38 protein-coding genes and 1 pseudogene (2 of these 39 running past the window's edge) are annotated in these 57671 nt (G+C 70.1%); 8 read left to right on the forward strand and 31 right to left on the reverse strand.

Features of this window, described 5'->3' with window-relative positions; all coding sequences use genetic code 11:
* Positions 1-5, reverse strand: the beginning of a protein-coding gene (locus Pla133_RS18640) for a bifunctional serine/threonine-protein kinase/formylglycine-generating enzyme family protein (RefSeq protein WP_145068031.1). Its footprint begins 2302 nt before the window's first position; the window shows 5 of its 2307 coding nt (coding positions 1-5); the start codon lies at positions 3-5; the stop codon falls past the left edge of the window.
* A 67-nt stretch (positions 6-72) separates the two neighbouring features.
* Positions 73-672, reverse strand: a complete 600-nt coding sequence (locus Pla133_RS26535) for an ECF-type sigma factor (RefSeq protein WP_419191715.1) — start codon at positions 670-672, stop codon at positions 73-75.
* An 807-nt stretch (positions 673-1479) separates the two neighbouring features.
* Here Pla133_RS26535 and Pla133_RS26540 point away from each other — a divergent pair.
* A pseudogene (locus Pla133_RS26540) lies at positions 1480-2292 on the forward strand (TAXI family TRAP transporter solute-binding subunit); the annotation flags it as partial.
* A 152-nt stretch (positions 2293-2444) separates the two neighbouring features.
* Here Pla133_RS26540 and Pla133_RS18655 read toward each other — a convergent pair.
* Positions 2445-2897 carry a DUF3641 domain-containing protein gene (locus tag Pla133_RS18655; protein WP_145068037.1) on the reverse strand — a complete coding sequence of 151 codons (453 nt, stop codon included), beginning with the start codon at positions 2895-2897 and terminating at the stop codon, positions 2445-2447.
* Positions 2898-3252: 355 nt separating this feature from the next.
* Here Pla133_RS18655 and Pla133_RS18660 point away from each other — a divergent pair, with 355 nt between their 5' ends.
* Positions 3253-4035 carry an alpha/beta fold hydrolase gene (locus Pla133_RS18660; RefSeq protein ID WP_145068039.1) on the forward strand — a complete coding sequence of 261 codons (783 nt, stop codon included), beginning with the start codon at positions 3253-3255 and terminating at the stop codon, positions 4033-4035.
* Positions 4036-4071: 36 nt separating this feature from the next.
* On the opposite strand, the gene arsS is transcribed toward Pla133_RS18660, so the two are convergent.
* Both arsS and Pla133_RS18670 read right to left on the reverse strand, forming a co-directional pair.
* Entirely contained in the window at positions 4072-5151 is a 1080-nt protein-coding gene (gene arsS, locus Pla133_RS18665) for an arsenosugar biosynthesis radical SAM (seleno)protein ArsS (RefSeq protein WP_419191717.1), read from the reverse strand.
* A 9-nt stretch (positions 5152-5160) separates the two neighbouring features.
* Complete coding sequence (locus Pla133_RS18670; protein WP_145068041.1) at positions 5161-5493, reverse strand: arsenosugar biosynthesis-associated peroxidase-like protein; 333 nt, start codon at positions 5491-5493, stop codon at positions 5161-5163.
* Positions 5494-5666: 173 nt separating this feature from the next.
* Here Pla133_RS18670 and Pla133_RS26545 point away from each other — a divergent pair, with 173 nt between their 5' ends.
* Positions 5667-5822, forward strand: a complete 156-nt coding sequence (locus Pla133_RS26545; RefSeq protein WP_419191718.1) for a hypothetical protein — start codon at positions 5667-5669, stop codon at positions 5820-5822.
* 58 nt (positions 5823-5880) lie between these two features.
* Complete coding sequence (locus Pla133_RS18675) at positions 5881-7509, forward strand: YifB family Mg chelatase-like AAA ATPase (RefSeq protein ID WP_145068044.1); 1629 nt, start codon at positions 5881-5883, stop codon at positions 7507-7509.
* A 149-nt stretch (positions 7510-7658) separates the two neighbouring features.
* Here Pla133_RS18675 and Pla133_RS18680 read toward each other — a convergent pair whose 3' ends face one another.
* The 8 genes from Pla133_RS18680 to Pla133_RS18715 all read right to left on the reverse strand — a co-directional run bounded on the left by Pla133_RS18680 (position 7659) and on the right by Pla133_RS18715 (position 19713).
* Positions 7659-8933 carry an ABC transporter permease gene (locus Pla133_RS18680; protein WP_145068047.1) on the reverse strand — a complete coding sequence of 425 codons (1275 nt, stop codon included), beginning with the start codon at positions 8931-8933 and terminating at the stop codon, positions 7659-7661.
* Between the two features lie 19 nt (positions 8934-8952).
* On the reverse strand, positions 8953-9675 hold the full coding sequence (locus Pla133_RS18685; RefSeq protein ID WP_419191719.1) for an ABC transporter ATP-binding protein: 723 nt from the start codon (positions 9673-9675) through the stop codon (positions 8953-8955).
* Positions 9672-11444: an efflux RND transporter periplasmic adaptor subunit gene (locus tag Pla133_RS18690; protein ID WP_145068052.1), complete on the reverse strand. Its 1773-nt coding sequence runs from the start codon at positions 11442-11444 to the stop codon at positions 9672-9674. Before Pla133_RS18690 ends, Pla133_RS18685 begins: the two co-directional genes overlap by 4 nt.
* Positions 11441-13099, reverse strand: coding sequence for a TolC family protein (locus Pla133_RS18695; RefSeq protein WP_145068054.1), 1659 nt, complete (start codon positions 13097-13099; stop codon positions 11441-11443). The genes Pla133_RS18690 and Pla133_RS18695 overlap by 4 nt, the downstream gene beginning before the upstream one ends.
* Before the next feature lie 248 nt (positions 13100-13347).
* The gene (locus Pla133_RS18700) at positions 13348-14166 is read right to left on the reverse strand and encodes a hypothetical protein (protein WP_145068056.1); all 819 of its coding nucleotides are present in this window, start codon (positions 14164-14166) and stop codon (positions 13348-13350) included.
* 98 nt (positions 14167-14264) lie between these two features.
* Positions 14265-15968: a hypothetical protein gene (locus tag Pla133_RS18705; RefSeq protein ID WP_145068058.1), complete on the reverse strand. Its 1704-nt coding sequence runs from the start codon at positions 15966-15968 to the stop codon at positions 14265-14267.
* Complete coding sequence (locus Pla133_RS18710) at positions 15965-18118, reverse strand: DUF2298 domain-containing protein (protein ID WP_145068060.1); 2154 nt, start codon at positions 18116-18118, stop codon at positions 15965-15967. Before Pla133_RS18710 ends, Pla133_RS18705 begins: the two co-directional genes overlap by 4 nt.
* Positions 18115-19713, reverse strand: coding sequence for a sulfatase family protein (locus Pla133_RS18715; protein ID WP_419191720.1), 1599 nt, complete (start codon positions 19711-19713; stop codon positions 18115-18117). The genes Pla133_RS18710 and Pla133_RS18715 overlap by 4 nt, the downstream gene beginning before the upstream one ends.
* A 58-nt stretch (positions 19714-19771) precedes the next feature.
* Between Pla133_RS18715 and Pla133_RS18720 the strand changes: the two genes are divergently transcribed.
* Positions 19772-21592, forward strand: a complete 1821-nt coding sequence (locus tag Pla133_RS18720; RefSeq protein ID WP_419191721.1) for a glycosyltransferase family protein — start codon at positions 19772-19774, stop codon at positions 21590-21592.
* Between the two features lie 23 nt (positions 21593-21615).
* Here the strand turns inward: Pla133_RS18720 and Pla133_RS18725 are convergent, their stop codons facing one another.
* Positions 21616-23154 (reverse strand): SLC13 family permease, encoded by a 1539-nt coding sequence (locus Pla133_RS18725; protein WP_145068067.1) that lies wholly within the window; start codon positions 23152-23154, stop codon positions 21616-21618.
* A complete protein-coding gene (cutA, locus tag Pla133_RS18730) occupies positions 23154-23513 on the reverse strand; it encodes a divalent-cation tolerance protein CutA (RefSeq protein ID WP_145068068.1) in 360 nt (119 codons plus the stop codon). The genes Pla133_RS18725 and cutA overlap by 1 nt, the downstream gene beginning before the upstream one ends.
* A gap of 104 nt (positions 23514-23617) precedes the next feature.
* Here cutA and Pla133_RS18735 point away from each other — a divergent pair, with 104 nt between their 5' ends.
* Positions 23618-24520, forward strand: coding sequence for a proline dehydrogenase family protein (locus Pla133_RS18735; protein WP_145068070.1), 903 nt, complete (start codon positions 23618-23620; stop codon positions 24518-24520).
* Between the two features lie 24 nt (positions 24521-24544).
* Here Pla133_RS18735 and Pla133_RS18740 read toward each other — a convergent pair whose 3' ends face one another.
* The 5 genes from Pla133_RS18740 to Pla133_RS18760 all read right to left on the reverse strand — a co-directional run bounded on the left by Pla133_RS18740 (position 24545) and on the right by Pla133_RS18760 (position 35026).
* On the reverse strand, positions 24545-25306 hold the full coding sequence (locus tag Pla133_RS18740) for a metallophosphoesterase family protein (RefSeq protein WP_145068073.1): 762 nt from the start codon (positions 25304-25306) through the stop codon (positions 24545-24547).
* On the reverse strand, positions 25303-26436 hold the full coding sequence (locus tag Pla133_RS18745; protein WP_419191722.1) for a DHH family phosphoesterase: 1134 nt from the start codon (positions 26434-26436) through the stop codon (positions 25303-25305). The genes Pla133_RS18740 and Pla133_RS18745 overlap by 4 nt, the downstream gene beginning before the upstream one ends.
* Before the next feature lie 68 nt (positions 26437-26504).
* A complete protein-coding gene (locus Pla133_RS18750) occupies positions 26505-27749 on the reverse strand; it encodes an amidohydrolase family protein (RefSeq protein ID WP_145068076.1) in 1245 nt (414 codons plus the stop codon).
* 111 nt (positions 27750-27860) lie between these two features.
* Complete coding sequence (locus Pla133_RS18755; RefSeq protein WP_145068078.1) at positions 27861-31154, reverse strand: Ig-like domain-containing domain; 3294 nt, start codon at positions 31152-31154, stop codon at positions 27861-27863.
* Positions 31155-31699: 545 nt separating this feature from the next.
* Positions 31700-35026 (reverse strand): Ig-like domain-containing domain, encoded by a 3327-nt coding sequence (locus Pla133_RS18760; protein WP_145068080.1) that lies wholly within the window; start codon positions 35024-35026, stop codon positions 31700-31702.
* 194 nt (positions 35027-35220) lie between these two features.
* Here Pla133_RS18760 and Pla133_RS26550 point away from each other — a divergent pair, with 194 nt between their 5' ends.
* Together Pla133_RS26550 and Pla133_RS18765 are read left to right on the forward strand one after the other, a co-directional pair.
* The gene (locus Pla133_RS26550) at positions 35221-36255 is read left to right on the forward strand and encodes a hypothetical protein (protein ID WP_419191723.1); all 1035 of its coding nucleotides are present in this window, start codon (positions 35221-35223) and stop codon (positions 36253-36255) included.
* 38 nt (positions 36256-36293) lie between these two features.
* Positions 36294-37061 (forward strand): TatD family hydrolase, encoded by a 768-nt coding sequence (locus Pla133_RS18765; RefSeq protein ID WP_419191724.1) that lies wholly within the window; start codon positions 36294-36296, stop codon positions 37059-37061.
* A gap of 133 nt (positions 37062-37194) precedes the next feature.
* On the opposite strand, the gene Pla133_RS18770 is transcribed toward Pla133_RS18765, so the two are convergent.
* The 11 genes from Pla133_RS18770 to Pla133_RS18820 all read right to left on the reverse strand — a co-directional run.
* A complete protein-coding gene (locus tag Pla133_RS18770; RefSeq protein ID WP_419191725.1) occupies positions 37195-37914 on the reverse strand; it encodes a pilus assembly FimT family protein in 720 nt (239 codons plus the stop codon).
* A gap of 378 nt (positions 37915-38292) precedes the next feature.
* Complete coding sequence (locus tag Pla133_RS18775; RefSeq protein ID WP_145068084.1) at positions 38293-39603, reverse strand: type II secretion system F family protein; 1311 nt, start codon at positions 39601-39603, stop codon at positions 38293-38295.
* 23 nt (positions 39604-39626) lie between these two features.
* Positions 39627-41330 (reverse strand): GspE/PulE family protein, encoded by a 1704-nt coding sequence (locus tag Pla133_RS18780; RefSeq protein ID WP_145068086.1) that lies wholly within the window; start codon positions 41328-41330, stop codon positions 39627-39629.
* A complete protein-coding gene (locus Pla133_RS18785; RefSeq protein ID WP_419191726.1) occupies positions 41330-42388 on the reverse strand; it encodes a type IV pilus twitching motility protein PilT in 1059 nt (352 codons plus the stop codon). Before Pla133_RS18785 ends, Pla133_RS18780 begins: the two co-directional genes overlap by 1 nt.
* A gap of 252 nt (positions 42389-42640) precedes the next feature.
* Positions 42641-44659 carry an elongation factor G gene (gene fusA, locus Pla133_RS18790; protein WP_145068090.1) on the reverse strand — a complete coding sequence of 673 codons (2019 nt, stop codon included), beginning with the start codon at positions 44657-44659 and terminating at the stop codon, positions 42641-42643.
* A gap of 722 nt (positions 44660-45381) precedes the next feature.
* Positions 45382-46038: an OmpA family protein gene (locus Pla133_RS18795; RefSeq protein WP_145068092.1), complete on the reverse strand. Its 657-nt coding sequence runs from the start codon at positions 46036-46038 to the stop codon at positions 45382-45384.
* A gap of 151 nt (positions 46039-46189) precedes the next feature.
* Positions 46190-47110: a prepilin peptidase gene (locus Pla133_RS18800; protein WP_145068094.1), complete on the reverse strand. Its 921-nt coding sequence runs from the start codon at positions 47108-47110 to the stop codon at positions 46190-46192.
* 44 nt (positions 47111-47154) lie between these two features.
* Entirely contained in the window at positions 47155-49074 is a 1920-nt protein-coding gene (locus Pla133_RS18805) for a hypothetical protein (protein ID WP_145068096.1), read from the reverse strand.
* Positions 49075-49265: 191 nt separating this feature from the next.
* Entirely contained in the window at positions 49266-52625 is a 3360-nt protein-coding gene (locus Pla133_RS26555; protein WP_419191727.1) for a hypothetical protein, read from the reverse strand.
* 108 nt (positions 52626-52733) lie between these two features.
* Positions 52734-56195: an Ig-like domain-containing protein gene (locus tag Pla133_RS18815; RefSeq protein WP_145068098.1), complete on the reverse strand. Its 3462-nt coding sequence runs from the start codon at positions 56193-56195 to the stop codon at positions 52734-52736.
* A 906-nt stretch (positions 56196-57101) separates the two neighbouring features.
* Positions 57102-57671, reverse strand: the end of a protein-coding gene (locus tag Pla133_RS18820) for a hypothetical protein (RefSeq protein ID WP_145068100.1). The gene runs 2595 nt beyond the window's last position; the window shows 570 of its 3165 coding nt (coding positions 2596-3165); its start codon lies beyond the right edge, outside the window; the stop codon is at positions 57102-57104.

The raw sequence follows: 57671 nt of genomic DNA on the forward strand, positions 1-57671 counted from the left end.
TCCATGACTCTTTCTTCTCCCCCAGATCTCCTACCAACTACCGACCCAAAGGCACACAAGGCCCGGCTGAACTCAGTTGCCGAGCTTGTCCCTCAACCATGAGTCGGCAAAGCCCCAGTCGCGGCGGACCGATCTGTCGCTTCGCGTGAGCGCCTGCCCAACCTCCACTACGCTGAACCCGAGATAGATCCGCAGCTGCGCGACTTCATGGGCGTTGTGGTCAACGCTTGCGAGTCCGGTCATCGCCTCCTCCAGGGCCAGGCGCTCTTCGGGTGGCAATCTGTCAATCGCCGGCACCAGCTCCTCTGGAATCCTCGCACCGTTGGGACCCTCGCGCTTGAGCGCTCTCCTGGCTCGCGCGTCGTCGACGATCACGCTCCGGCAAGCCTTCGCCGCACTGCGGAAGAAATGTGCACGATCGGTCCATTGCTTGGGCGAGGCCCCGAACAGCCGCAGGTAGACCTCCTGCGCGATGTCCGAAGCAGAGAGGGTCTGTGCGGGATCGGGCGAACGCAAGATCGCCCGCGATAGGTCGAGCAGCTTGCCGTAGACGACTGGGATCGCCTGGCTCGCCGCCTCTGCATCACCCGCGCTCGCACGCGCGAGGAGCTGGGTCAGTGCGATGGAATCCTCCGTCTTCGCCGATTCGATGGATTGTTGCTGATCGCTCATCGAGAATCGATCCTCCTTTGGGCCGAGCAGGCACTGGTGGGTGGGATAGCCCGACGCCGGGCTTGGCCCCCCTATTGTGTCGAGAACAGCTCCGGGCGGGGCCGGCCAGCACACCTTGGACTCCGAGGGGTGATTCGACCTAAGAACGTGGAAAGGCCGCTGAGTCGGCCAGCGATCTCGGCCTTTCTTGCCCGATCGCCTGCCCGATCTCAACGGAGCATCGAGCGGGACGACCGTCGGCCGCTCCTGGCTCCACGGAATGGGCGCTACCACCGAGCCGAGACCGCGGGGCCTCCGGTGAAATCTCGCCTTCGGTGGCCCGAGGGACGGTGGAAGTGCGTTCGGGGGGATGCTCGAACGTCGGCCTCTGCCGGGCCCCGTCGCAATCCAATGAGACAGATCATCATCCTGCTCGCCTCCCTGGTCGCCTGCTTCCTCTTTCTGCGCTACCTGCAGCGTGAGGCCGACAAGCATCGACTTGCCACGGATGGCCACGCTGAGAACGATGACCCGTCCGGCTCGCAGGCCGCCCAGTGGACCGGTCCTGAGGAGCCTGCAGCTGCCCTCGAGGCAGACCCATCCGTGGTCCCCCCGGTGGCGAGGCCCGTCGTGGCGAGCCGTGCGAAGTCATGGGCGAGGTCCGAGCCGAGGAAGTGGACTGCGGGACCGCGGTCCCGGCGTGCATTGGATGGTCTGGCCGCTCTACTCATCGTGGTCTCCACGGCACTCGTCGCGACCACGATCGATCGCGTCGAGGTACAGCCCCTGAGACTCGCCGTGCCGCTCGGCGGCGAGTACCGCGTCTTCATGGACGCGCTAAAGGGCTTCCTCAATCGCGAAGGCTCCCCCTCCGACTTCCGCGTGGCGACCGAGGTCCGCGAGAGCCAGGGCTCGGTGGACACCTTCAAGCAGATTGGTACCGGCGTCGCCGATCTCGGCGTCGTGCAATCGAACACTGGCCTCGCGTCGCGCCAGGTCCGCGCGATTTCGCATGTATTCCCCGAGTACTTGATCTGCCTGAGCCGGTCGGACCACCCGATCGACCTGGTCGGGTGGGGCTGCGGTGGTCCAGCTTGCCCGAATGATCCAGCGACCACGCTCGGGAGAGGCAGACCCGTTCGAGTCGGCTGCTTCGGACCTGGCAGTCAAACCTATGAGGACGTACAGATCATTCTCGATCTCTACGGACTTGTGCGCGCAAGAGACTACGTCATCGTCGCCCTCGATTACGCCAGCGCCATCGACGCACTACTGATCGATCGGATCGACCTGGCGATGTTCATCGTGAGCAAGGAGAACTCCGTGCTCAGGCGGGTTCTAGGCGATCCGGCTATCGGCATCTCTGCGAATGTGATCGGACACCTCGACGCGCTCCTGGGCCGCCTCTCCGGCTACTCGCCCGCGGAGATCGCGCCCGGTCACTTCGGTCCCCACTCCAAGTCGATCTCGACCATCTCGACCAACGCCACCTTGGTTTGCGCGGCGAGTCTGGAGGATCGAATCGTCGCGGCGCTGACCACCGACCTCGTAGAGAACTCCAACGAGCTCGCCGACTGGTACTCGGGATCCAAGATCTCGGAGCCATCTGCCGATACGAAGATCCCGACCCATCCCGGGGCCCAGCGGGTCTATGGCCGGAACGACCCCGGGTTCATCGAGCGACACCTCGGCCCCTTGCAGCTCCTCGCCGCTGCGGTCTCCGCGCTCTTGGCAGTGGTCTCACTTGTTGTCGGACACCGCAGTCCGGCAGCCGACCCTGCGGCGGGGACAGCTCAGAACGGCCACAGGACCTTGATTCCCGCTCCGAGGCGTGAAGAGCGGCGGGGGCCGGCGAGCAGGGCTGGGACCTCTGATGGAAACGAGGGCGAGGGTGACGCCGGCCGAGAGGTCCACGACGTCGGCGCTCGCCCGCCAGGTCCCTGAGGCACTGGCGTGCAGCCGAAGCAGTGGCGGCCGGTGACGATGCGGCGCTGGGCGAGGGTGGTGAGGGAGTCCCCGGCCAGGTCCAGGTCATCGATGTGCTGCGGCGCGCCGTGGGCCATTGTCAGCTCGAGCATCTGGTTGAGGTCGCAGTCGAACAGGCGGCCGTCCCAGCCGACCGAGAGGGTCGTGCGGCACATGACCCCGGCGGCGGCGGTGGGGTTGAAGGCGTCGACGAGGCGCTGCAAGTACGCCTCGATGTTGCCGCTGCGCTCGAGCCACTGCAGGTAGCGCGACTTGGGCATGTTCGTGAGCGCCTGGATCGGTCAGTCGCGGAGCTTGCCACGTCAGTCCTTCCGTCGCACGGCAGGTGCCGACCGAGGGGAGGTCACGCGCGGCGTCCGCGCCACCGAGTCGACCTGACCACCACGCTCAACCGAGTCGCGCGCCCTTGGCTTCCGGAAACGCCAGGTCGCCAAGCGAACCTCGTTCCTCGGATCGAGCGCGGCCGACTGCGCGATCCGAGAGGCCTCAGGTTGACCGCTCGAGCGAGCCCGGCGACAACGTCCATCGACGACCGTATGCTCCCGCCTCCCCGGCGGCGATTGCGCCGTCCGCGCGGCATTCTGCCAACGACACCGCCAGAACGAGGACATCTCCATGTCGACCGTGAACCTCGCCGACGTCAACGGCCAGCGCATCGCCTACAGCGTGCATGGCGATGGGAAGTCACTCGTTCTGTTGCACGGCGGCATCAACCCCGACAGCTTCGGGGGCAACCTGGCGGAGTTGGCCAAGAGTCGGCGGGTGGTCGCGGTCCATCTCCGGGGGCACGGGCACACTCCGGACGGCGACCGACCGCTGCGCACCGATGCGATGGGCGACGACGTCGCGGCGCTGATCGAGCACCTGGGCCTCGGCCGGGCCGACGTCATGGGCTACTCGCTGGGCGCCAGCGTCGCGTTGCAGACCGCCATACGTCATCCGGAGGTGGTCGACCGGCTCGTGCTCGTCGCGGCGCGGATGAGGCACGACGGGGCCTTCCCGGAGGTCTTGGCTGCCTTCGACCAGCTCGAGGGCAACGCGCAGGTGTACGGCGGCGGCGTGGCGGCCTCGCCCCTGGGGCAGGCCTATCCCGAGGTCGACTGGGAGGGCCTCTTCAAGAAGCTCGGGGAGATGACCAAGCGCCCCTTCGATTGGACCGCCGACGTCGCCAAGCTTCAGGCCGCCACCTTGCTGGTCTTCGCCGACGCCGACTGCATGCGGCCCGAGCACATGGTCGAGTTCTGGAAGGCCCTCGGAGGCGGCCAACGCGATGCCGGGCTCGATGGCTCGCTGCGACCCGCGAGCCAGCTCGCGATCGTCCCGGGCGCGACCCACTACTCCCTCGCCCTCGACCCGCTGCTGCCCCAGGTCGTCGAGCGCTTCCTCGGGACCGACTGAGGGGCCACGGACCTGCGCGCTCCCGCTCGAAGGGCGCTAGCCCTCCAGCGCCCCACCGCACGAGCTGCCCGCCCCCGCCGTGCAGCCGAAGCAGTGGCGGCCGGTGACGATGCGGCGTTCGCGGAGCCGGACGAGGGAGTCCCCGGCCGGGTCCAGGTCATCGATGTGCTGCGGCGTGCCGTGGGCCACCGTCAGCTCGAGCATCTGGTTGAAGTCGCAGTCGAACAGGCGGCCGTCCCAGCCGACCGAGAGGGTCGTGCGGCACATGACGCCGGCGACGGCGGTGGGGTTGAAGGCGTCGACGAGGCGCTGCAGGTACGCCTCGAGGTTGCCGCTGCGCTCGAGCCACTGCAGGTAGCGCGAGATCGGCATGTTGGTGATCGTGAACAGGGCGTCGAAGTCGACGTCGTGGAGGCGCTTGAGCTCGCGCTTCCACTCGGCTTCGAGGGAGCCCTGGCCGGCGGGCAGGAAGGCGCCGACGGGGTTGGTGACGAGCACGAGGCGCAGGTCGGGTTCGCGGCCGTAGCCGACGGCGTTGAGCTTGCGCAGGCCGTCGATGGACGCCTCGAAGACGCCCTTGCCGCGTTGGCGATCGGTGGAGACCCGGCGGTAGTGCGGCAGGGAGCAGACCACCTCGACCCGATTGTCCGCCAGGAACCGCGGCAGGTCCGCGCCGGGCCCTGTGTCGAGGATCGTCAGGTTGCAGCGATCGATCACGTGGCGACCGAGCTCGCGCGCGCCGCTCACCAGGCGCCGGAAGCTGGGGTTCAACTCTGGCGCGCCGCCGGTGATGTCGAGGGTCGGGATGTCCGTCACGGCCAAGAGGTCGAGGCAGCGCTGCGCCGTCGCCGCGGTCATGGACTCGCGCCGCTCGGGGCCCGCGTCCACGTGGCAGTGGGCGCAGGTCTGGTTGCAGACCTTGCCCACGTTGACCTGCAAGACCTCGACGCCGGTGGCAGTGAGCGGATGCAAGCCCGCGCGCGCGGTGTGGCGGTCGAAGTCGCCGTCCAGCTCGTCCGTCAGCTCCACCGCCTCCAACCGCGCGCGCTGCACGGCGGGGTCGGCCAGGGGCGAGGCCTGACGCAAGAGGGTCGGTTTCAGCTCGAGCGAAGCCACGGCGTGGGCTCAGCCCATCCCCAGCTTGTCCGCGAACTTCTTCATCTGCACGCCGTGCACCAGCGCCGCGCCGCCCTTGATGGCCGCCGCCACGTGGACCGCCTCCATCTGCTGCTCGGCGTCGCAGCCCTTCTCGAGGGTGTCCTTGGCATAGGCCTCGATGCAGTAGGGGCACTGCACCGCGTGGGCCACGGCCAGGGCGATCAGGGACTTCTCGCGGGCGGTCAGGGCGCCGTCCTCGAAGACGGCCCCGTACCAGTCGAAGAAGCGCTTGCCGAGCTCCGGCGCGTCGTCGGCGATGGACGGGAAGCGTGCGAGGTCGCCGGCTTCGTAGTGGCTCATGGGTTCGGGCACGCAGGGGGCTACGGGGCCTGGGATGGCCCGTGACGGTCGCGAGGGGCGACACGAGGGGCTCGGGCGGGCCCCACAGGCTGCCCGCTGCGGAGCGGATTCGGTCCCAAGAATCGTGTCCGCGGGCTCAAGTCCGGGTCGGCTGCGGGCCGAGAAGGGAGCCGATGCGTCGCCTTGCCCTGATCCTCGTCGCCGCCGCCCTGGCGAGCTGTGCCGCCCCCGGTGGTTTCGCCGAGGAGGACGTCTGCGTGGGGCCGCCGATGACCCTCGACGGCCCGCTGACGGGCTGGGTGGTCGTGGCAGCGCCGGACGCGGACTGAGGGACGAGGTTTTGCGGGACAGGGTGTAACCCCGCCCTGGCCCGACCGTCCTTCGGGTGTGGAAACTGCCCGAGTCGTTGGAGCGTGCCTGCGCGGCGCGGATGCCGAGTTGGTCACGATCGAAGCCCGCTTCGACGCCGACTACGAGTTGGGGCGCACAGACGTGCGCGTGAGCGGCCTGCCGGACGCCGTCGTACGCGACGGGCGCGGGCGGTTGCTGTGCGCGCTCGGCGACGCGGGTCTGCACCCGGGGCCCGGGCACCTCTACCTGAACCTGGTCCCCGCCGGGCAGCGCAAGCCGGGTGACCTCCTGGACCTGCCCCTGGCCCTGGCAGCGGCAGCGGCGGCCGGGCACCTGGAGGCGGACCGCTTGAAGGGAGTGCTGCTCCTGGGCGAGCTCGGTATCGACGGGCGCCTGCATGACGTGCCAGGGGCGCTGGCGGCAGCGGAGGCGGCACGGCGTGCCGGGGTGCGGCGTGTGATCGCGCCCCCGCGCAGCGCGGCCGAGGCGGCGCACCTGCCCGACCTGACCGTGTTCGCCGCACGGGACCTCAGCGAGGCGGTGAGTGCCCTGTGGGCCGGGCCGGACCTCGCCCTGGCGTCGACGGAGGCGACCCTCCCACCGACGCGACCGGAGCGCCTGGACCAGGTTCGGGGCCAGCCAGTGGCCAAACGGGCGGCGACGGTGGCCGCGGCGGGCGGGCATGGGCTGCTCTTGATCGGTCCGCCCGGGACGGGCAAGAGCCTGCTGTCGCGGGCGGCGCTCGAGCTGTTGCCACCACCGACCCTCGAAGAGCGCATCGAGATCACGCGAGTGCAGTCGGCCGCTGGCCTGTGGCCCGGTGGACTGGCCCGCAGCCGCCCCTTTCGCGCGCCCCACCACACCGTCAGCTACGCGGGGCTGGTAGGCGGCGGGTCGCCGCCGCGCGCCGGCGAGATCACCATGGCCCACGGGGGTCTGCTGTTCCTGGACGAGTTGGGCGAGTTCAAGCGCGAGAGCCTCGAGGCCCTGCGCCAGCCCCTCGAGGAGGGCCGCGTGCGAGTCAGCCGCGCGAGCGAGCGGGTGGACCTGCCGGCGCGTTTCCAGCTGGTGGCGGCCATGAACCCCTGCCCCTGCGGCTACCTGGGTCACCCGACCGTGTCCTGCCGCGACACGCCGAACTCGGTGCGGCGCTATCGCGAGCGGCTGTCGGGTCCGCTGCTGGATCGGATCGAGCTGCGCGTCGAGTTGGAGAGCCCCGACCTGGAGACCCTCGCGCCGATGGCCACCGCTGCGCCGACGGGCGGCGCGCGGAATCACCCTGCTGGCGCGGGGGCCCGCGGTGGGGTCCAGGCCGTGGCGGAGGCGACCGGCACGGACCTGACCGAAGACCCGAGCTCCGGCGCATCCCTCGCGCGAGCGGTGGAACGAGCCCGGGTCGTTGCGATCGCGCGCCAGGGTGGGCGCATCAACAGCGCGCTCCAGGCGGATGACCTCGATCGGGTGGCCGAACTCGACGCCGAGAGCCGCGCTCTGCTGGAGAGCGCAGCTCGATCGCGTGGCCTGTCCGCCCGCGCCGTGCAGGGGCTCCGGCGGGTGGCGCGGACCATCGCCGATCTCGAGTCGGTCCAGCAGTCCCGGGACGAGACGCCCGTCGGCGCCCGCCACCTCGCTGAAGCCATGGCCCTGCGCGCGCCGATCTTCTGAGGCCGCGGGTCCCGGAATTGCTGGCTTCTCGGGGATGCCGACTCGTTGATGAACGGACCGCGCACGTGCAGGGTCGACGCTGGAGCCGCGCCGCGAGGAACCCGGCCTTGGCGAAGCGACGGTGCCCGGTCTCGACCCGCTCGGCCGACCTACTCGTGTCGCAGGGCGTCGACCGGGTCCATGCGCGCTGCGCGCCAGGCCGGGTAGAGCCCGAAGACCACGCCGATCAGGGCCGAGATGGAGAAGGCCAGGGTCGGTGCCGCGGGCGTGATCACCGTGTGCATGCGCGCGAAGTGCTCGACGGCGACAGGGATCGCCAGGCCCACCACGACTCCCGCCGCGCCGCCGCCCACCGAGAGCACGACGGTCTCGACCAGGAACTGGGTCACGATGTGGTGCCGCTTGGCGCCCAGGGCTCTGCGGATGCCGATCTCGCGGGTGCGCTCGGTGACCGTGGCCAACATCACGTTCATGATGCCAATGCCACCCACCAGCAGACTGATGCCGGCGATCGACCCCAACACGATGTTGAAGATGCGCTTGGTCTCCTCGGCACGGGCCAGGAGCTCGAGGGGCACGACAACCTCGAAGTCGCCCTGCTTGTGGTAGCGCTCGAGCATGGCGCGGGCGGCGTCGGCGACGACGCGCACGTTCTCGGGCACGTCGACGGCCACGACGATCTCGTGCAAGTCGACCTGCTCGCGATCCATGCTGCCGGCGCGCATCCGCACCTGCATGTCGCCGAAGCGCTGCACGCCCGTGCTGAGCGGCAGGTAGAGCTCGTCGGTGATCTCCTCGCCGGCCTTGGCCGCGTCATCGGCGAGGCGCACCCGGGGCGCGAGGATCCCGACCACGGTGAAGTACTCGCCGCCGATCTTGATCTGCTGACCCAGCGGCGACTCCATCGGGAACAGCTTGCGCGCCACCTCCGAGCCCACGACGCAGACGTTGGCGGCCATGCGCTCGTCCAGCTCCGAGAGCCAGCGGCCCGAGACCAGCAGGCGACCGGTGACCTCGAGGTAGTTGGGCTTGGTAGCCAGCACGCGCGGGTCGGCCACGCGCGCGAGGTGACGCACCTCCTGGGAGAGCTCGCGCAGGGGCACGATCGTCTCGATGCCCGGGTAGGCGTCCTCGATCCGATGCAGGTCCTCGAAGGTCAGGCCGTAGCTCGCGACGCGCACGCGCTGGCTGCCCTGGTTCGGGTCCTCGCGCGGCTTGACGCTGCGCAGGATGACGTTCTGGCTGCCCAGGGCCCGGATCTGGTCCTGGGCCTCGGCGCTGGCGCCCTCGCCGATGGCCAGCATGGCGATCACCGAGCTGGTGCCGAAGAGCACCCCGAGTGTGGTCAGCATCGAGCGCAGGCGGTGCAGCATGAGGCTGCGAACGCCCAAGACCACGGCGCGATAGAGCGTGCTTCTTCCCATGGCGATGCCTGGCCCGCGGCTAGCGGATCTCTTCCTCGATGTAGCCGTCCTTGAGCTTCAGCAGGTGCTGAGCGCGGCCACCGACATCGGGCTCGTGGGTCACGAGCAGGATCGTCTTGCCCTCGGCGTGCAGTTCGTCGAACAGTTCGAGAATCTCGTCCGCGGTCTGGCTGTCCAGGTTACCGGTGGCCTCGTCGGCCAGAATCAGAGCGGGGTTGTTGATCAGGGCCCGGGCGATGGCGACGCGCTGCTGCTGGCCGCCCGAGAGCTCCTTGGGCCGGTGGGTCAGCCGCGAGCCCAGCCCGACCCGCTCGGCCAACATGCGCGCGCGCTCCTCGCCGTCCGCCGGCGGCCGGTCCTGGTACAGCAGCGGGACCATGATGTTCTCGAGCACGTCGAGCTGCGCGATCAGGTTGTAGCTCTGGAAGACGAAACCCAGCTCCTTGCTGCGCAGCTCGGAGAGCTCGTCGTCGTCGAGTTCCGAGATGCGCGTGCCGCGCACCAGGTAGTCGCCCGACGTGGGCCGATCGAGGCAGCCCAGGATGTTCAGCAGGGTCGACTTACCACTGCCGGAGCTGCCCATGATCGCCCAGTACTCCCCCGCCCGGAAGTCGAACGAGAAGCCGTCCAGGGCGCGCACTTCGTTCGGGCCGGGGTTGTAGACACGGCTGACGTTCTGGAGCGAAGCAACCGAGTCGGCCAAGCCCGCAGCGGCCGGCACCTGTGATGCGACGGTACTCACTCGGAGTTGCCTCGCTCGGTGGTCGCAGGCGCTCCGCCGCCGCCGGATCCGGCTCCGGTCGAGCCCTTGGACCAGTCGCCACCGGGCGGCTTGCCGCTGCTGGAGTTCTCGCCGGTCGGGCCGCCGGGCCGTCTTCCGCCGCCCTCGCCGCCGCTCGCCGCTCGACCGCCACCGGATTCGCGCGAGGGCATGCCGCCTGAGGGCATCGACGACGGCGCGCCCATGCCCATGCCCATGCCCATGCCCATGCCCATGCCCATGCCCATGCCCATCGAGCCGCCATCGGCCGGGAACTCCTCCTCGGGCTCCGGCTCGAGCTCGTAGCCCTCGGGCGGGCTCAGCATGACCACCTCGCCCTCGGCCACGCCCTCGATGATCTGAACCCAAGCGGTGCTCTGGGCGCCGATGGTGACCTCGCGCTCTTCGACGTCGCCGCCGGCGGCGACGAAGACCACTTGCTTGCCACCGGAAGGCACCACGGCCTGGACCGGCACCATCAGAGCGTCGGGGATCTCGTCGACCTTGATCTCCACCGAGCAGGACATGCCGGGACGCATGGCCGGGTCCGGCTTGACCACGTCGATCTCGCAGCGGTAGACGCGCAGGTTCGGGTTGGCCCACCAGCTGTTGCTGTCGGGCAGGATCGCCTTGAAGCGCACGCGGCCCTCGAACTGTCGGCCGGGCAGGGCGTCGATACGCACGACGACCTGCTGTCCGACCTCGACCAGCTCGATCACCGACTCGTGCAGCGAGGCCTCGATCGTCATCTGGTCGGACGACGGGATCGAGATGATCTTCTGGCGTTCGCGAACGCTCGTGCCCTCGGCGATCGGATCGTCGCGCCCGCCCATGCGTCCACCGCCGTCGGTCGCGTACACCACGAGGCCGCCGACGGGGGCGTAGATGCTCGACTTGCCGATCTGGGCCTCGTACTTGGCGAGCTTGTCGCGCTCGATCTGGAGCTTGGCCTCGTTGGTCCGCATGTCGGCCTTGTAGTCGACGAGGCGGGCGTCGGCCTGCAGGCCCACGCGCTCGAGCTCGCGCTCGCTCTCCTCGACGTCAGCCTCCAGAGAGCGGATCTGGCGCGGGTTGTCGTACTCCGCGAGCAGCTCGAGGGTGCGCTTGCGCTCCTCGAGCTGGATCTCGGCCCGGGTGGTCGCGAGCTGGTCGGCCTCGAGCTCGGTGCGGGTGATGAAGCCCTGCTCGTCGAGCCGGCGGGACCATTCGAGCTTGTCCTTGGCGCGCTTGAGTTCTTCCTCCGACAGCAGGATCGCGTCCTCCGCGGCGCGACGCTCCTGGGGCCAATCGCCCTCGACGTACTTCTTCAGATCCTCCTTGGCGAAGTCCAGCTTTCGCCGGGCGGCCGCCAGGTCGCTGAGGTTCTGGCTCTCCTGGATCGCGAGCTGCTGCTGCGACTTGATCGAAGCGCCCTCGGCGTTCTGCACCGAGATCTCCTGGGAGATCTTGCGCTCGATCAGGTCGGTCGCATCCAGCTCGACAAGGAGGTCGCCGGGCTCGACGCGCACGCCCTCATCGATCAGGAAGAGGATCGTGCTGGAGCCCTCCAGCTCGCTGGCCAGATCCTCCGAGCGGGCGGCCTTGAGGTTGCCCTTCTCGACCACGTCGACGACCAGGGTCCCGCGGCGCACCGCGACCCCGTCGACGCCCAACCCGTCTTCACCATCGAACAGCCCGGCCTCGTTGGCCATGTAGCCGCCGCCCGCGAGGGCGGCCAGCAGAACGATCAGGACAATCGGCGTCTTGCTCATTCGTCGTTCTCCGTCAGCGCTTCGAGCGCTTCGTCGTCGGGCCGCAGGGAGTCCTCGTCGACGACGAGTGCCTCGATGTCGCGGTACAGGGCCAGGGTGGCCAGGTGGTAGTCGACCAGGGCTCTGGTCAGGGCGTCGCGGGCGACGACCAGGTCGTCGCGGGCCTCGAGCAAGTCGCGCGTCTCCACGCGCCCGGCCTCGAAGTTGAGCGTGGTGCTGTCGACCCGGCGCTCGGCCAGGGCGACCGAGTTCTTCTGGATCTCATAGGCCTGCTTGCGGCTGACCAACTCCCGCAAACTCGCCCGCAGGGAGAGTTCGATCGAGATCGCCAGGTCCGCGGCCGATCGCTCGGCGGCCTGCAGCGAGACCAGGGCCCCGCGGTAGGAGTTGCGCTCGCTGAGGCGGTCGATGGGCAGGTCGAGGTCGAGGCCGACGGACCAGAAGAAGCCCTGCTTGTCGTAGGCCAGGGGCTGGCCCGGCTGGCTGGTGGCGTTGACGTCGATGTCCAGACCGAGGCTGCCGCGCAGGTCGTCGGCGGCGATCATCACGTCGCGCTCGGAATCTTGGATCCGATCGACGGCGTTGCGGTAGTCGAAGCGCCGCGTGAGGGCCAACTCGATCACCTCGTCGGCCGTGTGGCCCAGGTCTTCGATGCCGCTCTCGACCACACGTTCCAGCTCCGTGCGGTCCAGGGACAACTCGACCTCGAGCGGCAGCCCGAGGCGGTCCTTGAAGTTGTCGAGCAGCCCCTCGAGGGTCTGGCGCGAGTCGATCACGCTGGTCTCGGCGCGCAGGCGGTCCTGCCTGGCCTGGTCCACCTGGGTGTCGGAGAGGCGGCCCGACTCGGCCAGGGCGACGTTGCGCTCCGACAGCAGCACCAGGCTCGCCAGGTTGGCCTCGGCGTTCTCCAGGGTGTCGTAGGCCTGCAGCACCCGGAAGTAGTCCGAGGCGATCGAGAAGGCGAAGGTCCGACGGAAGCGCTCGAAGGAGCGCACCTCGTAGACGACGTTGCGTTCGGCCTGGGTCAGGGGCTCGAGGGTGATCGCGCTGCCGAAGCCCGAGAGCAGGGGCTGGGTGATCGAGAACCCGATCGAAGAGGCCGGGTCCCAGTCCTCGCTGGAGAGCAGCCCGCGGAAGATCGACAGGCCGACGTTCCCGACGATCTGCGCCCCACTGCCGAGCACCCGACTGAAGCCCGCACTGACGCTGGCGGCGGCCGAGGTCGCCTCGAGGCCCTCGTTCTGGCCGGTGAGCGTCGCGGAGGCGCCGGCATTCGGCTGGACCCCGAACAGGTAGCGGGCGAAGGTCAGGTCGAGCGCGGTCAGGTACAGGGACTCCTTGCGCGACTGGACCTCGGTGTCCGTGGCGGCGGAGAGCCGGATGCACTCGACCAACCCGATCGGGCCCAGGGGCTCGGAGAGGGGGATCTCGCCGGACATGTAGCGCCAGGCCAGGCTCTCGCCATCGGGGTCGATGGTGAAGGCCTCCGGGTCGGCCACAAACTCGGCGCGACGCTCGGCGATGATCGCGTAGACCTCGTCATCGGCCTGGACGCGGTACTCGTCGGCGCTCAGGCAGCCGCCCGCGGCCAGGGCCACGAACGTCAGAAGCGCCGCCGGCAGGGGGCGGCGGGCGGAAGGCGGCTCGGGAATCACGTTGGGGGCGGGGGACTGGCCGGCGCCTCGAGGCAGGCCGGCGGGGGGACGGTCTCGATCCGCGTACGTCACCAGGGACGCCCGCGGGACGGGTCGAGCGAAGATCCGATCGCTCGGGGCAACCTGGGGGGGGGACCCGAGAACTCAGAGGGGGGTTCGCGAGCCCGCTAGGGTCGCTAAATGCAGCTCTTCGTGGAACTACCAGGTTCCTATCCGAGCCCGCCCGTCCGATTTCGGGGCAGGTCCGATCAGGCGTCGCGCTGGAGTTCGGCGTGGACCTCGGGTCGGATGCGCCGCGCGACGAATCCGCCCCCTTGCCATGCGAGGGAGACGAGTTCCCGTTTCCAGTAGAGCATCCACCCACGAGCCTCCCCCTCGGGGCCCGTCCAGGCGTACCAGCGCCAACCGGCGAGCGTCCCGCCCGGACTCACTTGGGTGACGTGCAGGGGCTCGGGGCGACCGGAGAGGGGTTCGAAGCGCACCACCTCCCCCGTGCCCAACAGGCCCCAACGCTGGCGCTCGATCAGACTCAGGGCGCCCGACCAGCCGCGCGCGCCCGGGAAGTCGTCGACCCGGCGCTCGTCGGCGGCCCACTGGACCACCTGCGGCTCCCACTCGCGCAGGCGCTCGGCGCGCCCGAGGGGCGGACGCGCGTCGGGCTGGGGCCAGCGCGCGCGCACGGTCCGACCGGCCCCATGGGCGATCTCGCGGTAGATGAGCTGGCACAGGGAGACCCCGTGCCGCTCCACCTGGTGCACCCGCATGTCGGGCTCGAACAGGATCAGCTCCTGCTCCGCCTGCCAGGTCCCGCTGGGGCGCTGGAGCCGCACGTGCCGCATGACCCCCAGGGGCCGATCCGTGGGCCCGGCCCCGGTCGCCCACAAGCCGAAGGTCTCCACCTCGGCCGGGGGCAGGTCCTCGCCGGGCTCCTCGGGCGCCACCAACGGCGCCGGGAGGGCCGGGACGGGCCCGATCAAGGGCCGCTGGTCCTCGTCCCCCCCACCCCAGGAGGTCGGCAGGCAAGCGGCGATCAGGCCCGCGGCGGTCGCAAGGCGGAGGGTCCCCATGGGAACCTGATCGGGCCGAGTCGAGCCGCCCTTGAGCCTTCGGCGCCCTGTGCCGCGGCTGCGGCCCGAATCGGTGCCCGCGGGACAAATCCGGCGACTCAGGGGCGGGTCGGATCCAGCCCGCGCACCAGTTGGACGCTGCCCACCCCCAGCATCAACAGCACGATCAGCACCGCCGGCCAGACCCTGCCGTCGAGCCGCTCCTCGAGGTCGACCCAGGCCAGGTGCCGGAAGCCCCGGGAGCGGTCGTGCTGCGGACGCAGCAGCGTGCCGGGCGCGACGAAGTAGATCTGGCCGGCGTCGAACTCTTCGGGCAGACCCGCTGCGCGGTGGCGGAAGATCCGCCAGTGGGCCCAGGGGGCCGCGAAGCGCCAATCCCACTGCAGGGCGATGAAGCGGTGTTCGTCGCGCTCGCGCTCGGTGTCGCCCGGCACCGCCGGCCAAACCTCGCGGGCCGCTTGCAGGGCCAGGTCGTGGTGCGTCGCCTGGTCGACCAGCACGCCCGGCAGGCTGGTGACGACGCCGAACATCAGCAGCACCGGTGCGACCCAGTGGACGCTCTGGGCCCGCAGTTGGTCGAAGCCCGCCGCCACGGCGAGCCACAGGATGAAGACCGCCGGCAGCAAGTAGCGCGGTCCGTAGGTCCACGCGCCGTGGAAGGTCTGGGTGTGGATCACCGGCAGGCTGACGACGAGCGCGACCGCGAGGATCAACGCGACGACGACGCGGTCGTCGCGCAGGCGCCACAGACCAATGGGAGCCAGCAGCAGGGCCGGCGCCATCCACAGCGCCCCCTTGCCCGGGGCGATCGTGACGCCCGCGAGCCCGAGCAGCGGCGGGTAGCTGAAGAACGTGCCCGAGCCGACCGCGGCGCCGTAGCCGGACTCGAGCGGATTGCCGAAGCGCGCCAGGTTGGCCCACAGGAGCACCGCCGCCGCGAGCGCCGCCGGCACCGCGAACCAAACCATGTCCATCGCGGCGCGCTTGCCACCGGCCTGCCCGCCGAGCAGCGGGTTGCTCCACATGCGCTTGCGACCGGCGATCACGATCCAGGCCAGCGCCAGGGCCAACACCAGGGCCACGGGCGCCGTGAGCACGCGCGTCAACACCATCGCGCCCGCCGCGAATCCCAGCGAAGCCAGCACCCAACGGGCGGGACGCTCGAACTGCCAGAAGGACTCACGCACGCGCAGGTGCAGGTGCACGCACACGGCCAACAGGAAAGTGGCCTGGACGTCCGAGAGGTTGTCGCGCGCCTGGGGCCAGGCGAAGGTGCACAGGCCGTATCCGAGGGCGGCCAGGACCGCCATGCGCCGGGTCACGCTGATGCGACGCGCGATCAGGAACAGCAGCAGGCAGGTCAGCGCACCGCACAGGGGCGTGCGCCAGCCGACGAGCAGGTGTTCGAAGTACTCCGAGCGCGAGAGGCCGTAGGCCTGGGTCTCCATGTGCCGCGCTTCGAACTGCGGGAAGATCGCGGAGATGCCGCGCCCGGCCCAGAAGAACGGCACCCCGGCCAGGGCCTGCCCGATCCCGAACCACGAGTAGAAGCGGCCGCCGGTGCCCTCGCGCACGTCGTAGCGCAGGGCGATCACGCCCGTGCCCTCGGGCGTCTCGCTCGAAATGGCGAAGCCCTCGCCCAGGGCGAGGCTGCGCGTGGTTTGGAACTCCACCTCCGCGTCGGGGTTGCCCGGCAGCCCGATGAAGGTCGCCGTGTACACCGCGAGCACCACCAGGAACACCCCCAGGGCACACAGGCGGTCGGCCTGTTGGATCACGGTCGGGCGCGAGGAGAGGCTCATCGTGGGAGGTCCGCTTCGGAGCGCGGGAGCTCGTGCCCGGGTGACAAGTAGAGCCGGGCACTGCCGGACTCGAACACGAGGCGAAAGCCCGAGCGCTCGAGGTCGGCGTCGATCGCCGGGCGCGCGCGGCGCTCGGCCTCGCCCACCAGCATGACGAGCGGGCGCCCACTCTCGAAGACCAGCTTGCGAGTGGCCTCGTCCCAGGGAGCCGCAGCGCGGTAGAGCTGGGACACGGCCTGCATCCGCCGGGCCGCCGTGGGGTCGCCGGCGTCGAGCACCTGCGAGGGCCGATCGACCCACAGATCGACGGCGGCGAAGGCCGCGGCCTCGTGGGCCTGCAGGTTGTCGGCGCGGGTGAAGGCGTGGGCCTGTGCGCCGAAGGCCTCGCCGCGCTCGCGCGCCACGTCGGCGATCAGCGCGGGTGCGAGGGCCCGCAAGCCCGGGTCCGTGGCCAGGAAGTCGTAGGCGGCGACGACGTCGTCGGCACCAGGCGCACCGCCACCCGCCGGCGACAACCGTCGATCAGCCTCGATCAAGGGCAGGTCCTGGCCGGCCAGGTGCGCGTAGGCACTGGTGCCCAGGATCAGGTTGGGGATGGCGCCAGCCAGTCCGAGCAGGATCCATGCGCCCGCCACGACCCGCGCCGCGCCGCCCCTGCGCCAGCCGTGGGCGAGCCCTGCCGCGGCCAGGATCCCCGTCGGGAAGGCGGCCAAGCGCACGAACTTGTACTCGTTGGCATAGGGCAGCTCGACGAAGAGCGCGGCGGCCACGAAGGCCACGCAGGCCAGGGCCACCAACCCGAGGCTCGCGCGCCGGGCGTCCATCGGCTCGATCTCGCGCCGCAGGCTGCGGTAGCCGATCAACGCCGGCGGCAGGAGCAGCGCCAGGGGCCCTCCGACCCAGACCAAGCGCGTCGGATCGAAGACGAAGCCGAGGGCCGCGCCGCTGTAGGCCGCGCGCGCCGCTTGCACCAACACCACTCCGGGCAGGGCACACAGGACGAGCGCCGCCGCGAGGCCGAAGCGTGCCCGCGCGCCGCGCCCGTGGACCAGGGCCGCCAGGCCGACGATGCCGATGCCGGCGGCGCCGACCAACGGATTGATCGCGAAGCTCGCGCCCAAGTGCAGCGCGGTCAGACCGATCCAGGGCCGGCGGCCGTGGCGCAGGGCGTGCCCCGCGGCCGCGAAGCCGCCGAGCAACAGGGCCAGGGATGCCGGGTAGGACGACAGGTTGCCGAGCTTCGAGAGGCCGAAGGCCACACGCGGATCCCACAAGAGTCCACTGGCGGCCGAGGGCACCAGTTGCTCGCGCAGGGCGGCCAGCAGGGCGCCGTTCGACTCCGGCGTCGCGGTGAAGGTGCCGCGCGCCAGGACGGCGAGGCCGCCGATGGCGTTCAGGCCGAAGAGCCCGGCAGCGATGGCCGCGAGCTCGCGCCGCCCGTCGCGGAGCAGCACGGCCGCGAGCTGCTGCAGCGCCAGCACATGCAAGACCGCCGCCCAGACACCGATGACGGCGAAGGCCTCGGTCGGAGCGATCCTCGCAGTCCGCATGACGAGGCCGCCGAGGGCGTGCCAAGCCCAGTAGTAGCCCAGGCCCTCGCCCGCCAACCACGGGTTGTGCGGAGGCAGTCCGCGCTCGGTCGCCAGGGCCAGGCCCGAGTGCAGGAGGCCGTGGTAGCTGACCCGCGTCGCGTTGCCGCGCAAGAGCATCCATGCGCTCCATCCGCCGATGGCGAGGGCCAGGGCGATCGCGGCCCAGGCGCCGAACGAGAGCCGCTCGCGCCGCACGCGCGCGCCGCGACCGACGAGTTGCGACAGCGCCAAGATCACGAGCACCAGGGCCAGGGCTCGGTCGGCCGCCGCCTCCCCCACGAACAGGGTCGTGCGCGCGGCCACGTCGAGGGCCAGGGCCAGGATCGGCGACAGGAGCCCCGCGTTCAGCACCAACTTGAGCGGCGACGCCGGTCCCGGCGTGGCGCGGGCCAAGAGCGGCCAAGCGCCGGCCAAGAGCAGCCAGCCCCCACCGACCACGAGCAGCGCCTTCGGCGCGAGTCCCAGCGCCGACAGGGCCGCGCCGATCCCGAGGGCCAATCCGACCAGAGCCGGGACCGACAGCCCGACGCTCGCCCCCTGGTCCCTGGCCTCGCTCACTCGGCGCCGTCTTCCGGGTCGGCCCGAGTCTCGGCACCGGCGCGCCGCGCCTCGTCGCCGTCGATGTAACCCAGCGCCTCGAGCGCTGCCGCCCGATCCGCGCCCAACTCCCGCTGACGCTCCCGATCGACCGGCTGGCTGGCGATCCACTGTTGCAGTTGATCGAGCAGCTTGGCGACGACCTTCGGGTGGGCTGCGGCGCAGTCCACGAGCTCGAGCGGATCGCGCTCCAGGTCGTACAGCGCGAGCGGCGGCACGTGGTACGGCCCCGCCGGCGGGTCGTCCGGTTGCACCCCGTCGGGATTCCAGACCAAGCGCCAGTGCTCGGTCCGCACGGTGAAGATCGAGTCGCGCCAGTGCCCGAAGGCCGGCGACGGGGCGAACTCGCGCGGGTCGTTCTCGTAGAACGTCGGCAACAGGCTGCGCCCGCTGGCGTCGTTGGGAGGCTCCAGCTCGAACCAGTCGCAGATCGTCGGCGCCACGTCGGCCAGGGTCACCAGCTCTGCCATCACGCGTCGCCCGGTCAGGCTCTTCGGGTGCCGGAAGAAGAGCGGCACGTGCAGCACCGACGAGTAGACCGACTTGCTGTGGGCCCAGTAGCGGTTGCGCTGGTAGAGCTCCTCACCGTGGTCCGCCGCGAAGACGAGCAGGGTGCGCTCGAGGGGGCGCACGCCATCGGGCTCGTCGATGCGGCCGTAGACGTAGAGGAAGCCGTTCAGCAGCCGATTGACCCGCGCGATCTCGGCGTCGTAGTAGGAGACGACCTGCTGCACGTCCAAGCCCGACAGGGGCCGATCCTCGGCGTAGGCCGCGTCGAGGAACTCGCGGCTGCCGTCCGCCTCGCCCTCGTAGTAGGGGTCGACGAACTGCGCGGCGAAGTCCGTGTCCCCCAGGGGCGCCGGGTCGTAGGGCAGGTGCGGCCCCATCAGGTGCACCCAGGTGAATGTCGGGCGGTCGGGCTCCGCGGCGCGCTGGGCTGTGACCCACTCGCTGGCCGCCGCCAGCACATCGCGATCGCGGTCGCGGTTCGGATCGCCGAAGTAGGCCAGCACCTGCTCGGCGGCCGGGAAGAAGCGGTCGAAGCCCTGCTCGATCCCCGAGCCCGGCACCAACAGGCGATTGGCCGTGAAGCCGCCGGTGGCGAAGCCGGCCTCGCCCAGGCGCTCGGCCAGGGTCACCACGTCGTCGCGCAGCCGGTCGCGATTGTCGACCGAACCGTGCTCGAAGGGCGTGGCGCCGGTCATCAGCGTCGCGACCGAGGGGAAGGTCTGGCCGCGGGGCGCGAAGGCGTTGGCGAAGGCCACGCCCTGACCCGCCAGGTCGTCGATGGCCAGGGCGCGCCCGCTGATCCACTCGGCCTCGCCGAAGCCCAGATTGGTGGTGGGCCGCGGGTAGTTCCAGTAGGTGACGTGGTCGGCGCGCAGGGTGTCGACGGTGATCAGGAGCACGTCCCGCGGCGGCTCGCCGGGGCGCTTGGCTTCGCGACAAGCGCCCAGGGCGCCGGCTGCGGCCAGCGTCGCGACCAGGGCCAGGGCCCGCGACCTCCGGCGAGGGTGGGCGACGCCCGGAAGGCGGTGCGTGCGGCGGCAGCTCATGGGCGGCATTCTACGGACGCAGGACGGCGCGCCGCAGACGCCCGTCGATCCGCACGCGATGAACGACGCTCCGAACGCCGCCGCCGACGATCCGCGAGCGCCCTGGTGGCGCGATCGCGGGCTGCTCTGGCTCCTGGCCGGAGCCGCGGCCCTGCGCCTGGTGCTCGGGCTGCACCTGTGGATCAGCGACCCGCTGACCCGCGCGCTGCTCTCGGACGCGGCCTTCTACGACGCCTGGGCCAGGACCGAGGTGTCCGGCGAGACCTGGCTGGCCGGACGGCCCCACTGGCTGCCGCCGCTCTATCCGTGGATCTTGGGCCTCTTCTATCGCGCGAGCGGCGGAGCCCTGGCGCTGACCATCGCCGCGCAACTGGCCGTGGGCGTCGCCGTCACGGCGCTCGTCGCGCGCCTGGCCTGGAGCGTGACCGACCGGCGCACGGGCCTGGTCGCAGGCTGGATGTGGACGCTCTACATGCCGGTCGTGCTGTTCGAGACGCGCTTGCTCGGTGTCAACGCGGCGCTGCCCCTGTGCGTGGTGGTGCTGTTGGCCGGGCTCGCGATCGTCCGCAGCCTGGAAGTCGGACGCGCGGCGCCGGCCGCCGCCGCCCTGGCCGGGCTCGCCGCGGGCGTCGCCTGCCTGGCGCGACCGAACCTGCTCCTGGCCCTGCCGGGGGCCGGCCTGGGCGCGTTGATCAGCCTGGCCCTCGCGCGGCGGTTGCCGAAGCCGCGTGTGTTGCTCGGCACCGCGGCCGTGGCCGGCGCAGGTCTGGCTGTGGGCCTGGCCCCGGGCTGGATCAGCAACCACTCGCGCAGCGGCCAGTCGGTGCTCGTCAGCGCCAACGGCGGAGTCAACTTCTGGTTCGGCAACAACGCCCAGGCCCACGGCACCTTCCACGCGCCGGGTCCCGAGTGGGGCGCGATCGACGAGCAGCGCGACGTCTCCCTCGCCATCGCCGCGCAGGACCTGGGTCACGAGGTCGACGAGAGCGAGGCTTCGGCCTGGTGGTTCGCGCGTGGCCGCGCGTGGATCGCCGAGCATCCCGCGGACGCCCTGGGCCTGTGGGGTCTCAAGCTGGCCGACAACCTCTCCAGCACCGAGTTCGGCATCCAGTACGTGCCGGCGTCGATCCGCGCCGACGCGCCGGGTCTGTGGCTCGCGCCCCTGCCGTTCGGGTTGATCCTGGGCTTGGCCGCCCTGGGCCTGGGTCGCGTGCGCCAGGCGGGGGCCCTGCTCGGTTGGATTGCCGCCGGCCTGGCGGCGGGGCTCCTGTACTTCACCTACTCGCGTTTCAGACTGCCCTGGATCCCGGCCCTCTTGCCCTTCTCGGCCGCCGGGGCCGTGCGCCTGGTCGAATGGATGCGGGGACGCGAACGCCCGGGTGCGCGCGGCCTCGTCGCCCTCGTCATCGGACTGGGGCTCGCCGCCCAGAGTTGGCTGCCCTTCGAGGGCGACTACCCGCGGCAGCTCTTCGACCACGCCCGCGGCGACGCCGCCACCGGTTGGGTGCAGCTCGGCCGCGAGTCCACGGCACAGGGCGCCTGGCGCGTGGCCCGCGGACGCTTCGAGCGGGCCCTGGCGATCGAGCCCGCGCGGGCGGACGCGGTCTACGAGTTGGCCGGGGTGCTGCTGCGCGCGGACGACGGACGCACGGCGGACCCGGCGCGGGCCTTGGAGCTGCTCGAGCAGTGGACGGCGGCGGCCGCGAAGAACGACCCCTTCCGCGACGAACTCGAGGTCCTCCTGGGTGCGGCCCTGGTCACGGCCCGGCCCGCCGACTTCGGCGCCCGCGCCCGCGCGCGCGGTTTGGCCCAGGCCGTCCTCGAGCGCGACCCGGAGCACGCTGGCGCGGCGCGGCTCTTGGCCGAACTCGGCCGCTGACGGCGGCCGGCGACTGACGGGGCCTACTCGATGCCCAGGATGCGCCGGACCCAGAGCTGGTAGATCAGCGTGATCATCACGACCAGCGTCAGGTTGACGCCGAAGCCGACCCGCGCCATGCGGTGTATCGGCACCCTGCCGCTGGAGAAGACGACGGCATTGGGCGGCGTCGCCACGGGCAACATGAAGGCGCAAGAAGCGGCAATGGTCGCGGGCAACATCGTGGTGCGCGGATCGATGCCGGCCTGAACCGCGGCGCTGGCCAAGACGGGCAAGAGCACCTGGGTCGTCGCCGTGTTCGAGGTGACCTCGGTCAAGAAACTCATGGCCGCGACCACGCACAGGACCAACAGCGTCGGACCCAGGACCCCGAAGGACGGACCGATCAACTCCCCGATCAGCACGTCCAAGCCCGAGGCCTTGAAGCCGTCGGCGATACAGAAGCCGCCGCCCAGCAAGAGCAGCACGTCCCAGGGCAGGACCATGACCGAGGGCCAATCGAGCAGGCGCGCTCCGCTGCCGTCGCCGGCCGGAACGAGGAAGCAGACCACCGCCATGCCGATCGCCACGGTGGCGTTGGTGACCATGTTCGGGCCCAGGTCCACGCCCGGCGCGACGAGGGCACCGAGCAGGTCGTGCCAGCCGGGGATCGTGACCGATCCGATCGGCAGGTCGGCGCGGGTGACCCACAGGAGCGCGGTGATCCCGAACACGAGCGCCATGCGCCGCTCGGCGGGCCGCATCCGGCCCAGTGCGCGTCGTTCCGCGGCGATCACGTCGGCCCCGGCTTCGCCCTCGGCCTCGACCTTCAAGAACACCCGCGTCAAGAGCAGCCAGCCCACCGGTACGAACAGGACCACCAGCGGAACCCAGGCCAACATCCACTGGGCGAAGGTGATCGGCGGGAGCTCGGGGAAGTCCGCAGCGTAGCGGGCCAGGAAGACCTGGTTCGGCGCGGTGCCCACGGGCGTGGCCACGCCGCCGACGGAGGCGGAGTAGGCCAGCCCCAAGAGCAGTGCCATGGCGAAGGGATCGTCGGACGAGCTCCCGCGTCGGCCGCGCACGGCTTCGATCACTGCCACGCCGATGGGCAGCATCATCAGCGTCGTGGCCGTGTTGTTGAGCCACATCGACAAGAGGGCTGAAGCCAGCATGAAGCCCAGCACGATGCGCCGCGGATGGGCGCCGACCGCCCCCACCACGCCCAGGGCCAGGCGCCGATGGACGCCCCATCGCTCCACTCCCAGGGCCAGCATGAAGGCCCCCAGAAAGAGGAAGATCAGGTCGTTCATGTAGGCCGTGGCCGCGGATCGACCGTCGAGCACGCCGAGCAGCGGCAACAACACGGCCGGGACCAGGGAGGTGATCCCGATCGGCAGGGCCTCGGTCAGCCACCAGGTCGCCACCAGGGCGGTCACCGCTGCCGCGCGCCGCTGGAGCGGATCGAGGGGCAGCCCGGGGGTGAACAGCAAGAGGCCCGCGAGCAGGGGCCCGACCCACAGGCCGGCGCGCGCCGCGCGTCCCGGAGAGCCACTCCCCAGGGCCTCGAGGTTCGCGTCCATCAAGGCCTCGTCGCGTCCCGCAGCCAGCCGAGGTAGGGCCCGGCCACGTGGGCCGGGGCCAGGGCCACGCACTCTGGAACCTCGTAGGGGTGCTCGGCGCCCAAGAAGGCCTCGAGCTCCCGCAGCCGGGCGCGAACGGTCTTGACCACCATGAGGACCTCGGCGGCGCGCTGCACCTGGCCCTCCCAACGGTAGACGCTGGTCACGCCCTCGACGAGGTTGACGCAGGCCGCGATGCGGCGCTGCACCAGGTCGGCGGCCAGCCGATCGGCCACGGCCAGATCGGGGGCGGTGACCAGCACCACGAGCGCCTCGTCGCTCGCCGGAGCAGACGCCGCGTCGGATCGTTCGACACCCATTGGAGGAGCTTAGCCGAGCCCGCGGGCCGGACCCCCGCGGAACTGCGAGCCCGCCTGGCCCCTCTACTCCCCACCGGCGCCGATGGCAGAATGGGCCGCGAACCATGAGCGCCCTCGACCAGATCGTCCTCTCGACCCTGCCCCTCATCCCGACACCGATCATGCGTCGGCTCGCGGGGCGCTACATCGCCGGCGAACGGCTCGACGAGGCCATCGCGCGCCTGCAGGGCCTGGCGTCGGAGGGGCATGCGGGCGTGATCGATCTGCTCGGCGAGGACGTGCGGGACGAGGCCCAGGCGCGCAAGGTGCTGCACAGCTACACCGCCGCCGCCGATGCGGTCCATGCGGCCAGACTCGACGCCTACGTGTCGGTCAAGCCCACCCACGTCGGTCTCGAGCTGTCCGAGGACCTGGCCTTCGACATCTACCACCAGCTCGCGGGGCACTGCGCGGGTCTGGGTCAGTTCCTGCGCGTGGAGATGGAGGACCACGCGACGACCGAGCGCACCCTGCGCGTGTTCGAGCGGCTGCGCCGCGAGCACCACAACGTCGGGATCGTGCTCCAATCGCGCCTGTTGCGGACGCCGGTCGACATCGAGGCCCTGGCCCCTGGCCCCCTCGACGTCCGCATGGTCAAGGGCATCTACCTCGAGCCCGCCGAGATCGCCCACACCGCCCCCGGGGCCATTCGCGACGCCTACCTGGCCTGCACCGCGCAGCTCTTCGATCGCGGCGCCACGGTCTCGCTCGCGACCCACGACGAGGTCATGGCGGCTGACCTGATCAAGTTGGTCACCGAGCGCGGCCTCGGCACCGACCGGTACGAGTTCCAGGTGCTGCTCGGCGTGCGCGAGCCCCTCTGGAAGCTCTGGAAGGACGACGGCCACCGGGTCCGCGTCTACGTGCCCTACGGGCCCGAGTGGCGCGCCTACAGCCAGCGGCGCCTGCGCAAGAACCCCCAGTTGTTCCGCCACGTGGTCCGCGACACCCTGCGCTTCTGGAGCTGAGCGCGGCGCGCGGTCCAGTCCGAGCTACTTCCCGACCTCGAGCCGTCGGGCGAGGATCGTCGGTAGCGCGCCAGTGGCCAGGATCTTCTGCTGGGTGACGCGGTAGTCGTAGACCACCCGGTGCCAGGTCACCTGCTCATCCTCGAGGATCGCGTAGCAAGCTCGGCTGTCCCCGTCTCGCGGTTGGCCGGTGGAGCCGACGTTGACGAAGGCCTTTTGGCCCGGGGGCAGGGGCAGGGTCAGGGTGTCGCGCCCGTCCATCCCGTGCCAGTGCAAGTCCTCGTCGTGCAGTCCGGGCTGGTGGGTGTGCCCGGCGAAGGCCACGCCGTCGAAGCGCGAGAAAATGTCGGTCAGCTTCTCCGGGTTGAGGATGCCGTCGGTGGACAGCACGTACTCCCGCACCGGGTCGCGGGGCGAACCGTGGAAGAAGTGGAAGCGCCCGATGCTCTTGGTGCGCGGTAGACCCTGCAAGAAACGCCACCGGGCTCGACGCTCGGCGGAACTCCACCAGCGGGGCTCCATGCGCTTGCGGGTGAAATCGATCGCGGCGCGCGCGTAGGAGTTGAAGTCCGACGCGTCGCTGAAGAGCGCCTCGTCGTGGTTTCCGAGCAGGCACCAACTGGTGTGGCCGCGCACCAGATCGACGCAGAACTCCGGCTCGGGTCCGTAGCCGATCACGTCGCCGAGGCACACGATCTCATCGACACCCTGGGATTGGATGTGCTCGTAGACCGCCTCCAGCGACTCGCGATTCGAGTGCAGGTCCGAGATGATGGCGACCTTCAACGGGCCATCCTCCCCGGGCGTCGCTCCTCGATCTCGGCCGAATTCGAACCGGCGCCGTCGCCCCCGCGGCCTGACGGGGCCTCGCCGGGGGCCTCGCCGGGGGCCTCGCCGGGGGCCTCGCCAGGAGCCGCCGCCCCGACCAGCGCCGTCGCCGCCGCCAACAACCGTCCGCGGGCCTGGTCCAAGGGGCCGTCGAGCTCCGCGCCCGACGCCTTGCGATGGCCTCCGCCGCCGAAGCTCGCCGCCAGGGCGTACACGTCCGCATCCCCCTCGCTGCGCGCGGACAACTTCACCTGCCCGTCGGCCAGCTCGCGCAGCAGCAAGGCGATCTCGACGCCAGCAACGTCACGAACGAGATCGATCGCCGCGTCGCCGGCGTCGACCTCGGTCTCGTCGTCGTAGGGGATTTCGAGGTAGGCGATGCGTCCCTCGGCCAGGTAGCGCACGTCCGCCAGCATACTTCCGACCTGGCGCGGATGCTGGGGGGTGCGGGTCTTGAACAGGGCCCGATGGATCCGATGGGGATCGGCCCCGGCTGCCACCAACTCCGCCGCCGCCTCCATGGCGACGAGATCGCAGTTGCTGTGACGGAACCAGCCCGTGTCCGTTGCCAATGCCGTGAAGATCGACGTGGCCGCCGTCGCATCCAGGGGCACGCCCAGCTCGCGGGCGATCTCCAGCACCAGCAGACCCGTTGCGGCGGCCGACCGATCGACCCAGGCGCGATCCCACCAAGCCTTCGCCGGCGGCAGGTGGTGGTCGATCACCAACTTGACCGAGGCCGCGGCATCGATCGAACTCGCCATCGGACCGGTGCGCGAGAGCTCGGCGAAGTCGAGCATCACGATCACGTCGTGATCGGGGAGGCCGGCCCCGTCGAAGGCCTCGTAGGGCACCTGCTCGGACAGGAATCCGAACTGGGTCTCGGGCAGGTCCGGGTTGATGATGCGGACCTGCTTGCCGAGCGCTCGCAGCACGGACCACAGGCCACCCTGGGAGCCCAGGACGTCGCCATCGGGCCGAACGTGACCGACCAGCACGAAGCGCTGGGCACTTCGCAGCAGGTCGAGCGCGTGGCTCTGGTCTTCGGTGATCGGCGCTCTCAAATCTCTCGCTCTCGTAGACGTCAAGGGGCCCGAGTTTAGCCCTTGAATGCGACAGTCCGCGCGCGGCGGCCATCCGGACCTGTGCTCGGGCCCTATTGAAGTGCGTCGGATGGGACCGGTCGGCCCCCGATCCACGTCCCGCGGACCGCCGGCGCCGCGGCTGTGAGCCAATCCCAGGAGTCCGCCGGGAGCGGCTCGGGCAGTTCGAACGCGACCAGGTCGGCCCATGCGCCCGGTGCCAAGCACCCCGCCCGTCCCTGCAGGCCCAGGCCCCGGGCGCCGACCTCCGTGGCCGCCGACCAGGCTCGAATCGGATCGAGACCGGGGAACTCCGTCCGCAAGAGGGCGAGCTCGCGCCGCATGTCGAGTCGATCGTTGCTCGCGCTCGAGTCCGTGCCCAAGGCGATCGGGACCCCCACGTCGAGGTAGCGCTGGAGCGGGAACGGACCCCGTTCGAAGTAGGCGTGGGAGCCCGGGCAGTGCACCACCGTAGCGCCGGCCGAGGCGATTCGCCGCGGCTCGTCCGCGCGCGGGTGGTTGCCGTGGATCAGAGTCGTGGCCGGACCGAGCAGGCCGTGTCGCTCGAGGGCGTCGATCCCCGCCATGCCGGCCGCGGGCGGGAAGAAGCGTCCGAACCAACCCTCCCCACCGTCGAGCCAAGCCACCTCCTCGGGGGTCTCGGCCCAGTGCATCGCGACCGGAAGCCCGCGGACGCGCGCCGTCGAGGCGACCGCAGCGAGCAGCTCGTCCGAGATCGAGAAGGGGGCGTGGGGCGAGAGGCCTTCGAGCAGGTGATCGGTTTCGGCCAGGGGAACCGACAGGGCGGCCACGATCGCGGCCCGTCGAGCGGCGTCGCGTCCGTCCAGCAGCTCCCGATACACACGCCGCCTGGGCATGGCCGTCGGCCCAGCCGTGGCGGCCAGTCCGAGCGAGTCGATGTCGCCAACGGCGGTGGTTCCCGACTCGAGGAGCGCACGTCCGTCGCGGGCCAGCCCCGATTCCAGCTCACCGGCATCCGCCGCGGCGCGCAGCGCGAGCAGTGCACCGACCCATTCCTCGAAGGGCCGAGCGCGGGGCAGGCGCCCAGCCAGGGCTCCCAACTCCAGGTGGGCGTGGGCGTTGACCAGACCCGGCGTCAGCGCGACGTCGCCGAGGTCCACGATCTCGATCCCCGCGGCCCCGGCGCGCCCGACGGCCCCGTGGTCGGGCAGGACCTCCTCGACCACTCCACCCGCGACCTGCACCGCGCCGTCCACGTGCACGACCCCCGATCGCGGCAGGATCCAGCGCGCTCGGAACAGTCGGCGATCGTCTTTGGCGGACTGCTCGGGCGACATGGCTCGCGCAGCTTACCCCCAAAACGGCGAGCGCCCCGCGCGACCGATGGCCGCGCGGGGCGCACTTGGCTCGAAGACCTCTCCGGACAGGAGAGACCGACCGACCTGCGATCAGTCCGTCAGAGCGCGGACCTCGAGCTGGACGACGGAGAGGATCACCGTCGAGAGGGGCTGGTCGCCGTCGATCAAGACCTGAGCGCGCACCATGTTGGACTTGCGCTGGGCCGCCAGACCGCTGCCGGCGCCGAGCACGTCTTCCCAGTAGGTGTTGAGCTCGGTGGGCGAGGACAGCCACGGGGTGACCGAGCCGGCCAAGACGGGGCTCGCCACGCTGGTCAGGTCCACCAGGCAGGGATCGCTGATGTCGGAGAGGAAGCGGGCGCCCTGGAAGCGCACGACGATCTCGGAGCCCGTGCAGGCACAGTCGTCGGTCTTGAGCTCGTTCCCGACGAAGTCGGCCAGGGACATGCCGCCGGTGAAGAGTCCGAGCGGGCCCGGATCACCGCGGTAGGAAACCACGGTGCTGGCGCCCAGGGGGCCACCACCGACCTCGAACAGGATGTCCCAGCCGAGGTCGTCGGGGTCCATGCCGTCCTCGAGGAAGGTCGCCTCGAAAACGCCGGGGCTGGGCAGCAGCCAGCAGGACTGAAAGCCGACCGTCGCACCGACGCCGTTGTTGACCTTCTGGAAGTCGCCGACCTGGAGGATGTCCGTGGGCGGCGCGAGGTAGGCCGGGTTGTCCGACGCGTTCTGGCTCACCTGGGGCGAGATCTTGAAACCCTCGCCGCTGGCCAGCGGGACCCCGGGGGTGCCGCCGATCACCAGCGGGTCGTCGGTGCCGACACCCGCGGGCAAGCTGCCTGCGAGGTAGGCCGAGTTCTGCATCACGACGATGCCGGGCGCACCGTCGCCGCCGCGGGAACCCGTGGCCGGGTTGAAGCCGCCCGCGCCGCCGCGGACGTCGATGACGCCGGGGAAGTTGGCAATGGCGAGTTCGAAGGCCTGGGCCAGGAACGTTCCACCGCTGCCGCCGCCACCCGGGGCCGCCATGCTGCCCTGCTGAACAGAGGGAGTCGGGGTCAGGCTGCCGCCGTTGCCGCCGGTGAGCGCGATCGAGCCCTGCACCTCGAGGGTCCGACCGACCTGCATCTGCAGGCCACCACCGCCGCCGCCGCCGCCGGCGCCACTGGCGTCCTTCCACGTGCTCAGGGCCAAGACCGAGCCGAACAGCGGCACTCCGCAGTTGAACGGCTTGCCGTTGGACTGGGTGAAGGCGATACCGAGACCTCCACCACCACCGCCGGATCCACCGATCAGGTCGCCGCCGGCATCCTCGTCGAGGTTCGCGAGATCGGCCGTGAAGAGGCTACCGCTGGGGGCCGGAATGCTCGGAAGGGTCGGGACCCCGAGGCTCGGGGTCGGCGTCACGTACAGGGGGGTCCCGCCGGCAAAGGCGAAGGACCCGCCGAGACCGGGGACACCGACTTGGGACGAGGTGCAAAGGTTGTTGGCGTCGAACCCGTTCAGGTCCGAAGTCAGCGGGCCGGGAAGCACGAGCGGGAACTGGGTGCCGCCGACGCCCGCGCCGAAGTCCTCAGGCCCGACCGGGGCCAGGCCCCCGCGGCCCTCGCCGGGGGTGCCGTCGGTGACGACGATCGCACCCGGGAGGTGCTTGGGGACACCCGCCGGGGTCAGTGCCGCGATGGCGGCGTCCGGATTGGAGCGATCGCCTCCCGCACCACCAGCGCCACCGGACGGACCCGGCTCGGCGCCGGACGAACCGAACAGCTCGAGCGAGTCGTGGGCCACGGCCGTAGAGCCGGTGGCCTGGATCGCGCCGCGCACGACCGCGTCACCGCGGACGAACAGACGTGCCGGGTTGTCCCCCACGAGGCGCAGACGTCCACCGGGATCGATCGTGAGGGACCCGAACTCAAAGACCCCGTTCGAGACCGTGGTCGTCGTCTCGCCGGGACCGTCGTCGGGGATGGCGTTGGTCGCCCAATCGGACGGGTAGAGACCGGAGTCGAGGATCTCCGACTTCACGCGGTACTCGACGACGGTGTCGTCGGACGGATCCGAGGGCGTGCCGTTGTCGTCGATCACCGCGCCAGTGACGAGATCCGGACCGAAGACGGTCGGGATCGGGCCGGTCGAGATGACGACTTCGGATTGGGCGGGAACGCGCACGTCGCCGAGTCGCCCGGAGCCGCCGCCGAGACCGCGCAGCAAGCGTCCCTCGTAGAGCGGCTCGCCAGCGCCAAGACCGGGGACCGTGAAGCCGGTGTCCCGCACGAGGCTGGAGCGAGGTCCGTCGAAGGACTGCTCCTGGTCGGCGAAGGTCGCCAGCAGAGACTCTTCTCCGACGATGCTGGCCTCGGTCGTGAAGGAGACCTCCCCCGCGTTGGCCAGCGGGTTACCCCCGAGGTCGGTGATCGTCGGCGGCATCACCACCACGATCACGCGGGGGTTGAGCGGGTCGCTGCCGGACTTCGGGAAGACCTTGGCGGCCGGCGGGTCGTCGCTCTTGCCGGGGGTGAACAGCACCGTGGTGCCCTTGACTTCGGTCAACCCCTGGGAGATCTCGATGTCGAAGGTGCCCTGGATGGCCAGCTGGTCGGAGGAGTCCGTCAGGTCGCCGTCGAGGTCGACGCGCACCTCGATGAAGTCGGACGTCGATGTGACCGTGTTGACCAGGGTGGCCGGGTTCATCACGTCGTTGAAATTCAGTCGCAGGCGCGACCGGGCCGCGACGTCCGTCGGCGAGGAGAAGGCGTCGAGGACATTGCCCGAACCATCCAACTCCTCGATCAGCGGCGTCACCACCGGGTTGCCGGGGACGGCGTCGTTCACGCCGAGGTTGGGCAACACCGTGCAGGCCAGGGGCGTGGTGTTCTTCTCGCCCGCCAAGCTGGTGACGAAGAAGCCCAACTGACCGCTGACGAAAGCCGGGATCTCGACCGTGTACGACAGCGCCGGATTGAGGCCGAACTTGGGCAGGCCGTCCGAGCCGAAGGTCACCAGGGGCCGGAAGATGGCGCGGCGGGCGTTGGTCGGGTCGACCGCGTACTCACCGCTGGGGGTCGAACCGGTCTCCGAGACGACCCGGAAGCTCAGGGCGTTGAGCGAGCTCGGGTTGATCGGCTTGTTGAACTCGACCGAGATCTCCTGGTTGACGTAGACCTCGTTGATCGAGCACGAGAAGCCGCTGGTGGCGCTTCCGGCACAGCCGAGGCTGCACGAGACGATCGACAGGCCGCCGGAGCCGACGTCGGTGCCGGTGTCGACCGACCCGGCAGTGGACGAGCCACCGCCGCTGCAGCCGGTGAGCACCAGTCCAGAGAGGGCCAGACCGGTCAAGGTCAGACGAGCAGTGGCCGAGATCGAGGTGGATCGCAGGATCATGTGGGGAAGGCGCTGGAGTCGTGACTCGACGGGGTCGGACCGGTCGAGCAGGCTGGCGGTCGGCCCTTCGAGCCTGTGGGCTCGAGGGGTTTGAGCGGGAGTTGGGTCGCGCCGAATCGAGCTCGGAGCCGATTACTGCGCTGGAGGGTCGGCGCGGCGCGCCACAGGCGACGGTCATGCCCGCGAATGCCCGTCCGAGCGCGTCGGAGCAGGCCACCCGGGGGCGGTCGGCAGGGTCACCGAGGGGGTCCCGAACGCCCTGGCGAGGCGTGGGGAGCCTCGGTGGTCGGTCGGACCGCAGATGATAGGCGGCTCCGCCCGACCCCCTACTGACTTTTCCCGTTCGGTCGCGTGGTCTCGATGAGCCGGTGGAGCGCCCACGATGAGCCGGTGGTGCCATCGGCGTTGAGCGTCGCGCGGAGTTCAATAGCAAGGCGCGTGCCACGATGGATCCGGGCCCCACATGGTCCATGGGCACCCGCCGTCCACTCCGTTGTTGGAGCGCCGTGCGCTAACGCACACCCCACGCGCCCAGGCCGCTCGAATCAGTCCGCGAGGACCGTCACCGAGAGTTCCACGATCGAACCCAACATCGCCGCCAGGGGATCGTCGCCGTCGATCAGGACCTGGGCCCGGAGCATGTTGGGGCGGCGTCCCGCGGCCAGCCCGCTGTCCACCCCCAGTACCGAGTCCCAGTAGGTCCAGAGCTCCTCCGGCGAGGCCAGCCATGGGGTCAGCGACCCGGCCAGCAGCGGTCCTGCTGCGCCCAGGTCGATGGCGCAGGGCGAGTCCGCCGCTCCGAGCAGACGCGCGCCCTGGAACCGGACGACGATCGCGGAGCCGCTGCATCCGCAGTCGGAGGTCGCCAGCTCGTTGCCGAGGAACTCGGCCAGGGAGACCCCGCCCGTGAGCACCCCCAGGGGGCCCGGATCGCCGCGGTAGCTGACGATCTGCCCCGCAGTGCCACCGAGGTCCCCCGAGAGCTCGAGGATCAGGTCCCAACCCAGATCGTCGGGACCTGGCCCGTCCCCGGCGTACTCGGTCTCGAACGTCCCCGGCGACGGCAACAGCCAGCAGCTCTGGGCGCCGACCGTGGCGCCGGGCCCCGCAGACACGGGCGCGAAGTCGCCGAGCGCGAGCACCTGGTCCAGCGGCACCGGATCCGAGGGCTCCGTCCCGAGGAACGGCAGCACAGACCCTGCCACCTCGTCGAGCTCGAGCGGTTCGGCCGACGCCACCCCGGCGGGCAGTGCGCCGGCGAGCCAGGCCGAGTTCTCCAGTCGCAGGATCCCCGGCGCGCCGGCCCCACCCAGGGATCCGCTGAAGTCGTTGCGCCCCCCCTCTCCGCCCTGCACGTCGAGTAGCCCGGGGAACCCCGCGAGTTCCAGGTCGAAGGCCTGCAGCAAGAGCGCGCCGCCGCTTCCCCCGCCGCCGGGAGCAGCGGTCCGCGCCGCGTCGGTGGTGACGCCACCGTCCGCGCTGCCACCGTCCCCGCCCGCGAAGGCCAAAACACCGCGCAGGTCGAGCCGGTGACCGACCTGCAATTGCATGGCCCCTCCGCCACCGCCCCCACCGGCCCCGCTCGCGTCGCGGTAGATGCTGATGAAGAGGTCGAAGCCCGGAATCGGCAGGCAGGTCACCGGCTGGGCGGCCAACTGCGAGAGGGCGATGCCCATCCCGCCGCCTCCGCCCCCGGCGCCGCCAGCCAGCGATCCACCTGCGTCCGGATCCAGTTGCACGACGCCCACCGGAGCCAGGCTCGCGCTCGGCGACTCGAGCAGCGGTCCCACGGGAACACCGTCGAAGGGCATCGGCGTCGCGTAGGTCGGCGCACCGCCCGCGAGGGCGAAGGTCCCGCCACCACCGGGGGTGCCGACCTGGGTCGTGGCACAGGTCTTGTTCGCCTCGAAGTCGCCCAACTCGGTCGAGGTCGGACCGGGGAGCAGCTCCGGGAAGTGACGGCCGCCCGTGCCCGCGCCGAAGTCGTCCGCCCCACTCGGTTGCGCCCCACCGCGACCCCCACCGACAGCGCCGTCTACGATGACCTCGGAGCCGAATGCGTGGGGGTAGCCCCCCTTCGCGACGAACTCGGCCGAGACCAGCGCGCGGTCGCCGCCGTCTCCCCCGGCGCCGCCCCCGGGTCCACCCGAGCCACCGGCTCCACCGAAGCCGACCAGGGCGTCGTGGTCCAGGGCCGCGGAGCCGTGGGCGAAGACGCCGCCGCGGATGTCCGCGTCACCACGTACGAAGATGCGCGCGCCGCGCTCCCCCACCAGGCGCAGGCGCGCGCCCGGCTCGATCGTCAGGCTGGCGAACTCGAAGACGCCGTCGACCACCGTCGCGACGGTTTGGCCGGGCCCGTCGCCATCGATCCCGTTGTCCGCCCAGTCCGCGGGGTAGGCGCCGCCGTCCACGATCTGCGCGGCCACGTCGTAGGCGACCAACTGGCCGTCCTCGAACACCGCGCCGTTGGTGAGAGCGGGCCCGAAGCGCGTGGGGATCGCCGGCCCGGTGGAGAGCACCAGCTCGGTTCCGCTCGGGATCAGCAGGTCACCGAGCCTGCCCGACCCGCCGCCCAGTCCGCGCAGCAACCGCCCCGTGAACAGCACCTCGCCCCCGCCACTCAGGGCTTCGTACAACGGATCGTGCACGACGCTCGAACGGGCCAGGTCGAGGGTCTCGTCACCCTGGGCGAAAGTCGCCGCCAGGACTTCTTGGGTCGCAGTTCCGGGTTGCGTCGTGAAGCTCAGTGTCCCCGCGTTGGCCAGGTTGTTGCCGCCCAGGTCCGTGATCGTCGGCGGCAAACTGACGACGATGCGTCGTGGCTCGTCGCCGTCGCTGCCGGCGCTCGGGAAGCCCGCTTCGGGGGTGAAGATCACCGTGGTGCGCTTCAGAGCGAGGCTCTGGACGATCTCGATCTCGAAGCTGCCGAGCACCTCCAGCTGATCCGAGGCATCGCTCAGGTCGCCGTCCAGATCCACTTGGACCTGAATGAAGTCCGAGGTCGACGTGACGGTGTTCAACAGGGTTGCCGGATTCATCACGTCGTCGAACTCGAAGCGCAGACGCGCGTTCAGGGGCACGCTGTCAGGACTCGAGAAGGCATCGAAGACGGCGCCGGCCGCGGTCAACTCCTCGATCGTCGCCTTCACCACCGGCGGGCCCACGACCACGTCCTGCACGCTCAAGGACGGCACCACCGAGCACTTGAGTGGAGTGACGTTCTTCTGGCCGTCGACTGCGGTGATGAAGAAGCCCAGGGCGCCCGGAGCGGCGGCCGGCACTTCGATCGTGTACGACAGGGAGGGCGAGAAGCCGAACTTGGGCAAGCCGTCGGAGCCGAAGGTCACCAGGGGCCGGAACAGGACGCGGCGCGGATTGCTCGGATCGACCAAGTACTCGCCAGAGGGCGTGGAGCCCGTCTCGGAGACCACGCGGAAGCTGAGCGGATTCACCGACGCGGGCGCGATCGGCTTGTCGAACTCGACCGCCAGCTCCTGGTTCACGTAGATCGAGTTGATCGCACAGGAGATCGGCCCACCGCCGGAGCTGGGCGAGCAGCCCAAGCTACAGGCGACGATCGACAGACTGCCCGATCCGCCCAGCCCACCGTCGACGGATCCGGCCGTGGCGGTCGAGGAGCCCCCACAGGATGGGAGCAGCGCCAGCAGCGCCAGCAGCGGCGTTGCGAACAGCGCCGCACGCGTGAGGGCGCCGCCGGGCGGCAGCGCCGCACGCGTGAGGGCGCCGCCGGGCGGCAGCGCCGCGGACAGCCTGCGGCTGGCGCCGTTCGCGGGCGCCGGGGCCGGGCCGATGCCCGAGGCGAGGTCGCGCAGGTCGCCGCTGGGGCGGAAGTTCGACTGCAATCGCATGTGTGCCGTCCAATCGGTCGGGGTCTCGAGGAGGGGAGTCCGTTCCGGGGGGGCACTCGATCGGATCGAGCCGAGGGTGGCAGGCCGACTTCGCCGCCCGTGGGCGTGACGCCGACCCCTCGGTCGAACTAGCGTCGATGGCACCGATGGCCTACAACTTCTGCCCGACCGACGCTCCGAGACCGACGACGACCATGGCCCCCACTGCCCCGATCACGCCGTCCCGTGCGGCTAGCTTCCGCGCGGTTACCACCCACTCGGGCATCGCCCGCGACAGGAATTGCCGCGCCGTCTGCCGCGAGATGCGCCAGCGCCCGGCGACCTCCATCGCCGGCGCGCTCTTGCTGTCGGTGGCCCTAGTGGCCTGCACCCACGAGACCGGTGGGCCAGTCAACGTCGGCGTCACGGCGCCGAGCTCGTCGGTCGCCGGCCAGGCGACTTCGGCCGACGAGGGACCGCTGGGCCTCCCGGCCGCGGACTTCGTCGTCGACCCCGTCGACGAGGCGCGTGCCGAGGAGTTGCTCACGGTGCTGACGCCGCCGCCGCCGGAGCGGGTGGAGCTGCAGAACGACTGGATCGACAGCCGCCGCAAGGCGATCCAGGACGCGCACCGCGAGCACGTCGGCGTCGGGGTCGCCCTGATGCGGCGGGTCGATGCCGACGAGCACGACCGCATCGTGCGGCGCGCGGCCCTCGAGCTCGCGGCCCACGCCGCCCCCGAGCAGGTGTCGCCCTACCTGGCGCGCCTGGTGGTCGAGTACGGCGAGGACCTGGGGCTGCGCGAGACCGCCACGCGGGTGCTCGGCGACGTGGATCCGGACTTGGCCTTGGAGGTGCTCGAGCCCCTGGTGCGGGAAGACCCGCGCGGAACCTATCCGCCGTCGGAGACGATCCTCGTGGGCTGGCTCACGGCCGCCGCCGCGAGGGACGTCGATCCCTCGTCGATCTTGGCTCTGGTCGCGACGGACCTTCGGCGAGACGAGTCCACCCGCCACCGCGCGGTGCGCGAGTTGGCCCTGGCCGGGACGCCCCTGGCGCGCGAGGCCCTGCGCGCGGTGCTGCTCGAGTCCACCGGCAACGGCTACCTGCGACGCCTGGCCGCCCAAGGTGTGGTCGACGCCTTCCCCGAGGCGGAGGCCTGCGCCCTGCTCGAGGAGGTCGCCCTGCTCGAGGCCGATCCCAACATGCAGCTCTTCCTGGCCAACCTGGTCCAGGCCAACTGCCCCTGAGCCCGGCCGGGCTCGCTCCCCCTGCTCCCGCCGCCCCTTTGATCGTCGACACCCATGCCCACCTGCAGGTCGCGGCCTTCGCGGGGGACGTGGCAGCGGTGCTCGAGCGCGCGCGGGCAGCGGGCGTCGAGCGCACGGTCGTGGTCGGCATCGACCCCGAGAGCTCCCTCGCCGCCGCCGAGTTGACCCGCCAGCACGCGGGCCTGGTGGCCACCGCCGGCGTGCACCCCTGTTCCGCAGCGGCGCACGGGCCCGGCGACCTGCAGCGCATCGAGGAGCTGATCGACAGCGGCGACTACGTGGCGGTGGGCGAGACCGGCCTCGACTGGCACCACCGCGGCACGAGCGACCGCGCCGAGCAGCTCGACGCCTTCCACTTCCACCTGGACCTGGCCCGCCGGCGCGACCTTCCGGTAGTGATCCACTGCCGCAAGAGCTTCGAGGACCTGGCCCAGGTCCTGGGTCACCACCGAGGGGTGCGCGGGGTCGTGCACAGCTTCGCCGAGGGACCGGCGCAGGCTGAACAGGTGGCGGCCGCCGGGCTGCACGTGGCCTTCGGCGGGCTGTTGACCTCGCCCCGCAACCGCAAGATCCGCGCGGCGGCGGAGCTGGTCCCGGCGGAGCTGCTGCTGGTCGAGACCGACTCGCCCTTCCTGGTCCCCGACGGCGTCGACGAGGCGCGCAACGAGCCCCGGCACGCCCGGCGCGTGCTCGAAGTCCTGGCCGAGCTGCGCGGCGAGGACGTGAACGTCTTGGCCGAGCGAACCACGGCCAACGCCCGGCACCTGTTCGGCTCCCATCTTTGAAGGCCGGACGAGCTTCGCAGACCTGAACCAGCGCGCGCGAAGCCGGCCGAACGCGCGCGGGGCGCAGCGATCGCTCGCTGCGCCCCGGCGTTGCTCGGCGCGGAGAGAACCCCGCGCCGTGCGTCGATCAACCTTACTGGAGCACGGTCCAGGTGTTGGTGTCCTGACCGGCGTTGCCGGCGGCCGCGTTGGCCGTGGCGGTGCTCATGTCGGCGCCGTTGTAGGCCGCGTCGAAGGCAGGCGCGGTGGCCGCACCCGAGTAGGTCTCGTCGCGGTTGTTGGATTGCAGGATGTCGCCGTCTTGGTTGATGAAGAAGACGCGGTTGCCGGTCTGCTGGTAGTTCAGCGGCCAGGCGTAGCAGCACCAAAGGATCTCGGCCTGGTCGGAGTCGACCGCGTTGGTGTCGGCGCCGCCGTCGGCGGCCTCGAGCAGACCCGCGCTGGCGTCGTCCGGCAGGAACATGGCGAACAGGTAGCCGGAGCGCTGGACGAAGCCGTCGCCGTCGACGTTGCCGAGGGCGCCCGAGAGCATCGGCGGGGCGAGGACGTCGGCACCGATCTGGATGCCGCCCGCGCCGTCGTCTTCGCGCAGACCGACGGTGCCGGCCAGCTCAGCGAAGTACCCGTACTCGCCGCCGCCGTCGGAGTCGACGTCGATGGCAGCCGAGGACTGCAGTTGGGCTTGGGCCGACGAGATCGACCGGAGGGTGGAGATGGCTGCCGATTCGTTCGCCGACAGGCGAGCGCTGAGCAGCTTCGGGATGGCGACGGATGCGATGATCGCGATGATCGCGACGACGATCATCAGCTCGATCAGGGTGAAACCCGCGTTCTTGCGTTGTTGCAACTTCACTGTGGAGTTCTGCCTCGTGTGGAATGCCTTCATTGCCTAGTGTCCGAAGCGCCTTGGAGCGGCTCGAGTACCTGGTGGCGCGTCACCGGCCGCGTCTGCTCGACTGGCCCTCTCGGGTCAATCGCACAGCCTGGTCGGCAGCGCCGCTCGGGCGTCGGTCGCGGTGACCGGCGCCTCTCGGCACCGCCCCGTCCGCTCTCCGACAACCCCTCGGACACGCAACGGATCGTCCTCCCGCGACAGCGCTCTTGACCGCATCCGGGAAAACCCGCGTAAAAGCGCTCGAGTCTCCGCGGACGAGTCCCGAACGCGGCTGCGCCGCGACCACCCAGGGGGTGACCACGGCGCAGCGCGTGCCAGCGATCGCTGTGCGGCCGCTCAGCCGCTCGGCCCGCCGAGCTGTCCGACGATGTCGAGGATCGGCAGGAAGACGGAGAGCACCACGCCACCCACGATCACACCCATGAAGGAGATCAAGAGCGGCTCGATCAAGCTGGTCAGGGACTTGATGGTCGCCTTGACCTGGCTGTCGTAGAAAATGGCGATCTTCTCGAGCAGTTGCTCGAGTGCGCCGGAGCGTTCACCGATGGCGATCATGCGCGTCACCATGGGCGGGAAGACCGTGGCCTCGGAGAGCGGCTCCGAGAGCATGTTGCCGTTGCGGACCGCCTCGCGCGACTTGTTGACCGCGTCCGCCACCACGCGGTTGCCGGCGGTCTCGGCCACGATCTCCAAGGTGCCGATGATCGGCACACCGGAGCGGATCAGGGTCGAGAAGGTCCGCGAGAAGCGCGCCAGGGCGATCTTGCGTGTCAGCTCGCCGAAGACCGGCAGGCGCAGGCTGATGTGGTCGAAGGTCAACTGGCCGCGGTCGGTGCGCTTGAACAGCACCAGCCCCGCCACCACCGAGCCGATGATCGCTGCCCCCATCAGGTAGTGGTTCCGCATCCAGTCGGACGTGGCCAAGACGAACTTGGTCAGGGCCGGCAGCTCGGTGCCCAGGGACTCGAAGACCTGCCGGAAGGTCGGCACCACGCCGAGCATCAGGAAGGCCGTGATGCCCAGCACCAGCACCAGCGAGATGACCGGGTAGGTCATGGCCGACTTGACCTCGCGGCGCAGCTCGTCGCTGGCCTCGGTGTAGTCGGCCAGGCGCTCCAGGATGATGTCCATCTGGCCCGAGGCCTCACCCGCGCGCACCATCGAGATGTACAGGGGCGAGAAGGCCTTGGGGCAGTACTCCATCGCCGCCGAGAGGTCCTGCCCACCCCGCAGCTCGGCGGTGAGCCGCGAGCAAGTGGCCTTCATGGGCGGCGTGTCGGCCTGCTCCTCGAGCACCTCGAGCGACTCCAGCAACGACAGGCCGGCGCCGATCATCGTCGCGAGCTGGCGCGTGAACAGCACCAGCTCCTGACGGCTGGCGCTGGGCTTGACCTTGCCGAGGCGGAACTCGGTGATGCTCTTGAGGGAGAAGCCTCCACCCTGCTTGGCCTGATCGTCGCCCTTGTTCGAGCTCGGCGCCTTGTCCTTCTTGCCCTTGGCGGGCTTGCCTCGATCTTGATCGACGCGCATCGGGGTGAGCTGCTGCTTACGCAGTTCACCGAGAGCCTCGCCTCGATCCCTCGCTTCGATGCTGCCTTCGACGGTCTTGCCGGAGGCATCCTTGGCGGCGTATTGGAAGTTGACCACGGGGTTCGTCTGTCTTTGACTTTTCAGTCGGCCATCGTCACGCGCAGAACTTCCTCGAGTGAGGACTTGCCGCGCTTCGCGTTCATGAGTCCGGCGCGCCGCAGGGTCACCATGCCCTGGTTGATCGCTTCGGACTTGATCTCGTGCACCGAGGCACCTTCGACGACCATGCGTTTGATGGTCGCGTCGAGGTAGAGCGTCTCGAGGATCGCGAAGCGACCCTTGTAGCCACCGCTACAGCGGGCACAGCCCGCGGGGTTGGGGGCCCACAGCTCGAGTCCCTCGAGCTCCTCTTCGAGGAAGCCCAGCTCGATCAGCTTGGCGTCGGGCAGGGGCTCGAGTGGCACCCGGCAGTTGGGGCAGAGCACGCGCGCGAGTCGCTGGGCGGCCACGCACAGGAGCGAGCTCGAGACCATGAAGGGGTCGATGCCCATGTCGATCAAACGCGTGATCGCCCCGGCCGCGTCGTTCGTGTGCAGGGTCGAGAGCACCAGGTGACCGGTGAGGGCGGCCTTGATGCCGATCTCGGCCGTCTCGACGTCCCGGATCTCACCGACCAGCACCACGTCCGGGTCCTGTCGCAGGATCGAGCGCAGGGCGCCGGCGAAGGTCATGCCGCGCTTGGGATTGACCGGCACCTGGTTGATGCCGTCCATGCGGTACTCGACGGGATCCTCGACGGTGACCACGTTGATCTCCGGCGTGGCGACCTCCTTGACGGAGGCGTACAGGGTGGTCGACTTACCCGAACCCGTCGGGCCCGTGACCAGCACCATGCCGTAGGAGGCGGCGATAGCCTTCTGCATGTCCGCCAGACACTTGGGCTCGTAGCCGAGCTTCTCGAGCGAATGGGCCACCCCCGACGAGTCGAGGATCCGCATCACGGCCTTCTCGCCGCCCACCACTGGCAGGGTCGAGAGCCGGAAGTCGATCGCGCGACCCTCGTAGCGGATCTGGAACTTGCCGTCCTGTGGACTGAAGCGCTCGGCGATGTCCAGGCTGGCCATGATCTTCAGTCGCGAGATCAGCGCCGAGAGGATGCTCTTGGGCGGGCGCATGGCCTCGACCAGGCGACCGTCGATCCGCAGTCGGATCCGCAGGTTCTTCTCGCCGGGCTCGATGTGGATGTCGCTGGCCTTCTCGCGCAGGGCGCGCAGCAGGATCAGGTTGGCCAGCTTGACCGCCGGCACGTCCTCTCCCGAGCCAGCGCCGGAGAGGTCGACCGAGGCGTCCTGGTCGACGTTCTCCTGGATCTCCAGGTCGGCATCGTTGACCTGGTCGAGCAGCTCGTCGACCTGGGCCTTGCCGTCGTCGAAGACCTTCTCGAGCGCTTCGCGAATCGCCGCGGGATGGCTGAGCACCGGCCGGACCTTGCAGCCCGCGATGATGTTCAGGTCGTCGAGCAGCAAGAGGTCGAAGGGGTCCGCCACGGCGACGGTCAGGACGTCGCCGTTGCGCACGAGCGGCAGCACGCAGTGCTCGAAGAGCGTCTCCCGGGGCAACACGTCGAGGGCCGCCGGATCCGGGTTGACGCGCTCGAGGCAGATCGGAACGACCCCCGAGGCGCCACCGAGCGCCTCGAACAGGGCGATCTCAGGCAGGCGACCGCTCTCGATCAGAGCGTCGACGGGAGAAGAGCCGGCGTCGCGAGCGGTCTCCCACTCCTCGGCGTCGATCAGCTCGGCGTCGATCAGAAGACGCCGAATCTTGCCTGAGATCCTGACCATCAGGCTGCGCCGCGAATGAGGCTTTGGAGTTCGCCCGGGTTGCTGAGGGTGCGCTCGGCATCGTCCAGTCGGACGGCGCCGCTGCGGATCAGTTGGGCCAGGGAGCCGGCCATGGTCCGCATGCCGACCTTGGCGCCGGTCTGCAGGTGGCTGTAGATCTGGTGCGCCTTGCCCTCGCGGATCAGCGCGCGGATGCCGGGCGTCGCGATCAGGATCTCGGAGGCCATCGTGCGGCCGCGGCCACTGGCGTTCGGCAGCAACTGCTGACAGAACACGGCCTCGAGGCTGAACGAGAGCTGGGTCAGGATCTGCGACTGCTGGTGCGCCGGGAACACGTCGACGATGCGGTTCATCGTCTGCACGGCGTCCGAGGTGTGCAGGGTGCCGAAGGTCAGGTGGCCGGTCTCGGCCAGGGTCAGCGCCGCTTCGATCGTCTCCTGGTCGCGCAGCTCGCCCACCAGCACCACGTCCGGATCCTGGCGTAGAACGCTGCGCAGGGCGTTGGCGAAGGTGTGGGAGTCGTCCCCGATCTCGCGCTGGGTGACCAGGCACTGCTGGCTCTTGTGCGCGAACTCGATCGGGTCCTCGATGGTGATGATGTGCCCCTGGCGAGCCGCGTTGATGCGGTCGATCATCGACGCCAGGGTCGTGGACTTGCCCGAGCCGGTGGCTCCGCAGACCAGCACCAGGCCGGCGCGCAGGTTGCAGATCCGGTCGCAGACGTCCTCGGGCAGGCCGAGGGTGTCGAAGCTCAGGATCTCGAAGGGCACCAGCCGCAGCACCGCCGCCACGGCCCCGCGCTGGTAGAAGACGTTGGCCCGGAAACGGCCCGAGCCCTCGAGCTCGAAGGAGCAGTCGAGCTCGTGGTCGCGGTCGAGACGCGCGATCTGATCCGACGTCAACACGCTGGTCGCCAGTCGCCGCGTGTCCTGGGGGGTCAGGGGCGGCGAGTTGACCGAGACCAGGGCCCCGTCCACGCGGATGCGCGGCGGAGTATTGGTCGAGAGGTGAAGGTCCGATCCCCCCTTGCGCACCATCAGCGCAAGAAGGTCTTCCATGGTGATCATCGAAAGCTCAGTCGGGGGCCGTGGAACGGGCTACAGAGGTCGCACCGCTGCCCGTCGTCGACGTGCCGAGGCTCGCGGCTGAAGGCGATCCAGGAGTCCCGCCGCAGATGCGACGGGGCGGAAGTTCTTTCCGCCCCGCCATCCCCCGGGATTCGGTCCCGAACGGCCGCAGGCCGGCTCCCAAAGGGAGCCGGCCCGCGGCGCGGTCCGTCGCTGGACGGGGGTCAGAGCCCCCGACCAGCCTCATTCGTCGTCGTGGACCTTGGCGAACTCCTGGACCACCTTCTGCTGCTCCGGCGCCGGCATGGCGGCGTAGTGGTCGAGCCGCATGGACCAGGTACCCGCCCCGGCCGTCTGTGACTTGAGGTCGCGGTGGTAGGACTGCATGGTCGACAGGGGCGCGTGGGCCTTGATCACGGTCACCGCCCCATCGGCCTCCGCGTTCTGCTCGAGGACGTGGGCGCGACGGTGGCTGGTCAGGTCCGAGAAGATCGTCCCGGCGTGGTCGCTGGGCACGTGAACCTCGACCACCACGACCGGCTCGAGCAGGGCCGGACTGGCCCGCTCGAAGGCGTCGCGGAATGCCCGCTTGCCGGCCATCTTGAAGCTGGCCTCGTCCGAGTCGACGGCGTGGAACTTGCCGTCGTAGACCTCGACCTCCACGTCGACGACCTTGGAGTGGGTCAGGATGCCCTCCTCCGCTATCTCCCGGATGCCCTTCTCGATGGCAGGGATCAGGTTCTTGGGGATCGCGCCCCCCACCACCTTGTCGATGAAGGTCAGCCCGGCACCCTCGGGCGCCGGACGCAGACGCAGGTGGCACTCACCGAACTGGCCGCGCCCGCCGCTCTGCTTCTTGTGGCGGTGGTGACCCTCCGCGGGCTTACGCACGGTCTCGCGGTAGGCGATGCGCGGGATGCTGGTCTCGATCTCCACGCCGAAGCGGCGCTTGAGACGCGACTCCATCAGTTGCAGGTGCAGGTCGCTCATCCCCGTGACGACCAACTCGTGGGTCAGCGGGTCGTGGGAGACCTTGAAGGTCGGATCCTCCGCCTCGAGCCGATGCAGGGAGGTGCCGATCTTCTGCTCGTCGGCGCGGCTCTTGGGGCGAACGGCCATGGAAACCATCGGCTCCGGCATCGCCACGAAGTCGGCGGCGATGGTGTCGGCGCCAGGGGCCCCGAAGGTCTGCCCCACCTTGAGTCCTTCGACCTTGGTGAACGCGCACAGGCCGCCGGCCTGGGCCTCGTCGATGGGCTCGCGGTGCTTGCCACCCAGCAGGCGGAAGAGCCCGCCGAGCTTCTCGGGCTTGGTGCCCTCGCCGACGCCCTGCACCTGCGCCGACGCGGCGAGCTTACCGGACAGGATCCGCGCCATGCAGACCTTGCCCACGTGCGGGTCGGAGCGCACCGCGAAGACGACGCCCATCAACGCCTCGGACGGATCGTTGTGAACCGGCTCGCCCCCGGCCGTGAGGCTTCCATGCTGCAAGGGCGAGGGCGCCGCCCGGTTGAGGAAGTCCAGCACTTCGTCGAGGCCCACGTCCTTGACCGGATTGCAGACCATGATCGGCACCAGGGCATGGGCGGCGAGGGCGGAGGGGTAGTGCTTGATCAGCTCCTCCTCGGTCAGCTCCTCGGTCTCGAGGTAGTGCTCGACGGCCTCGACGTCGTCGCAGCCGTCCATCACGCGATCCATCAGTCGCTTGCGCCAATCGCTCTGGGGGTCCTTCATCGTGCGGTGGGCACCGACCCACTTGGCACCGTCGAACTCCGGCAGCAGCACGGGCACACAGATCTCGCCGAAGGCCTCGCGCAACTCCATCACGAGGGTGTCGAAGTCGACGTTGTCGGCGTCCAGATGCGTGACCAACAGGGCCCGCGGACGGCCGAGTTCTTCCGCCGCCGCGAACTTGCGCCGCAGGTTGTGCGTGACCCCGCCCGACGCGCTGACCACGCCTACGACCAGGTCGGCGGCGAACATCCCGGCCCGCACTTCGGCCTCGAAGTCGGGATAGCCCGGGGTGTCGATCCAGTTCCAATCGCGGCCACCCCAGTCCGACTCGACGATGGCCATCTGCAGCGTGTGCTGCTTGTCTTGCTCTTCGGGCTCCGTGTCACAGATGCTGGTCTTGTCTGCGACCGAGCCCCTGCGATCGGTTGCTCCGGTCTTCAGCGCAAGGGCGTCGACGAGCGTCGTCTTGCCCCCGCCAGGATGACCGACGAAGGCGACATTCCGGATCTCGGACGGTGCGTGGCTCATGGGCTCCTCTGGATACGCGAGCACCGCGCCTCGGCGCGGTGTACGAACTTGAAGATTCGACACCGGCGAGTCGGCTCGGCGAGGAGCAAAGGCGCACGACCGCAAGCGGCCGCGGCGTCCCGACCTGTCGCTGGAGGAGCCGGCTCGGGGGGCCTTGCGATCCTACATCAAGCCCGTGCAAGTGGGGCTGCGAGCGCTTCTCCGCCTGCGGGGTGTCGCGCTGCGAAGCAGGGCGGGAACCCAAGACGACGGCGGCCGGAGCCCCGGTGGATTTCCAAGGCCCGGGCTGCCGCCGCTATCGGGCTGGAGCGAGCCCGACGGTCCGCGGGATCGGAACCACATCGAGCGGAGACGGAGCCAGGACCGCGGCCGGGACCCTCCCGGGCGAGGGCCGGCGTCGTAGTTGGACCTCGACACCCTCTGGGGGGTCAGCTCGGGTCCGGCTGAGCCGCAGGCGGCGTGACCCAAGATCCAGGGCGTGGGTTCGGCCCCGCGGGAGAGGGATCGACCGGTGGCGACGCTGGGTTGGCGGCGTCGGATCGGCTCGCCGGTTCGCCTCGATCCGAACGAACAGGTGAGCCCTCCCGCGGAGGACTCACCTGTTCGGAATCGCTGGCGACCGAGTTGGCCCGCGGTTCGCCGCCAGCTCGGCCGTCGCCAATCGTTCGAGGCCAGCCCAGCCAGGCATAGCCCGGCAGAGCGGCCTCGCCAGGTCGGCGCGATCAGCCCTGGGGCTGGTGAACGACGATCTCGACCCGGCGGTTCTGGGACATGCCGTCGGCGCTGTCGTTGCTCGCGACCGGCGTGTACTCGCCGTGACCGACGAGCACGCAGTTGCTGTCCGGAACGCCGCAGCTGTCGACCAGGAAGGTCAGCACGCTCATCGCGCGCGCGATCGAGAGCTCCCGGTTGCTGTCGAAGCCCGAACGGCTCGGCTGCTGGCTGTCGGTGTGACCCTCGATCCAGAACTCGCTGTTGGGGTAGTCGCTGCGCAGCACGTTGGCCACGGCCCGCACGGCGTTCTGGCCGGGAGCGGTGAGCTCGGCCTTGCCCGAGGCGAAGGTGATCGAGCTAGGCACCGAGATCACCAGGTCGTTGCCTCGGACGTTGACGCCGATGCCCATGTCGGTGAGTGCCGAGTACTGGGGGCCCGAGAGCGCCTCGCTCAGCCGGTGGCTGGCGTCGAGAAGATCTGCGTTGAGTGCGTCGAGCTCGCTGGCCAACCGAGAGTTGTCGCGCTGAAGCTTGGCCTCGCGCTCGCGCAGGCGCGCGATCTCGTCCTGGTATTCCTTGAGCTGCTGCTGCGTAGCACAGCCGGCGAAGACCGGCAGTAGCAGCGCCAGCGCCGCGGCGCGGCGCAAAGGTCGAATCGTCTTCATGGGCGTCGTCTCCGTTCGAGAGCGGTCGGGGCACCTGGGATCCGCTCGCGGCGGCCCAGTTGGCTTGGGGGGGTGTGGCTCGGCTGACTGTGATCAGTCGATGGTCAGCTCAGCCGCGCCTGCTCCGGCGGCGGCGCGACGCGCGCGCGGCTCAGGGCCAGAGCACGCGCACATGGTCCCAAGCGAGGAGCACGATTCCAATCCCGATCCCGAGGTATGGCCCGAAGGGTAGATAGCGCGCGGCGATGCGTCCGACGGCCAGGGCTCGTCCGAGGCTCCGAACCCCGCCACGGGCCCGGGCCCGGCGGCGGACGAAGCAGGTGAATCGGATCAGATTGACCATCCCGACCACCGAGGCGAGCACCGATCCGACCATCAGCGCGGCCAGGGCCCCGCCCGGACCCACGAAGGCCCCGCCGGCCGCCAGCAGCTTCACGTCTCCAAAGCCCATGGCGTCGCGTCCGTAGAGCCACTTGCCGAAGGCTCCGATCGCGATCAGGACGCCCCCCCCCACCGCCAGGCCACCCAGGGAGCCCACCAGGGCACCGATCCGGTCAACCTCACCCAGGGGCAGCGCGGGATCGCTGAAGCGCTGGGCAAGCCAGGTCTGGGCGTGGAGCGCAGGGAAGGCCAGGCTGGCCAGGGGCCCCAGCACCATCCCGCCGATGGAAACCTCGTCGGGAATCTCGAAGAAGTCGAAGTCGACGAAGGTCGCCACCACCAGCCCCGCCAAAACCACCGCGGCCACCAACGTGAGCCCGGGCTGGCTCGGTCCGAAGCGCCAGGCCGCCAGGGCGAACAGGGCCGCTGTCAGCAGCTCCACCGTCGGGTAACGCACCGGAATGCGCCATCCGCAGGCACTGCACTTACCTCGCAGGGCGACCCAGGAGGCCACCGGCAGGTTCTCGAACCAGCGGATCTGGTGCCCGCAGCTCGGGCACTGGGACCGCGCCGGCTTGGAGACGGTCAGGTCCGGTCGCGGCAGTCGATAGATCGCGACGTTCAGGAAGGAGCCGACGACGGCCCCGAAGAGAGCCGCCGAGGCGGTGAAGAAGGTCGGCTCGACGTCCAAGGGATCAGTGGGGGCAGCGGGGGGGGCTTGCGGGTGCGATCGGATCAGGGACGGTCCGCGCCAGTGACCCAGGTCAGTTCGACGGAGTCGACGCGGGGGGGCAGCCAGGGCTGGCCGGGGCGTGCCGGGCCCATGCCCAGCTCGATCAACAGGCGCACCGCTGGCGATTCTTCGAGCAACAACGGGTCGTCGACTGGACCGATTCGCTCGATTTCGCCGCTCGGCAGGGTGCGCTCGCCGAGGTATCGCACCCTCGCCCAGCCCAGGCCCGGATCGCTCGCCACCCGGGCCCCGGTCCAGCGCACCGATTCCTCCCGGGGCGAGAAGGGCGCCGAGAGCACGGTCCAGCTCTGCGCCTCGCGCAGGGTATCCGCCGTCGGAGGGTCGATGTCCAGGGGCAACAGACGCGGTCGCCGCGAAAGGCGCGCGCCGTCTCCCAGGTCCGACTTCCACACCTCGGGCGCCGAGACCCGACCGTGAACGCGCAACCACCCTCCGGCGACCAGCACCAGGGGTCCGTCCACGCAGATGTCCCCGTCGATCACCAGATCCCCGCCGGCGATGATCACGGTCACCGGTTGAGCGGTCCGACCGAGGTGCTCGAGCCACTCGCTGAGGGTCTCGCCCGCGCCGAAGTCCACGGTATCGAAGGCCGCCACGCCGCCTTCGTCGACGACCCGCTCGACCCAGTCCTCGTGGGGCAGGTCCCCGGTCCAACTGAGCGCGGGCCCGGCCAGGCGACGGTCCAATCGACCGTCGAGTTCGACCCGCCCCTGGGCGCGTAGGATCACCGGTCCCGAGTCGGGCAGCTCGCACAGGGCCCCGGCGGACAGGCCCAGGGAAGTCGCGGAGATCGACCTCGGCACCGGCCCCGAGGTCAGCAGCACCGGACCGTCGGCGCCGCTTCCGCAGGCGGCTGGCAGCCTCAGGGTCACCAGCCCCCCATCGTCCCACCAGGCGGTTCCGTCGACCCCGCTCGGCTCCTCGGGCGATCGCATGCCGGCGGACAGGAAGTCGAAGGTGCGATCGTGGGCCCGCGATTCGCGCTGGGGTCCGACGACCGTCAGGGGTGCCAGGCCCCCGGGGACCGCGGCCCAGATCACCGCCGCGGGATTGCCGCCGAGATCGGTCGGGGGTGGCTGTAGTGGATCAAGGCCCAGGTGATGCTCGCCGGGGACCAGTCCGCGTCGCACGCCACTGGGGCCGAGGGGAACGAGCGCGATGCGTGCGCCCTCGGCGTCGTTGGCGATCAGCTCGGCCCGCAGGGGAATGCGGGTGAGCCTGAGGCTGCCAGCGGGAGGCCTTGACTGTTCGGTACCGCCCGGGCTCGAGGCAGCACCCTCGCCCTCCGCACTGGTCTCGGCACTCTCGTAGCGCACCAGCTGGAACGACTCGCCCCGCACCGTGCGCGGGTCCAAGGGCTCGGCGCAGCGCAGCTCGATCGGTGCGGTGGCCTCGACCTCGGTCGAGGCAATCGTCAGGGGCTCCGCACGCCACAGGCTCGGATCCTCGAACAGGGGCTGTGCGCCCCCGGGCGCGGCGGTCACGAACTCGGCCCACCAGGTCGCCGCCAGGGGCTCGCCACTGCGCCCTCGGATTCCGTCGGGACGCGGGAACCCGGCCAACTCGATGCGGTAGCGCTGCCCAGGCTCGAAGCTTCCGTCGGAGAGCTCGGGCTCCAGGGGCGGGCGAGGATGAAAGCGCAGCCGCTCGGCGTCCACCTCGAAGCGGCCCGTCACCGGACGGCCCCTGTCGTCAACGACACGCGCGCTGGACCGGTTCACCGAGGCCGGATCCAGGGGGGCGGAGAGGTGCACCGTCAACACCTCGTTGAGGAACACCCCGCTCTGACCAGCCTGGCGAAACAGCTCCACACGCAGGGACCTCGGCTCCTGACCCGATCGGTCGCAGCCACAGACCAGCAGCAGCGGCCCGGCGACCACGGCCACTCGGAACCGCAACATGCTTCTGAGCGAGCTGCCCATTGGTCCACATGATCCGCCGCGCCCCCCTGCCATCGCAACCGTGGAGCGCGGTCACGCCGCGCGAGGGTCTCGCTCGGCCTCCTCGACGAGCGCCTCCGAACGCAGGCACCCCCCGCCGCCCAGGTTGGACGACGGGGGGCACCCGACGGATCGTGGGGCCCGGCCCCGGATCAGAAGCGAATGGGGATCCGCAGGAAGTTCAGCTCCGGCAGGACCGTGTTACCCGTCACGCCGCCGCCACCGCTATCGAGGTCGAAGGTGACCTCGAACTGGAGGAAGCGCAGGCCATCGAGCAGCAGGGGCTGGCTCAGGAGGCCCGGATCGGACGTCCACGGAACCAGCGGGGTCTGCAGATCAGGCCCACCGGAGGCGTTCTCGCCGAGCCCTTGGATCCGCATGCGGATCTCTTGGGTCAGCGGGACCTGGTCCAATTGGGAGCCCGTGACCACGCGGAAGTAGCGCGGGATGACCTCGAAAGTGGTGAAGTCCGGAGCACCGAACCCGTCCACGAACTCGGTCAGCGTGCCTTCGTTCGCGGTCATCGCGAAGGTCAAGACCACGTCACCGCCCCCGACCTCGAGCAGGGTCGCATCGGCGATCGTCAACTTCCGCTCCACGGCTCCCTTGGTCAGCTTGACCCCGAAATCGACGAACAGCTCCGGGTTGCGGAAGTAGACGTCGTTCGAGAACAGCTCCGTCGTCGCCACGCTCAGATCGGAGCAGTCGACCGAGGTGCCGCTACCGTCGTAGCAGTACTCGCGCCCGGTGGCCGCGATCGCCGCGATACCGGCCGACGAGACGGCGACTTCGATCGTGCGCGCCACCGGATCGATGGCGGTGACCGTGACACCCGTCGTGGCCTGATCGAACACGGGCGGAAGCGGGTCGACCTTGCCGGCGGTCGTGTTGACCGCGCCCGTCGTCGGATCGATGCCGTCGAAGGCGTACAGCGTCAGCAACCCGGGCGTGTTCGCCGCCAAGGCGCCGAGCGGAATTGGCTTGGAGCGCGCACGGGAGGTGCTGCCGTAGGACGGGTACAGACGCCACGCCGTGGGCGTGGTGAGGCCGTCGATGGCCTGGGAGACCGTCTTGCCCGCCGGCGGGATCACGTTGCCCGTGGGGAAGGCCTCGAAGCTCTCCAGGTGGATCTGGATCACACCGGCACCACCCTTGCCGCCGGCACCCTGCCCGGTCAACGAGCTCCCCTTACCCACAGCGCCGTTGCCGCCGCGTGCGGAGATGGCGTTGTTGGCCGGAGCCGCTGAGAGGTCGAGGACACCGGTGGTCTCGATCACGATCATGCCGCCGGAGCCGCCGCCGCCACCGCCGCCGACCTGGTTCGTGCCCGAGGTGCTCTCGCCCTCGCCGCCCTCACCACCGTCCGCCACGATCGCGCCGTTGGCGCCGAACACGACGTCACCGAGCACCAAGAGCTGCAACAGACCGCCGCCGGAGCCTCCGCCCCCGCCCTTCTTGTCGTCGGCGATGTCGAAGGTCGGAGCCGGGAACGAGTCCGTCTTCATCGTGTCGCCGCCGCCGCCGCCACCGGTGCCGGCGCGCGGCTCGGCCAACTCGCCGATCAGGAACACGTCGTCGAGGGTGTCGGTCAGGTTGACCGGGTCGAAGTAGAGACCGCTGAAGTCGTTGTAGACGAGCTTCGTTCCGGCGTAGACGGTCGAGCCCACGATGTTGACGGACACGCTGTCGACGAACACCGACGGACCGGGCAGACCACCGTTGGGCGGGGTCATGTTGTCCAGGGCGCCTTTGGCCTGCGGGGCACCGTCCTTGCCCGGCTCCGCTGCGAGTGCGGGGTACACGATCTCGCTCGAGAAGGAGCCACCACCGCCACCGGCTCCCCGACGAGCCTCGTCGTTGGAACCGGACTTGAAGCCGCCCTCGCCGCCTTCGCCACCGCCCGAGGCGATGCCACCTGCGCCGAAGCCATTCTCACCCTTGGGGCTCGAGGTGGTCGTCAACGGGCTACCGCGGCCGCCCTTCCCGCTGCCGGCCAGGGAACCTGCGCCGGGTTGGGGAATGTTGGCCGAGTTGAGCTGGGACACCGGCAGGGCATCGAGACCGCTGACATCGATCGTGCCGAAGATCTCGACCTTGCCGGTGGCGAAGATCTGCGCCGGGTTGGGACCGATGATCCGCAGCGTGGCGCCCTCCTCGACCCGGAAGTCGTTCACGTTGACGATGCCGTTGACCACCGTCTGCTGCTGGCCCTGGGAGAAGTCGGGGCCGCCCAGGATGGTCGAGGTGTCCGTGCTGAGCACGGCATTCGTGCCGGCCGGAATGACCCAGTCGAAGGCCCCGCCCGGACCGCCGGTCCCGAGGAACTGGAAGGACGCCTTCAGGCGACCATTGCCCCACTGCGCCTGGGGCTCGGGGAAGGTCGGCGTGACCTGCTCGAGCGAACCGACGGAATCGCCGCCCACGGTGAAGCCTTCGAAGATCTCGTCAGCGAGGATCTTGCCCGAGTCATCGGGATCGGACGGGTTGACCTCGAACAGCAAGCTCGCCTCGGACCGCGTCCGGAAGGGCGAGAACTTGGTCAGGGGCAGAAGACCCTGCTCTCCGACGATGTCCTGGAAGTCGGCCGACACGATCACGCGCATGTCGGCGTCCTGGGGCAGCACTCCTACCGGCTCCACGCGTACGCGTGCGCCGGCGCTGGTGCAGTTCGCGACCAGTTCCGTGCTGCTGGCCAGGGTCGACCAGGTGGAACCGCCATTGGTGCTGAACTGCAGCTCGATGCGATCCGAGGAGATGTTGTCCTCGTCCGGGCTGACCGGCTGGTTGAAGACCACGATCACCGCGAACTGCGAGGTCGCCTCGCTGAACAGGTTGATCGGGTAGTCCGGCTCGACCGTGCTGAAGTCTTCGATCTTGACGCCGCCGACTACTGTCGGGTCGATCTCGAAGTACCGCTTGGAGCCGTCGGACAGCTCGATGTGCGTCGCGTCGACGATCGCCGTCGCGCCCTTCGGCCGCAGCACGACACCCGGCGAGCCCAGCTTGGTGTCCAGGAAGACTTCCTGGGCCGTGGTGCCGATCGGCGTGCTGAACAGGCGCTGCTGCGACTGGAGCAGGACCGCCCCCGTAGTCGAGGTGAGCGCCGAGCCGACGCTCACGTCAGCACCCAGGATCTGCAGGACGTAGGGCTGTCCATCCGGCTCGAGCCCCGCGTCGGAGAGATCCGGTTCCGTGGGGCAGCGCGGCTGGAACACGATCACGTTGGGGATCGTGTTGCCGCTGCTGTCGCTCTTGACGAGGAACTCTCCCAACGCCGGATCGCCCTGGGGCGTGCGTACGCTGATCGAGTTCGCGTTGACGGAGTTGAAATCCACGGGCGCCGAGAAGGTCATCTCGATCGGCCGGTTGATCTCCCAGGACGCGTTGTTGGGGACGGAGATGGCCGTCACCTCGAACTTGCCGCCACCGCCTCCTCCACCACAGGCAGACAGCCCTAGGGAGGCCGCCGCCAGTGTGAGGGTCGCGAGACCTGTTCGGTGGATCTTCTGCATCGTCATTCCGCGTGGTGAGTGGCCGGCGTGGGGAGCCGGCAGGGAAGGGGTGGGTGTTGTTCGACGGGTTCGGAGAAAGATGCGCCGGCCGCTGCCGGCGCTCGCCGATCACCGGAAGAAGGCCAGACCGTAGGAGTTCAGCGTCGGGTTGAGCTCCGAGGCCGTGTTGCCGATGAAAGTGATCCGCGTCTGGACGAAGCGCTTGCCGGCCACATCGGCCAGGCTGCCCTTCCAGCTCGGATCGCTCCACGGGAAGCGCGGGTTGTCCGCGACCTGACCGTTGCCCGACAGCGGGCCGATGATCGGCTCGCCATAGACGTCAAGTCGGCTCGCATCGAGCATGGCTTCCTGGCCGACGAGCGAGCTGATGTTGTCTCCGCGCCAGTTGAAGGTCACCGACGTCCCGCCCGGCTGCTGCGCCGCGGTCGGCTCGACCACCGCTGCGACGTAGCTGTAGGGCGAGTTGCCGACGCCGATCAGCGGGTTCTGCTCGGCATCCATCAGGATCGTGTAGACACGGCTGAGGCGGATGACGACGTCCATCTGTCCCATGTAGACCGTGGGGTCACGCGGGGCAGTCGGCTGGCCGAGGGGAGCGATCGCCGGGTTGCCGTTGAAGCCACCCGTGGGATCGGTCTGCAGGTCAGGGTCCTTGTTCACCACCAGGCCGCCGGCGTTGGTGCCGCCGGTCGAGAAGGCGCGGAAGAAGGGCCGCGGAGACGAGGTGACGGCGATCGAGACGTCGAAGTTGTTGAGGCTCGTCTCCTCCGACGGGTAGCAACGGTACTCCATCAACAGCGGCAGACCGACCGACGGGATGCCCAGGGGCGTGTCGGCGCTGTTGGAGTCCTTGATCGACGGCCCGAACACGTCGCCGGAGGGCGTCGAGAGGCCCAGGACCGCGACCTCTTGCTCGGTGGGAGCGCCTGAGCCGATCAGGGAGTCGCCGTTGAGGTTGCCGTAGGACTGCACCGCGTTGTTGCGCCAGGTGAAGAAGGTCTTGTCCGTCTCGGACGAGGCCTGGTTCCAGGGCATCTGGAGCATTGGCGAGCCGGTCGTCGAGACGAACACGTCCGAACTCGAGACCGCGAAGCCGAGTTGCCGGGGGTGCATCAGTTGCGGCCCGGCCAGGGCATCCTCGAGGAAGTTCTCATCGAAGGACGCGGTGTTCCCGAGGCCCGACGAGGGGTACTTCGGCAGCAGCGTGTTCGGATCGATGATCTCGTCCGGAAGGTTGACGGCATGGCCAAGGCTGATCTCGAACTCGTCGTAGATCGTCGCGACCACCTGCCCCCCGAGCGGCGAAAGGGACAGGCCCTCGATGCTCAGGTTGTAGAACAGGTCGTTGGTCTGGCTGACGTCGAAGCCCGCGTCCATGTAGCGCCACATAAGGTGTGCCTTGGACCCCTGCGAGGAGAGCGGCGTCTGCAGCCCGGTCGTGATCTGCTGCATCACACCGACCATCGGCTGGCTGCGATCGACGACCGCCCCGAAGCGTTGCACCGGGCGGGGCTGGATCAAGCCCTTGGTCAGGTCGAACAGCAACTGCCCGCGGACTTCGGGTCCGTTCTCGGGCGTCTCGTCCGCCGAGTTGAAGCGCAGGACCCAGCCACCCGTGCTCTCCGACGCTGCGTTGGGGTCGATGTTGAACGAGACCCGGGGCAACTCGGCCTCCAGCACGTTGCCGGCCAGGTCGGTGATGCCACCGTCGTCCAGGTTCGAGACCATGTTGAAGAAGAAGGTCTCGATGTTCCCGTTCGCGTGCTCGAAGGGCACCGTGGGCGAGAAGCGAGCTTCGCGGAAGTCCGGCGACGGAATCACCGAGCCGAGGATCAGATCGCTCGGCGTCGGCGCCGAGATGAGGGAGCCCGGCGGAGTCTCGCTCAAGCTCGCGTCGACGGTCGCGGTACGGGCGATGTAGAGCGTGTCGAAGGGACGCGCGGTGACCGGATCGAAGGGCTCGCTGAAGCGCACGATGAGCTTGGCGTTCGGCGACACCTGCGAGGCCGGCAGTTGGCCTGCGGCCGGGGAGAAGCGCACGAAGCAGGGCGCCTTGAGGCTGCCCAAGGACTGGCGCCACGGGGTCAGGAACTGAGCCGAGGTGCCGACGAGGTCGGACAGCTCGAAGGCGGGGGCGTCGAAGGGCACGTCGACCTTCACGTTCACAGCAGTCGTGCCCACGGTCGTCGCGGCCTCGATCACCTCGAAGCGCAACTCCTCGGAGACCTGGATCACATCGCCGACGATGGGGTCCAAGGCGCAGTTCGCCACGTCGAATTCGAAGGTCAGGAGCAGGTCCTCGAGGGCCCCCGCCGCCGGATCGACCGCGTTGGTGATCGACACTGGCTGGACACCGATCAGTCGAGGCTGCTCGAGGTCGACCAGGAAGCCGTTGTTGTCATCGTCCGGGTTGCCGGCGCGCATCCCCCAACGCACGTCGAGGGTCGGCGAAGTGAAGTCGACAGGACCGCTGTCGTTGGTGTTGATCGTCGCACCCTTGACGTTCTTCAGCACCGAGAACTGACCCACGGAGGTGTTGACCTTCGACGGGATCGTGATGCTGACGTTCGGATCGAGACCGTTCTCACTGGCCGGTAGGCCGATGCCGTTGGCCTGCACCACCTGTCCGATGGACGCCAGCTCGTCCTGGGAGATGGTGAAGTCGATGATCACCCGCGTGGTCCGGAACTTGCCGCCCGAAACTCCGCCGTGGTTCGGATCCGCGAAGATGCGCGCGTCGAAGGGCACGACCGGCGGTTCACCCGCGAAGACCTTGATGGTCGTGTTCGAGCCGATCGAAGCTTCGTCGAGCAGATCGTCGAAACGCACGCTCAGGGCCGCGTTGCGCCCAACGAGGCTGTACGGAGGCAATTCGGTCGGAGAGAAGCCCTTCGGATCGATCGGCTTGAGGCCCTCGGCCGCCTGTGCCACGCGCACGGAGAAGAGCGTCTTGTCGACCTCCGCGTTGGCGTTCATCCGCAGACGCGACTCCCCGGTGACCGGGTTCGAGGTGAGCTCCCACTTGAGGAAGCCCAGCTCGAAGGCGGTCCGAACGTCTTCGCCGACCAGGAGGTCGGGGTAGACCAGACGCGTGTCGTAGAGCTCCGTGTTGAGCGGGTCCAACTCGTACTCGGCCTGGTTCACGCCGGGCTTGAGGATCGTGTCGTACACGTCGACCAGCCGCCCCCAGGCCATGTCGATGATGCGGAACTCGGTCGCCTGACCGCCGTTGTTCTCGTCGATGATGTACGCGTTGCCGTCCAGCAGGCCGCTCCCCCCGGGCTTGACCGCGGCCGAGCCGAGCAGGCCGGGCTGCGAAGCCGAGCCGCCGGTCGACCCGCCCCCACCACCGCAACTCGCGAGGACGACCAGACCGAAGCCCAGCGCCAGGCGTTGCAGGGCTGCGCCAGCTCGACGAGCAGCGACGCCTCCTCCACCGACGGTAACGCCGCCGACGCGCGCGCTCCCAGCCCGGTCAACCCCGTGCAGACGGGCATCGCTGCCACGGGGAACCTCGAGATCACCTCGGAAGGGCGACGGCTGGCTGGGTTGGATGATGGCTTCGTTCATGGCTGGTGCCCGAGTGGGGCGTTGGGGAGAGCGAGGCGGGGGATGGCCGGTGGGGATCCGTGGGGGGTCGCCGCGCTCACAACGACCTGCTGGCCGTGAGTGCGAGGCGACCGTCCACGGTGACCGGTCCGGGTCGTCGCCGCTCGGGCCGGCGCCGCCATGGCGTCAGCCCGGGGGGCTTCGGCCGGGGGCCGTCGGCTCGGACGGGTCCGATCGGGGGTCAGAGGCCCGGGGGAAGGCATCTGGCCGTCACCGACCCGTGTCCGCTCGTGCTCTTGCTGGGATTTCTCGTGGCTTGGATGGGGTGCCCGCGCTGCGAGGGCGCGCATTCTCGGGCGCACCACGGGGGCGGTCAAGGCAGGGCCCCGGGCAGCTTGTCGCCGGCGCCCCCCACCCTGGCCGCCGCGATGGGCGAGCGATGGAGAGCGAGGCGCCAGCGGCCGCCGTGGAGCAGACCTGGCCATGACCACGATCAAGAAGCGTGCCGGCTAGCAGCCCCTGCTGTCGTGGGCCTGAGCCCCGGCCCGGGCCATCCGATCCGGTGCGAAGAGCGCCGGGGATCGGGTCCGGCACACACACACGTGCGGAAGCGCACACGATCCCGGCGCGCTCCAGGGGAACCAGCCTGTTCCCTGGCCGCCCCCCAGGCCACCGGCGCTCGGATCGGGCGCCCCGGCTCCGTCCGTCTCCGCACCCGAAGAGCGCGCCGAGGCCGATCTCAGGACCCGGCCGTCCCCTTGACACCGGAACCGCGAACTCGAGGTCCAGGGACACAAGCCCCCCAACGCTCCGCCGGATCCTCGACCAGGACGACCAACCGCCGCCGAGCGGCCGCCACTGCCGTCCTGGCCGAGGACTCCGGTGCGCGGCGCGCCCGGACCGCCCAGCGGCCCGGGCTTCCTCGCCTCACCGCTCGAAGGCGAGCCCGTAGGAGTCGAGCCAGGGTCGCAGGTCCGAGGCGGTGCTGCTGAGGAAGGTGAAGCGGGTCTGCACGAAGCGCGACCCCGAGACCTCCGCCAGGCTCGAGTGCCAGCTCGGATCCACCCACGGATGGACCAGCTCGGCGGCCACCTCGGCGGTCAGCGGGCCGGCCAAGGGCTCGCCGAACACGTCCAGGCGCCCAGCGTCGAACATCGCGCTCTCCACCGGATCAATCGACGGCGAACCGTCCCCGCGCCAGGCCAAGACGACCGCCGTCCCATTGGGTTGCTCCGCAGCCGAGGGCTCGACCACCGCCGCCTCATACTTCCACGGCAGTCCGACGATCGGCGTGGTCGGCGACTGCTCGGCGTCCATCAGGATCGTGTAGGCGCGACTCGTACGAATGACCACGTCGGCCTGCCCGATGTAGACGGTCGGATCGCGCGGGATGGTCTTGGCCCCGAGGGGCGGCAACAGCGGATTGCCGTTGAAACCGCCCGTGGGCGAGATCTGCTGCTCGGGATCCTTGTTGACCAAGTTCCCGGACGCGTTCGT

This window comes from Engelhardtia mirabilis (assembly GCF_007748095.1).
In the GTDB taxonomy this organism is placed as follows: Bacteria; Planctomycetota; UBA1135; order UBA1135.

Coding starts and splice junctions, on each gene's coding strand:
- Pla133_RS26535 (WP_419191715.1), bottom strand. CDS start 672: ATGAGCGATCAGCAACAATCCATCGAATCGGCGAAGACGGAGGATTCC.
- Pla133_RS18655 (WP_145068037.1), bottom strand. CDS start 2,897: ATGCCCAAGTCGCGCTACCTGCAGTGGCTCGAGCGCAGCGGCAACATC.
- Pla133_RS18660 (WP_145068039.1), top strand. CDS start 3,253: ATGTCGACCGTGAACCTCGCCGACGTCAACGGCCAGCGCATCGCCTAC.
- Pla133_RS18670 (WP_145068041.1), bottom strand. CDS start 5,493: ATGAGCCACTACGAAGCCGGCGACCTCGCACGCTTCCCGTCCATCGCC.
- Pla133_RS26545 (WP_419191718.1), top strand. CDS start 5,667: ATGCGTCGCCTTGCCCTGATCCTCGTCGCCGCCGCCCTGGCGAGCTGT.
- Pla133_RS18680 (WP_145068047.1), bottom strand. CDS start 8,933: ATGGGAAGAAGCACGCTCTATCGCGCCGTGGTCTTGGGCGTTCGCAGC.
- Pla133_RS18690 (WP_145068052.1), bottom strand. CDS start 11,444: ATGAGCAAGACGCCGATTGTCCTGATCGTTCTGCTGGCCGCCCTCGCG.
- Pla133_RS18700 (WP_145068056.1), bottom strand. CDS start 14,166: ATGGGGACCCTCCGCCTTGCGACCGCCGCGGGCCTGATCGCCGCTTGC.
- Pla133_RS18705 (WP_145068058.1), bottom strand. CDS start 15,968: ATGAGCCTCTCCTCGCGCCCGACCGTGATCCAACAGGCCGACCGCCTG.
- Pla133_RS18715 (WP_419191720.1), bottom strand. CDS start 19,713: ATGAGCTGCCGCCGCACGCACCGCCTTCCGGGCGTCGCCCACCCTCGC.
- Pla133_RS18720 (WP_419191721.1), top strand. CDS start 19,772: ATGAACGACGCTCCGAACGCCGCCGCCGACGATCCGCGAGCGCCCTGG.
- Pla133_RS18725 (WP_145068067.1), bottom strand. CDS start 23,154: ATGGACGCGAACCTCGAGGCCCTGGGGAGTGGCTCTCCGGGACGCGCG.
- cutA (WP_145068068.1), bottom strand. CDS start 23,513: ATGGGTGTCGAACGATCCGACGCGGCGTCTGCTCCGGCGAGCGACGAG.
- Pla133_RS18735 (WP_145068070.1), top strand. CDS start 23,618: ATGAGCGCCCTCGACCAGATCGTCCTCTCGACCCTGCCCCTCATCCCG.
- Pla133_RS18750 (WP_145068076.1), bottom strand. CDS start 27,749: ATGTCGCCCGAGCAGTCCGCCAAAGACGATCGCCGACTGTTCCGAGCG.
- Pla133_RS18755 (WP_145068078.1), bottom strand. CDS start 31,154: ATGATCCTGCGATCCACCTCGATCTCGGCCACTGCTCGTCTGACCTTG.
- Pla133_RS18760 (WP_145068080.1), bottom strand. CDS start 35,026: ATGCGATTGCAGTCGAACTTCCGCCCCAGCGGCGACCTGCGCGACCTC.
- Pla133_RS26550 (WP_419191723.1), top strand. CDS start 35,221: ATGGCCCCCACTGCCCCGATCACGCCGTCCCGTGCGGCTAGCTTCCGC.
- Pla133_RS18780 (WP_145068086.1), bottom strand. CDS start 41,330: ATGGTCAGGATCTCAGGCAAGATTCGGCGTCTTCTGATCGACGCCGAG.
- Pla133_RS18785 (WP_419191726.1), bottom strand. CDS start 42,388: ATGGAAGACCTTCTTGCGCTGATGGTGCGCAAGGGGGGATCGGACCTT.
- fusA (WP_145068090.1), bottom strand. CDS start 44,659: ATGAGCCACGCACCGTCCGAGATCCGGAATGTCGCCTTCGTCGGTCAT.
- Pla133_RS18795 (WP_145068092.1), bottom strand. CDS start 46,038: ATGAAGACGATTCGACCTTTGCGCCGCGCCGCGGCGCTGGCGCTGCTA.
- Pla133_RS18805 (WP_145068096.1), bottom strand. CDS start 49,074: ATGTTGCGGTTCCGAGTGGCCGTGGTCGCCGGGCCGCTGCTGCTGGTC.
- Pla133_RS26555 (WP_419191727.1), bottom strand. CDS start 52,625: ATGCAGAAGATCCACCGAACAGGTCTCGCGACCCTCACACTGGCGGCG.
- Pla133_RS18815 (WP_145068098.1), bottom strand. CDS start 56,195: ATGAACGAAGCCATCATCCAACCCAGCCAGCCGTCGCCCTTCCGAGGT.